42 protein-coding genes are annotated in these 45,163 nt (G+C 69.5%); 27 read left to right on the top strand and 15 right to left on the bottom strand.

The window, feature by feature from the left end; genetic code table 11:
- A partial coding sequence (gene hemW, locus B2515_RS05830) for a radical SAM family heme chaperone HemW (protein WP_293874743.1) occupies positions 1-811 on the bottom strand: 811 nt, incomplete at its 3' end.
- Between the two features lie 24 nt (positions 812-835).
- Here hemW and B2515_RS05825 point away from each other — a divergent pair.
- Positions 836-1,399 carry a CAP domain-containing protein gene (locus B2515_RS05825; RefSeq protein WP_293874741.1) on the top strand — a complete coding sequence of 188 codons (564 nt, stop codon included), beginning with the start codon at positions 836-838 and terminating at the stop codon, positions 1,397-1,399.
- A gap of 3 nt (positions 1,400-1,402) precedes the next feature.
- On the opposite strand, the gene B2515_RS05820 is transcribed toward B2515_RS05825, so the two are convergent.
- From B2515_RS05820 to rph, 3 genes are read right to left on the bottom strand one after another with little or no spacing between them, the layout of a single operon-like run.
- Positions 1,403-2,035 carry a GNAT family N-acetyltransferase gene (locus B2515_RS05820; RefSeq protein ID WP_293874739.1) on the bottom strand — a complete coding sequence of 211 codons (633 nt, stop codon included), beginning with the start codon at positions 2,033-2,035 and terminating at the stop codon, positions 1,403-1,405.
- Position 2,036: 1 nt separating this feature from the next.
- Positions 2,037-2,663 (bottom strand): RdgB/HAM1 family non-canonical purine NTP pyrophosphatase, encoded by a 627-nt coding sequence (rdgB, locus tag B2515_RS05815; RefSeq protein ID WP_293874737.1) that lies wholly within the window; start codon positions 2,661-2,663, stop codon positions 2,037-2,039.
- Positions 2,660-3,373: a ribonuclease PH gene (gene rph, locus B2515_RS05810; RefSeq protein ID WP_293874735.1), complete on the bottom strand. Its 714-nt coding sequence runs from the start codon at positions 3,371-3,373 to the stop codon at positions 2,660-2,662. Before rph ends, rdgB begins: the two co-directional genes overlap by 4 nt.
- A gap of 81 nt (positions 3,374-3,454) precedes the next feature.
- Between rph and B2515_RS05805 the strand changes: the two genes are divergently transcribed.
- The 3 genes from B2515_RS05805 to grpE are packed head-to-tail and all read left to right on the top strand — an operon-like array spanning position 3,455 to position 5,587.
- The gene (locus B2515_RS05805; protein WP_293874734.1) at positions 3,455-3,982 is read left to right on the top strand and encodes a DUF6438 domain-containing protein; all 528 of its coding nucleotides are present in this window, start codon (positions 3,455-3,457) and stop codon (positions 3,980-3,982) included.
- A gap of 6 nt (positions 3,983-3,988) precedes the next feature.
- Positions 3,989-5,029, top strand: a complete 1,041-nt coding sequence (gene hrcA / locus B2515_RS05800) for a heat-inducible transcriptional repressor HrcA (protein ID WP_293874702.1) — start codon at positions 3,989-3,991, stop codon at positions 5,027-5,029.
- Positions 5,030-5,044: 15 nt separating this feature from the next.
- Complete coding sequence (gene grpE, locus B2515_RS05795; RefSeq protein ID WP_293874700.1) at positions 5,045-5,587, top strand: nucleotide exchange factor GrpE; 543 nt, start codon at positions 5,045-5,047, stop codon at positions 5,585-5,587.
- 132 nt (positions 5,588-5,719) lie between these two features.
- Here the strand turns inward: grpE and B2515_RS05790 are convergent, their stop codons facing one another.
- Entirely contained in the window at positions 5,720-5,974 is a 255-nt protein-coding gene (locus tag B2515_RS05790) for a BrnA antitoxin family protein (RefSeq protein ID WP_293874698.1), read from the bottom strand.
- A 228-nt stretch (positions 5,975-6,202) separates the two neighbouring features.
- On the opposite strand from B2515_RS05790, the gene B2515_RS05785 reads away from it, so the two are divergent.
- Complete coding sequence (locus tag B2515_RS05785; RefSeq protein ID WP_293874696.1) at positions 6,203-7,429, top strand: threonine synthase; 1,227 nt, start codon at positions 6,203-6,205, stop codon at positions 7,427-7,429.
- A 7-nt stretch (positions 7,430-7,436) separates the two neighbouring features.
- On the opposite strand, the gene B2515_RS05780 is transcribed toward B2515_RS05785, so the two are convergent.
- From B2515_RS05780 to B2515_RS05770, 3 genes are all read right to left on the bottom strand, one after another.
- Complete coding sequence (locus B2515_RS05780; RefSeq protein ID WP_293874694.1) at positions 7,437-8,141, bottom strand: methyl-accepting chemotaxis protein; 705 nt, start codon at positions 8,139-8,141, stop codon at positions 7,437-7,439.
- 148 nt (positions 8,142-8,289) lie between these two features.
- Complete coding sequence (locus B2515_RS05775) at positions 8,290-8,748, bottom strand: vgr related protein (protein ID WP_293874693.1); 459 nt, start codon at positions 8,746-8,748, stop codon at positions 8,290-8,292.
- Between the two features lie 19 nt (positions 8,749-8,767).
- Complete coding sequence (locus B2515_RS05770; RefSeq protein ID WP_349676232.1) at positions 8,768-9,220, bottom strand: copper chaperone PCu(A)C; 453 nt, start codon at positions 9,218-9,220, stop codon at positions 8,768-8,770.
- A 188-nt stretch (positions 9,221-9,408) separates the two neighbouring features.
- Between B2515_RS05770 and dnaK the strand changes: the two genes are divergently transcribed.
- From dnaK to B2515_RS05750, 4 genes are all read left to right on the top strand, one after another.
- The gene (gene dnaK, locus B2515_RS05765; protein WP_293874691.1) at positions 9,409-11,313 is read left to right on the top strand and encodes a molecular chaperone DnaK; all 1,905 of its coding nucleotides are present in this window, start codon (positions 9,409-9,411) and stop codon (positions 11,311-11,313) included.
- Between the two features lie 144 nt (positions 11,314-11,457).
- Positions 11,458-12,582, top strand: a complete 1,125-nt coding sequence (gene dnaJ, locus B2515_RS05760) for a molecular chaperone DnaJ (RefSeq protein WP_293874689.1) — start codon at positions 11,458-11,460, stop codon at positions 12,580-12,582.
- 139 nt (positions 12,583-12,721) lie between these two features.
- Positions 12,722-13,159 (top strand): TM2 domain-containing protein, encoded by a 438-nt coding sequence (locus B2515_RS05755; protein ID WP_293874687.1) that lies wholly within the window; start codon positions 12,722-12,724, stop codon positions 13,157-13,159.
- A gap of 440 nt (positions 13,160-13,599) precedes the next feature.
- The gene (locus B2515_RS05750; protein ID WP_293874685.1) at positions 13,600-14,118 is read left to right on the top strand and encodes a thioredoxin family protein; all 519 of its coding nucleotides are present in this window, start codon (positions 13,600-13,602) and stop codon (positions 14,116-14,118) included.
- 77 nt (positions 14,119-14,195) lie between these two features.
- Here B2515_RS05750 and purB read toward each other — a convergent pair whose 3' ends face one another.
- Positions 14,196-15,509 carry an adenylosuccinate lyase gene (gene purB / locus B2515_RS05745; protein ID WP_293874684.1) on the bottom strand — a complete coding sequence of 438 codons (1,314 nt, stop codon included), beginning with the start codon at positions 15,507-15,509 and terminating at the stop codon, positions 14,196-14,198.
- Positions 15,510-15,723: 214 nt separating this feature from the next.
- On the opposite strand from purB, the gene B2515_RS05740 reads away from it, so the two are divergent.
- Complete coding sequence (locus B2515_RS05740; protein WP_293874683.1) at positions 15,724-16,203, top strand: EF-hand domain-containing protein; 480 nt, start codon at positions 15,724-15,726, stop codon at positions 16,201-16,203.
- 75 nt (positions 16,204-16,278) lie between these two features.
- Here the strand turns inward: B2515_RS05740 and radC are convergent, their stop codons facing one another.
- Positions 16,279-16,995: a RadC family protein gene (radC, locus tag B2515_RS05735; protein WP_293874682.1), complete on the bottom strand. Its 717-nt coding sequence runs from the start codon at positions 16,993-16,995 to the stop codon at positions 16,279-16,281.
- A gap of 74 nt (positions 16,996-17,069) precedes the next feature.
- On the opposite strand from radC, the gene B2515_RS05730 reads away from it, so the two are divergent.
- From B2515_RS05730 to B2515_RS05650, 17 genes are all read left to right on the top strand, one after another.
- Positions 17,070-20,213 (top strand): YdbH domain-containing protein, encoded by a 3,144-nt coding sequence (locus B2515_RS05730; protein ID WP_293874681.1) that lies wholly within the window; start codon positions 17,070-17,072, stop codon positions 20,211-20,213.
- A gap of 17 nt (positions 20,214-20,230) precedes the next feature.
- The gene (locus B2515_RS05725; RefSeq protein WP_293874679.1) at positions 20,231-20,434 is read left to right on the top strand and encodes a YnbE family lipoprotein; all 204 of its coding nucleotides are present in this window, start codon (positions 20,231-20,233) and stop codon (positions 20,432-20,434) included.
- A 1-nt stretch (position 20,435) separates the two neighbouring features.
- On the top strand, positions 20,436-20,807 hold the full coding sequence (locus B2515_RS05720) for a YdbL family protein (protein ID WP_293874678.1): 372 nt from the start codon (positions 20,436-20,438) through the stop codon (positions 20,805-20,807).
- Positions 20,808-20,947: 140 nt separating this feature from the next.
- Positions 20,948-21,268 carry an AtpZ/AtpI family protein gene (locus tag B2515_RS05715; protein ID WP_293874676.1) on the top strand — a complete coding sequence of 107 codons (321 nt, stop codon included), beginning with the start codon at positions 20,948-20,950 and terminating at the stop codon, positions 21,266-21,268.
- 35 nt (positions 21,269-21,303) lie between these two features.
- Positions 21,304-22,095 (top strand): F0F1 ATP synthase subunit A, encoded by a 792-nt coding sequence (locus B2515_RS05710; protein ID WP_293874674.1) that lies wholly within the window; start codon positions 21,304-21,306, stop codon positions 22,093-22,095.
- A 43-nt stretch (positions 22,096-22,138) separates the two neighbouring features.
- A complete protein-coding gene (locus B2515_RS05705) occupies positions 22,139-22,366 on the top strand; it encodes a F0F1 ATP synthase subunit C (protein ID WP_038662560.1) in 228 nt (75 codons plus the stop codon).
- 65 nt (positions 22,367-22,431) lie between these two features.
- Positions 22,432-22,926 carry an ATPase gene (locus B2515_RS05700; RefSeq protein ID WP_293874673.1) on the top strand — a complete coding sequence of 165 codons (495 nt, stop codon included), beginning with the start codon at positions 22,432-22,434 and terminating at the stop codon, positions 22,924-22,926.
- Positions 22,919-23,551, top strand: coding sequence for a hypothetical protein (locus tag B2515_RS05695; RefSeq protein ID WP_293874672.1), 633 nt, complete (start codon positions 22,919-22,921; stop codon positions 23,549-23,551). Before B2515_RS05700 ends, B2515_RS05695 begins: the two co-directional genes overlap by 8 nt.
- A 212-nt stretch (positions 23,552-23,763) precedes the next feature.
- Complete coding sequence (locus tag B2515_RS05690) at positions 23,764-24,084, top strand: DMT family transporter (protein ID WP_293874670.1); 321 nt, start codon at positions 23,764-23,766, stop codon at positions 24,082-24,084.
- A gap of 74 nt (positions 24,085-24,158) precedes the next feature.
- A complete protein-coding gene (locus B2515_RS05685) occupies positions 24,159-24,611 on the top strand; it encodes a hypothetical protein (RefSeq protein WP_293874668.1) in 453 nt (150 codons plus the stop codon).
- Positions 24,612-24,678: 67 nt separating this feature from the next.
- The gene (gene uvrC, locus B2515_RS05680; protein ID WP_293874666.1) at positions 24,679-26,601 is read left to right on the top strand and encodes an excinuclease ABC subunit UvrC; all 1,923 of its coding nucleotides are present in this window, start codon (positions 24,679-24,681) and stop codon (positions 26,599-26,601) included.
- Between the two features lie 83 nt (positions 26,602-26,684).
- Positions 26,685-29,483: a DUF3857 domain-containing protein gene (locus tag B2515_RS05675; protein ID WP_293874664.1), complete on the top strand. Its 2,799-nt coding sequence runs from the start codon at positions 26,685-26,687 to the stop codon at positions 29,481-29,483.
- A 63-nt stretch (positions 29,484-29,546) separates the two neighbouring features.
- Positions 29,547-30,497, top strand: coding sequence for a polysaccharide deacetylase (locus B2515_RS05670; protein ID WP_293874662.1), 951 nt, complete (start codon positions 29,547-29,549; stop codon positions 30,495-30,497).
- Positions 30,494-31,375, top strand: a complete 882-nt coding sequence (locus B2515_RS05665) for a GNAT family N-acetyltransferase (RefSeq protein ID WP_293874660.1) — start codon at positions 30,494-30,496, stop codon at positions 31,373-31,375. The genes B2515_RS05670 and B2515_RS05665 overlap by 4 nt, the downstream gene beginning before the upstream one ends.
- Positions 31,376-31,428: 53 nt before the next feature.
- A complete protein-coding gene (gene recO / locus B2515_RS05660; RefSeq protein WP_293874658.1) occupies positions 31,429-32,157 on the top strand; it encodes a DNA repair protein RecO in 729 nt (242 codons plus the stop codon).
- A gap of 45 nt (positions 32,158-32,202) precedes the next feature.
- Positions 32,203-33,246: a 3-isopropylmalate dehydrogenase gene (gene leuB, locus B2515_RS05655; RefSeq protein ID WP_293874657.1), complete on the top strand. Its 1,044-nt coding sequence runs from the start codon at positions 32,203-32,205 to the stop codon at positions 33,244-33,246.
- Positions 33,243-34,340 (top strand): glycosyltransferase family 2 protein, encoded by a 1,098-nt coding sequence (locus B2515_RS05650; protein WP_293874655.1) that lies wholly within the window; start codon positions 33,243-33,245, stop codon positions 34,338-34,340. Before leuB ends, B2515_RS05650 begins: the two co-directional genes overlap by 4 nt.
- Before the next feature lies 1 nt (position 34,341).
- On the opposite strand, the gene B2515_RS05645 is transcribed toward B2515_RS05650, so the two are convergent.
- From B2515_RS05645 to B2515_RS05625, 5 genes are all read right to left on the bottom strand, one after another.
- The gene (locus B2515_RS05645) at positions 34,342-34,824 is read right to left on the bottom strand and encodes a MarR family winged helix-turn-helix transcriptional regulator (RefSeq protein ID WP_293874653.1); all 483 of its coding nucleotides are present in this window, start codon (positions 34,822-34,824) and stop codon (positions 34,342-34,344) included.
- The gene (locus tag B2515_RS05640; RefSeq protein ID WP_293874652.1) at positions 34,821-36,008 is read right to left on the bottom strand and encodes an HlyD family type I secretion periplasmic adaptor subunit; all 1,188 of its coding nucleotides are present in this window, start codon (positions 36,006-36,008) and stop codon (positions 34,821-34,823) included. Before B2515_RS05640 ends, B2515_RS05645 begins: the two co-directional genes overlap by 4 nt.
- Entirely contained in the window at positions 36,005-38,149 is a 2,145-nt protein-coding gene (locus tag B2515_RS05635; protein WP_293874651.1) for a type I secretion system permease/ATPase, read from the bottom strand. Before B2515_RS05635 ends, B2515_RS05640 begins: the two co-directional genes overlap by 4 nt.
- Positions 38,146-39,381 carry a TolC family protein gene (locus B2515_RS05630; protein ID WP_293874650.1) on the bottom strand — a complete coding sequence of 412 codons (1,236 nt, stop codon included), beginning with the start codon at positions 39,379-39,381 and terminating at the stop codon, positions 38,146-38,148. Before B2515_RS05630 ends, B2515_RS05635 begins: the two co-directional genes overlap by 4 nt.
- Before the next feature lie 190 nt (positions 39,382-39,571).
- Positions 39,572-45,163: BapA/Bap/LapF family large adhesin (locus B2515_RS05625; RefSeq protein WP_293874649.1), on the bottom strand; the 5,592-nt coding region annotated here is incomplete at its 5' end.

Here is a 45,163-nt window from a genome sequence, read left to right as displayed (position 1 = left end):
GCGCGCCGGGGCCGACGCCGGCATAATCGCCGTAGCGCCAATAGGTCAGGTTGTGGCGGCTCTCCGCACCCGGCCGCGCATGGTTCGAGGTTTCGTAGGCGGGCAGGCCGGCGGCGGCGGTCATCGCCCGCGTCGCCTCGAACAGGTCGGCGGCGCTGTCGCCGTCGGGGATGGTCAGGCGCCCCCGGGCGGCTTCGGTGGCGAAGCGGGTGCCGGGCTCGATCGTCAATTGATAGAGCGAGAGATGCTCGGTGCCGAACGCCAGCGCGCGGGCGAGCTCCGCCTGCCAGGCGGCGAGGCTCTGGTCGGGCAGCGCATAGATCAGGTCGAAGCTGACGCGGCCGAAGTGGCGCTGCGCGGTGTCGAGCGCGCCGAGCCCTTCGGTGACGTCGTGCGCGCGATCGAGAAACTTGAGCGCCATATTGTCGAGCGATTGCAGCCCGAGCGAGACGCGGTTGACGCCGGCGGCGGCGAGGTCGGCGAAGCGCGCCGCCTCGACCGAGGAGGGGTTCGCCTCCAGCGTGATCTCGATATCGGGCGCCGGGGTCCAGATCGTCTGCGCCGCCGCGATGATCGCCGCGACGGTGGCGGGCGGCATCAGCGACGGCGTACCACCGCCGAAGAAGATCGATCCCAGCGTGCGGTCGGGCAGCGCCTCTGCCTCGTAGGCGAGGTCGGCGAGCAGCGAATCGCGCCACGCCTGCTGGTCGACGACGTCGCGGACATGGCTGTTGAAGTCGCAATAGGGGCATTTGGAGACGCAGAACGGCCAGTGGACGTAAAGCGCGAGCGGCGTCTTGTCGGGGGTCATGGTGGCGCCGATATGGCGGCGATAATGTTGAAACGCCACTCGTGGATCGCCGCCCTCCTCTTCCTCGCCGGCTGCGCGCAGGCGCCCGAACGTCCCGATCGCGTCGTCGAGCCGCGTCCCGCCGGGCCGAATGCGCCGCGGGGATCGGTGCTGCTGCAACGGGTGATGCTGGAACGGCACAATCGCGCGCGCGGCGACGTCGGCGTGGCGCCGCTGACGTGGAGCGAACCGCTGGCGGCGTCGGCGCGCGCCTATGCCGACACGCTGGCGCGGACCGGGCGGTTCGAACATGCGCCGCAGTCGATGGGTATGGATCGCCAGGGCGAGAATCTGTGGACCGGCACGCGCGGCGCCTATCGGTTCGACGAGATGATCGGCCATTGGGTCGCGGAACGGCGCGATTTCGTCAACGTGGCGGTGCCGCAGTCGAGCCGCACCGGGCGCTGGCAGGACGTCGGCCATTATACGCAGATCGTCTGGCGCGGCACGACGCAGGTCGGCTGTGCAATCGCGGGCAATGCGACGGATGACTATCTGGTGTGCCGCTACAGCCCGCCGGGCAATGTGTTCGGGCAGGTCGCCTATTGAGGTTCAGGATCGTCCAGCGGTGGTATAGGCGCAATAGCGGCGCCAGCCGAGCGCGGTGTAGAGCGCGGCTCCCATGTCGGTGGCGGTGAGGACCTGTTGCGATGAGGGTTCGCGGCGGGCGGCGCCGAGCGCAGCCATCAGCGCGCGGCCGAGGCCGCGGCGGCGGTGTGCCTCATGGGTGACGATCCGGTCGTAGACGAAGGCGCCGCCGTGCTCGGCGGCATGGCCGGACGCGGCCTCTTCCCCGTCCGGCGTGACGATCGTGGCATGGGTCACGCCGTCATCGGTCGCGCTGCGCAGCGCGTAGCCGGGCGGCACCGGGCAGGGGGCGGGCGTCGTGTCCGTCACCATCATGCGATTGGCGTCGGTGATCGACCAGCCCGGCGGCAGCAGCGCGCGGAGCGTGTCGGCGTCGGCGCAGAGCTTCACGAAGATGCGCGGCTGCGCGATCGTATCGAGCAGGGCGATCAGGCCGGGACCGACCGCGGGAAAGACGTAGCGGCGCCATTCCGCTTCGCCGCCGGTGTCGACGCGCCAGCCGCCGCTGTCGGCGACCGGCGCGGGCAGGCCGCGGGCCAGCGAGCGGCCGGCGAGCCAGGCGTGGACGAGGCGCGGGTCGATACCACCCGCCGCCATGTCAGAGGACCGCTGCCACCAGCTGCCGGAAGGCATCCGCGCGATGGCTGACCGCGTGCTTCGCCGCCGGGTCCATCTCGCCGAAGGTTTCGGTCGCATCGACGGGCAGGAACATCGCGTCATAGCCGAACCCGGCCTTGCCGCGTGGCGGCCAGACGAGGGTGCCGTCGACGCGGCCCTCGAACCATTCGACGTGGCCGTCCGGCCAGGCGAGCGCCAGCGCGCAGACGAAATGCGCGTCGCGGGGCAGGTCGGGTTCCTCGTTCAGCCGATCCTCGACGAGGCGCATGGCGTGGCCGAAGTCCTTCGATTCACCCGCCCAGCGCGCCGAGAAGATGCCGGGATCGCCACCCAGCGCATCGACGCACAGGCCGCTGTCGTCGGCGAGTGCGGGCAGGCCGGAGAGGTCGGCCGCCTGCAACGCCTTCAGTTCGGCATTGGCAACGAAGGTGGTGCCGGTTTCTTCCGGCTCGGGCAGGTCGAGTTCGCCCGCCGACACCGGCTCGATTCCATAGGGACCGAGCAGCTCGGCGATCTCGCGCACCTTGCCGGGATTGTGGCTGGCGATGACGAGCCGGCCCGGGGCGAGCTTGCGGATCGCCTGCGGGGTGTTGCCCTCGCCGCTCATCGGACCGCGCGCTCCTGTGCCGCGAAGATGTCGGCGCAGCCGATCCGCGCGAGGCGGAGCAGGCGGAGCAGCGCCTCTTCGTCATAGGTGGCGTGCTCGGCGGTCGCCTGCGCCTCGGCGATGTTGCCGTTCTCGAGCAGGACGAAATTGCCGTCGGCATCCGCACCCGAATCCTCGATATAGTCGAGGTCGAGCACCGGCGTGCCCTGATAGATGCCGCAGCTGACCGCGGCGACCTTCTGCTGGATCGGATCGACCGCCAGCTTGCCGTCCGCCATCAATTTGTTGACCGCGAGGCGCAGCGCGACCCAGGCGCCGGAGATCGAGGCGGTGCGGGTGCCGCCGTCGGCCTGGATGACGTCGCAGTCGAGGACGATCTGGCGCTCGCCGAGCAGCTTCATGTCCACCACCGACCGCAGCGAACGGCCGATCAGGCGCTGGATTTCCTGCGTGCGGCCCGATTGTTTGCCCTTGGCCGCCTCGCGGTTGCCGCGCGTGTGGGTGGCGCGGGGCAGCATGCCATATTCCGCCGTCACCCAGCCTTCGCCCTTGCCACGCAGGAACGGCGGCACGCGCTCTTCGATGCTGGCGGTGACGAGCACCTTGGTGTCGCCGAAGCCGACCAGCACCGATCCCTCGGCGTGGCGGGTGAAGTTCGGCTCGATCGCGATGGCACGCATCTGATCGGGGGCGCGGCCGCTGGGGCGCATTCAACTCTCCTCAAGGTCCAATCGCGCAACGCCCTAGACGGCGTCGGATGGCTGCGCCAGTGGTGAGCAAAGGGGAGTGCTATGCGCAAGGGTGTGATCGCGGGACTGGGTGTCGTTCTGGCAGGGGCCGCCGTGTCGGGGTGCGTGGTGGTGGATGCGTCCAATGCCGGCAATAACGGCCGGCCGGTCGCACTCGAAAGCGAGACGATCCGCTACGAGACCGCGCCCTGTTTCGGCACCTGCCCGGTCTATGCGGTGACGATCGCGCCGAATGGCAAGGGAACGTTCGAGGGCAAGCGCTTCACCGCGGTAACGGGGATCAAGCCGTTTCAGGCGACGCCCGCGGCCTATCACAGCTTCGCCGCGAAGCTGGCACCGTACCGCCCGAGCCAGCCCGAAGCGCTGCTGCAGCCTGGCCAGCCCGGATGCGAGAATGCGCCGACCGACATGCCGAGCGTCGACATCGTCTGGAGCGAGGCGAGCGGCAGCCGCCAGCATCTGAACGTCTATTACGGCTGCGGATCGCAGGAGATGCGCGCCGGCCTCCGCTCCGCGCCCGAGGCGCTACCGATCGCGGCCTTTATCGGCGATCCGCGGCGCCCTAGGTAGGCGCGCATGGGACCGCCCGTCACCGAATTGAGCGACCGGGCGCGGGATATCTTCCGCGCGGTGGTGGACGGCTATGTCGCGACGGGCGTGCCGGTGGGGTCGAAGACGATCGCGGTCGCGTCGGGGCTGAACCTGTCGCCGGCGTCGATCCGCGGCGTCATGCAGGAGCTGGAGGAGCTGGGGCTGCTCGCCAGCCCGCATACCAGCGCGGGCCGTATCCCCACCGAACGCGGCCTGCGACTGTTCGTCGACGGGATGATGCAGGCGCTCGAACCGTCGGCGGAGGAGCGTGCGGCGATCGAATCGCGCGTCGGCTATCACGGCCCGGTCGAGGAGGCGCTGGCGGCGACCACTGCCGCGCTGTCTGGCCTGTCCGCCTGCGCGGGGCTGGTGATGGTGCCCAAGCGCGAGCTGGCGTTGCGCTCGATCGGCTTCGTCGGGCTGTCGGCGACGCAGGCGATGGCGGTGCTGGTCAGCGAGGACGGCAGCGTCGAGAATCGCGTGATCCAGCTGCCGGCGGGCATGACGCCCTCGGCGCTGGTCGAGGCGGGCAATTACATGACCGCGACGCTCGGCGGGCTGACGCTCGCCGAGGCGCGGGCGCGGATCGAGCGGCAATTGGTCGAGGAACGCGCGGAGCTGGACGTCGCGGCGCGGACCTTGGTCGAGCGGGGTCTCGCGGTGTGGAGCGAGGACGGCGCACGGCGTCCGGTGTTCATCGTCCGCGGGCAGAGCCGGCTGATCGACGCGGCGGCGGCCGCCGACCTCGACCGGGTTCGCGACCTGCTCGACGACCTCGAGGGCAAGCAGGAAATCGCCAACCTGCTCGACAGTGCGAGCGCCGGCGACGCGACCCGCATCTTCATTGGAGCAGAAAACAAATTGTTCGCCTTGTCAGGCTCTTCCGTCATCGCGCGGCCGTTTCGCGGGGCCGGCGGACGGGTGGTCGGGGTGGTGGGGGTGATCGGCCCAACGCGGTTGAACTATGCCCGCGTCGTGCCCATGGTGGATTTCACGGCGGCAACGCTCGCCCGTTTGATGGGCTGAACTACAGGGAATCGAATGACCGAAGAGACGAAATTGGACGCGGAGGCGCTGCGTCAGGAGACCGCCGAGGCCGCTCCCGAAGTCGCGGAGCACGACCGGATCGCGGCGCTGGAGGACCAACTGGCCGATGCGAAGCAGCAGACCCTGTATGCGCAGGCCGAAATCCAGAACGTCCGTCGTCGCGCCGAAAAGGAAGTGGCGGATGCGCGCGCCTATGCGACGACGTCCTTCGCGCGCGACATCCTGTCGGTGGCGGACAATCTGTCGCGCGGCCTGTCGGCGATCCCCGCCGACCTGCGCGCCGACGAGCGATTGAAGGGCCTGGTCACGGGGCTGGAGGCGACGGGCCGCGAGCTGGACAGCGTGTTCGCGCGCAACGGTATCACCAAGGTCGAGGCGATGGGCGCGACGCTCGATCCCAACAAGCATCAGGCGATGATGGAAGTGCCGAGCGACGCTGAGCCCGGTACGATCGTGCAGGAGATGCAGGCGGGCTATATGATTAAGGACCGGCTGCTTCGGCCGGCACTGGTCGGCGTGGCCCGCAAGCCGGACTGACCGGCAGAAGGGGAGCCCGCCGGCTCCCCTTTTTCGTAAGGCGCGTGGTCGAACCATGGGTCGATCGACATCAAGATGACGACGTGGCGAAACCCCCGTTTGCAGGCCGTCAGCGGTGCATGTCGACCGGCCCTAGACCTTGGCCGCTTTCAGCGCGTCGTTGATCCGCGCCTGCCAGCCCCGGCCCGTTGCGCGGAATTTGTCGATCACCTCGGGGTCGAGGCGTAGCGTCACCTGTTTCTTGGTCGGCGCGCGCTGGACACCGCGCAGGCGTTCGCGGCGTTGTGTACGTGCGGGTTCCAATGCCCCGACCGTGACGTCGCGATCGTCGGGATCGTTCGGATCGGCCTTGATTTCTATCATGGATCCGTTGCTCACCGGCGTCACTCCTTTCCACTGACATGAAACGCACCGTCGAATCGACTTTGCGCGAGGATCGCTGTCCACGATCGTCCGCCGGTGTGCCGATGGCCGTTAACCGGGCCTCTTCGTCTTCGGGGCGGCCAGGAGGCGTTGCCCGAAAGCCTGCGATACGCCGTCCATGGCTGATTGTAGCTACGATCTGCCATGATAGCGAGTGGACGCCATGTGGCTGAAAACGCTAGAGGTGGCGGCATGAACCGCAATCTTACCATCGATCGCCCGACCTTCGTCACGCACCTGGAGTGTTCGCTGACCGGCGAGCGTTACGAGGCGGACCGGCTGCACGGCCTGTCGCGCGCGGGGCGGCCGTTGCTGGTGCGCTACGATCTCGAGGCGGTGAAGGCGGCGCTATCGCGCGATACGCTCGGTGCGCGCGAAACGGACATGTGGCGGTGGCGTGAACTGCTGCCGGTGCGGCGGACCGGCAATATCGTCAGCCTCGGCGAGATCGAGACGCCGCTGATCCCGATCCCCCGGGCCGCGGGCAGCCCCAACGTGCTGGTCAAGGACGAGGGGCGGTTGCCGACCGGCAGCTTCAAGGCGCGCGGCCTCGTCATGGCGGTGGCGATGGCGAAGGAACTGGGGGTCACCCGGATCGCGATGCCGACCAACGGCAATGCCGGTGCGGCGCTCGCCGCCTATGCGACGCGGGTGGGAATCGAGACGATCGTCTTCTGCCCGGAGGATACGCCCGAGGTGAACGTCCGCGAGATCGCGATGCAGGGCGCGCGGGTGTGGCGGGTCAACGGCCTGATCGACGATTGCGGCGCGATCGTCGGCAAGGGCGCGGCGGAGGGGCGCTGGTTCGATTTCTCGACGCTCAAGGAGCCGTACCGGATCGAGGGCAAGAAGACGATGGGGCTGGAACTGGCCGCGCAGTTCGGCTGGGAATTGCCCGACGCGATCTTTTATCCGACCGGCGGCGGTACCGGGCTGATCGGCATGTGGAAGGCGTTCGACGAACTGGAGGCGCTCGGCTGGATCGGCGCGAAACGGCCGCGGATGTATGCGGTGCAAGCGTCCGGCTGCGCGCCGATCGTGCGCGCGTTCGAGGAGGGCGTCGAACATGCCGAGCGCTGGGAGGATGCGCATACCGTCGCCGCGGGCATCCGCGTGCCGCGGGCGGTGGGCGATTTCCTGATCCTGCGCGCGGTGCGGGCGAGCGGCGGCAAGGCGCTGGGCGTCGGCGATCCTGCGATCCTGCAGGCGGTGGATGACGCCGCGCGCAAGGACGGGCTGTTGCTGTGTCCGGAGGGCGGCGCGACGCTCGCCGCCTATCGCGAGGCGGTGAGGACGGGCGAGGTCGACGAGGACGAGCGCGTCGTGCTGTTCAATTGCGCCACGGGGCTGAAGTACCCGATGCCGGCCGCCCCCCGGACGCTCGACCGGCACGCACCCATCGATTTCGAACTGCTCTGACCCGGCGTCAGGCGGCGGCGAGCAATGCGGCGGCCTGTTCGGTCGCGGCGCGGGTCGCCTGGGCGAGGCGTTTGACCTCCTGCGCGACAACGGCGAAGCCGCGTCCGTGTTCGTTCGCGCGCGCCGCCTCGATCGTGGCGTTGAGGGCGACGAGGTTGGTCTGACTGCTGATCGCGTTGATCGAGGCGACGATCCGCGTCACCTCGCTCATCGCATCGGCGAGGCTCTGGCGCACCTGCGCTTCGCGCGCCTGGCGATGCACGGCGGCGCCGGTGGCGAAGGCGCGGATGTCGACCGCCGCAAGGCGGTAGAGCGCGTTGGTCAGTGCCGCATAGCGTGCCGGATCGGTCGTTAAAGCGTTGCGTAACAATGTGTTACGGTGGTGATAGTTTTCGGTGAGGCCGTTGAGATAGTCTTCTTCGTTGCCGGTGTTGGCGACGAAGCGCGTGCCGCGGCCGACCATCTGCGCGTCGAGCGTGGAATCGAACGGTCCGAGGAACTTGCGTCGGGTGTAATCGAGTTCGTGGGCGACGACCTCGGCCGCGGTCAGGCCGGTGCCGGCGTAGAGCATCCGCGCCAGCGGATGGCAGCAGAAGGTGCGCACGTCGGCGACGATGACCGGCTCCAGCAGCGACCAGATATCGCGGAGTGCGGCGACGAGGTCGGTATCGTCCAGCAAATGGGCCAGGCGGACGGGAGAATCATGGTACATCGGTGACCCTGGTCGAGAGGAGATGATGTCTCCCTAGGCCGGAAACCGTTAATAGGACCGAAACGTAACTGTTCCGTCGGTTAAACCATTCCGGCGGCGTTTCCGTAACGTCAGCCGCGCCAGACGGGCAGGAATGACGCGGTCATGGTTAATCGAACGGCAGGAGCCCGGCATATTGCGCGAGCGGCGGCGCGCCCGGGATGCGGGCGCCGTGGCGCAGCAGGAAGGCGTGGCGGACGATCTCGCCCTGCTGTTCGATACCGTAGCGATGGAGCGGCTGGCCCGGCTTCAGCGCATAATCGTAGCGGCACCAGGGATGGCGGGCGAGCGGCAGGAAGATGCCGCGCTGATGCTGCCAGATATGCACCATCTCGTGGATGAAGAGGCCCTGGTCGGTGAGCGCGGCGGCGGCGAAATCGTCGCGCCATGCCGTCCCTTTCGGGTGGAAATGGATGCAGCCGCGCGGTGCCATGACCGTGTCGCGCGGCTGGAAGAACGCCCATTTGCTCCGCGACAGCCGGACCGCGTCGTAATCGATCGCGTCGTGGAACATCGAGGCGGCGAGCGCACGTTCGCCGTCGGTCAGGGGGCGGGCGTGCCGGGGCATGGTCGTCAGGCCGCCACGCTCAGAAATCCGGCGCCGGGTCCGCGGCGCCGACCGCCATCGCCGGCGCGTAGATGCGGGCACCGTTGGCGAAGTTGAGCGTCAGATTGTAGATGCGGCCGGCCTTCGCCTTCGGATTGATGTCGAACAGCATGACGTGGCGGCCGCCGGGGGCGAAGGCGGTGTCGGTCTTCGCCGGCACCGCGACGCTGGCGAGCGGCTTCATGCCCGTCATGCCGCCGGCGCCGGTCATGCTTTCATGTATCTCGGCGCGGATCGCGATATCGGCGCTGACGTTGATGAGCGTCGCGTTCGACGGGCCGCCTTCGAGCGTGAAATAGGCGGCGCCAGGGCGGCCGGGGACCGCGGGCAGCCGGATCCAGGCGTCGTCCACCGCGACCCGCTCGGGGCCGCTACAGGCCGCCAGTCCCATCGGCAGCGCCGCCGCCGTCATCCGCACCCACCAGCGCATCATGCATCGCCCTTCCCGAACCGGGTCATTTTGAGTCATGCCACTATGGCGCGCACCGTCTTGCGGCAAGCGGAACCCCACCTATATCGCGGCCATACACCGGAGCCTTCGTTGCCGTAACGGGGCAAAGGTTCCGTGGGTTTCGGCGGTTTCGCCATTGATTTCGTATGTGAGGGGCTAAGCAAGCACACATGGCTAAAGTTATCGGTATCGACCTCGGCACCACCAACAGCTGCGTTGCTGTGATGGAGGGCGGCAAGCCCAAGGTTATCGAGAATGCGGAAGGCGCGCGCACCACGCCGTCGATCGTCGCCTTCGCCAAGGACGGCGAGCGACTGGTCGGCCAGCCGGCGAAGCGCCAGGCGGTGACCAACGGCGACAACACCATCTTCGCGGTGAAGCGCCTGATCGGCCGTCGGTTCGACGATCCGATCACCAAGAAGGACACCGAGCTGGTCCCGTACAAGATCGCGCGCGGCGCGAACGGCGATGCCTGGGTGTCGGCAGGCGGCAAGGACTATTCGCCGTCGCAGATCAGCGCCTTCACGCTGCAGAAGATGAAGGAAACCGCCGAATCGTACCTCGGCGAGACAGTGACGCAGGCGGTCATCACCGTGCCGGCGTACTTCAACGACGCACAGCGTCAGGCGACCAAGGACGCCGGCCAGATCGCCGGCCTGGAAGTGCTGCGCATCATCAACGAGCCGACCGCGGCTGCTCTTGCCTATGGCCTCGAAAAGCAGGACGGCAAGACGATCGCGGTCTATGACCTTGGCGGCGGCACGTTCGACGTCTCGATCCTCGAGATCGGCGACGGCGTGTTCGAGGTGAAGGCGACCAACGGCGACACCTTCCTGGGCGGTGAGGATTTCGACAACAAGCTGGTCGAATATCTCGCCGAGGGCTTCAAGAAGGACGAGGGCATCGACCTCGCCAAGGACAAGCTGGCGCTGCAGCGTCTGAAGGAAGCCGCCGAGAAGGCGAAGATCGAGCTGTCGTCGGCGGCATCGACCGAGGTCAACCTGCCGTTCATCACGGCCGACCAGAACGGTCCGAAGCACCTCGTCAAGACGATCACCCGTACCGATCTGGAAAAGCTTGTCGACGACCTCATCAAGCGCACGATCGAGCCGATGAAGAAGGCGCTGGCCGATGCCGGCGTCAAGACCGAAGAGATCAGCGAAGTCGTGCTGGTCGGCGGCATGACCCGCATGCCCAAGGTGCGCGAGGCGGTGAAGGCGTTCTTCGGCAAGGAGCCGCACACCGGCGTCAACCCGGACGAGGTCGTCGCGATGGGCGCCGCGATCCAGGCGGGCGTGCTGCAAGGCGACGTCAAGGACGTGCTGCTGCTCGACGTGACGCCGCTGAGCCTCGGCATCGAGACGCTGGGTGGCGTGTTCACCCGGATGATCGACCGCAACACGACGATCCCGACCAAGAAGTCGCAGACCTATTCGACCGCGGACGACAACCAGGGCGCGGTGACGATCCGCGTGTTCCAGGGCGAGCGCGAGATGGCGGCGGACAACAAGATGCTCGGCCAGTTCGATCTGGTTGGCATCCCGCCGGCGCCGCGCGGCGTGCCGCAGATCGAGGTCACGTTCGACATCGACGCCAACGGCATCGTCAACGTGTCGGCCAAGGACAAGGGCACCGGCAAGGAGCAGCAGATCCGCATCCAGGCATCGGGTGGCCTGTCGGACAACGACATCGAGCAGATGGTACGCGACGCGGAGAAGTTCGCCGAGGACGACAAGAAGCGTCGTGCCGGCGCCGAGGCGAAGAACAACGCCGAATCGCTGATCCACACCACCGAGCGCCAACTGGCGGACAATGGCGACAAGGTCGACGAATCGCTGAAGGGCGAGATCCAGTCGGCGATCGACGCGGCGAAGGCGGCGGTCGAGACCGGTGATGCCGACCAGATGACCGAGAAGTCGCAGGCGCTCGCGCAGGTGGCAATGAAGCTCGGCCAGGCGATCTACGAGAAGCAGGCGCAGTCCGAGGCGTCGCCGTCGGGCGATGCCGGTGGCGAAGCGCCCAAGGACGACGTGGTCGACGCCGAATTCTCGGAAGTCGACGACCACAAGGCGTAAATGACGTCCCTCCCTCTCCCCGCCGGGGAGAGGGTCGGGGTGAGGGGGCGGGGTCTCGCAGAGAGACCGGTCTCGGCGAGACACCGCCCCTCTCCCAAACCCTCTCCCCGCGGGGAAGAGGGCTCAGGGCTATAAGGGCCGGGCATGAGCACCACAGTCGATTACTACGAACTGCTCGAATGCGAGCGCACCGCGGACGGCGCGACGCTCAAGTCGTCGTATCGCAAGCTCGCGATGAAGTATCATCCGGACAAGAACGCCGGGTGCAAGGACAGCGAGTCGCGCTTCAAGGCGATCAGCGAAGCCTATGACGTCCTGAAGGACCCGCAGAAGCGGGCGGCTTATGATCGCTACGGCCACGCCGCGTTCCAGAACGGCGGCGGCGGTGGCGGCGGCGCGCAGGATTTCAGCGGCTTTTCCGACATTTTCGAATCCGTGTTCGGCGAATTCATGGGCGGCGGTCGCGGTGGCGGCCGGGGCCAGCAGCGCCGCGGCGCCGACCTGCGCTACGACATGGAGGTCACGCTCGAAGAGGCGTTCCACGGCAAGCAGACCGAGATTACCGTCGACGTCTCGACGCAATGCGACACCTGCCACGGATCGGGCGCCAAGCCCGGCACGCATGCCTCCACCTGCCGCCAGTGCAACGGCCATGGCAAGGTGCGCGCGCAGCAGGGCTTCTTCGTGGTCGAGCGCGCCTGCCCGGTGTGTCAGGGCGCGGGCGAGATCATCGCCGATCCATGCACCGACTGCCGCGGCGAAGGGCGGATCGACAAGACCAAGACGCTGAGCGTGACGGTGCCGCCGGGGGTCGATGAGGGCACGCGCATCCGCCTGTCCGGAGAAGGCGAGGCGGGACCGCGCGGCGCGCCCGCGGGCGACCTGTATATCTTCCTGCACGTCTCGCGGCATGCGCTGTTCGAACGCGAGGGCACGACTCTGTTCGCGCGCGCGCCGATCAGCTTCACCACCGCATCGCTGGGCGGCGCGCTGTCGATCCCCGGGCTCGACGGGCGGACGCACGAGATCAAGATCCCGGCGGGCATCCAGTCGGGCAAGCAGTTGCGCCAGCGCGGCGCAGGCATGCCGGTGCTGCAGGGGCGCGGGCAGGGCGATCTGGTCATCCAGATCGACGTCGAGACGCCGACCAAGCTGTCGGTGCGCCAGCGCGAACTGCTCGAACTGTTCCGCGAAACCGAGACGGGCGACGAATGCCCGGCGAGTCAGGGCTTCTTCGCCAAGCTGAAGGGCGTGTTCGCGGCGGAGTGATGCCGGCCCTCGCGCCCGGCGGCCGATCGCACCGATTCGGCGTGTCGGTTGGCTAGGACACCTTGCGTTGGCGGTGGGGATCGCCACAATGTGCCGCTCGAACGACCGGGGGACTTGCATGCGCGGACAGGTGTTGGGTGTGGATACGCGAACCGGCGAGGGGCTGGTCGCGGGCGATGACGGCCAGCGTTATCGCTTCACGCCCGAGGATTGGGCGCAGCGCGGCGAGCCGGCGATCGGGATCAAGGTGGATTTCGAGGCGGAGGGCGACCGGGCGCTGAGCGTCTTTCCGATGCCGGAGGTCGCGGGGACGCGGCAGGTCGCGGCGCCGGCACCCGTCCATGAGCCGGTCAACGATCGCAACAAGTTCGTCGCGGCGGCGCTCGCCTTCGTGCTTGGTACGCTCGGCGTCCACCGTTTCTATCTGGGGCGGACGGGGTCGGGTATCGCCATGCTGGTGATGAGCATCACCGTCGTCGGGCTGCTCGTGACCGGGCCATGGGCGTTCGTCGACATGATCCGCTATCTCATGATGTCCGAACGCGAATTCGCTGCACGCTATCCGCGCAAGGCGTGATCGTCGGCCGATGACCCGGCCAAGCCGCGCCCCCTTGCCCGGATGGGCGCAAAGGGCGGGCGGGCCGATGGGTCAGAAGGTGGAGATAATCACCCCGACCACCAGCGCCTGAGCCGCGATCGCCAGCATGCTGCTGGCTGCGGTTTCGAACATGCGCATGGAAGGTCTCCAATACCGGAGGAATATCCGGTAAGCGCGATTTGATGATTGTTGCTCGATGGCGCAATATTATTGCTTGCATGCAGGGATGCGTTTCACGCAACTGTAACATTCGGGGCCTGCCGCCTGGGCCCATGTCGGCACAACGCTTTGCCCGCCGACCCAGCCCCGTGAGCCTGCCAGCAGCCGGACAAGCTGTGCTTCTGGGTCGCGCAACATGGCAAGGCTTGTCAGGTGCGCTGCACGGCTCTCTACTCCCACAATTCCAATCGGAGATCGTCATGCCCCGTCTGATGCCGTTCGTCGCCGCGCTTGCCGTCGCGCTGCCGTCGCTCCCGCTCGCCGCCGCGCCGGTCGCGGCGCCGCGGGTGTCGGTCGCGACCTTCGACCAGCTGCCGCAGCCGTTGCCGCTGCCCTATGATGCGACCGCCAATGCCGGGGCCGCCGTCGCGGCGGCGAAGGCGCGGGCGCTGAAGGGGCACAAGAAGCTGCTGATTGATCTCGGCGGCAATTGGTGCCTCGACTGCCGGCTGCTGGCCGGCGTGATGCACCTGCCCGCGATGCACGGCTTCATCGCGCGCCATTATGAGGTGGTGACGGTGGATATCGGCCGGTTCGACAAGAATCTGGCGATTCCCGCGCGGTACGGGATCAAGGGGCGGCTGGCGGGCGTGCCGGCGCTGCTGATCGTCGATCCGAAGACCGACCGCGTGGTCAATGCCGGGCGCGAGACGGCGCTGGCGGACGCCCGCTCGCTGTCGCCGCAGGGCTTGGCGGACTGGCTGGCGCAATGGGTGTGACGAAAGACGTCTGATGTGCGCGCAGGCGCGGAGACGGTCGTGACCGTTTCCGCGCCTGCACGTGAATCTTCCCTCGATCAGGCGCCGAACACGCGGGCGAAGATCGTGTCGACGTGCTTGAGGTGGTAGCCGAGGTCGAATTTCTCCTCGAGCTGTTCCGGGGAGAGCGCGGCGGTGACCTCCGCGTCGGCCTTGAGCAGGTCGAGCAGCGACAGCTGGCCGTCCGATTCCCACACCTTCATCGCGTTGCGCTGGACGAGGCGATAGGAATCCTCGCGGCTGACGCCCGCCTGGGTAAGCGCGAGCAGCACGCGCTGCGAATGAACCAGGCCGCCCATCTTGTTGAGATTCTTGTCCATCCGCTCCGGGTAGACGAGCAGTTTGTCGATCACGCCGGTGAGGCGGGCGAGCGCGAAGTCGAGCGTGATCGTCGCGTCGGGACCGATGTAGCGCTCGACCGAGGAGTGCGAGATGTCGCGCTCGTGCCACAGCGCGACATTCTCGAGCGCCGGCGTCACATAGCCGCGGACCATGCGGGCGAGGCCGGTGAGGTTTTCCGTCAGGACGGGATTGCGCTTGTGCGGCATCGCCGACGAGCCCTTCTGCCCGGGCGAGAAATATTCCTCGGCTTCGAGCACTTCGGTGCGCTGGAGGTGGCGGACCTCGGTCGCGAGCCGTTCGATCGAGCTGGCGATGACGCCGAGTGTCGCGAAGAACATCGCATGGCGGTCGCGCGGGATGACCTGCGTCGAGACGGGCTCGACCGACAGGCCGAGCTTGGCGGCGACATGTTCCTCGACCGAGGGATCGATGTTGGCGAAGGTGCCGACCGCGCCCGAGATCGCGCAGGTGGCGATATCCGCGCGCGCGGCGATCAGGCGGGTCTTGCAGCGGTCGAACTCGGCATAGGCCTGCGCCAGCTTGAGGCCGAAGGTGACGGGTTCGGCGTGGATGCCATGGCTGCGGCCGATCGTCGGCGTCATCTTGTGTTCGATCGCGCGGCGCTTGAGCACTGCGAGCAGGCGGTCGAGGTCGGCGAGCAGGATGTCCGACGCCTGCGCGAGCTGTACCGCGAGCGCGGTGTCGAGCACGTCGGACGAGGTCATGCCCTGGTGCATGAAGCGCGCCTGGTCGCCGACATTGTCCGCGACCCAGGTCAGGAAGGCGATGACGTCATGCTTGGTGATCGCCTCGATCGCGTCGATCGCGGCGACGTCGATTGCGGGACCAGTGTTCCACCAAGTCCACAACGCCTGCGCAGCTTCCCTCGGCACGACACCCAGGTCGGCGAGCGCGTCGGTGGCATGCGCCTCGATCTCGAACCAGATGCGGAAACGGTTCTCCGGCGTCCAGATCGCAGACATCTCGGGGCGGGAATAGCGGGGGACCATGATGTTCCTTCGTCCTGATGGGCGCACGGCTCGTCGTGGCCGTTTCGGCACGACTCGCGGATTTCTGCGGGCGACGTAGCAGCGTGGCGGGCCGGTCACAAACCCGGTGGTGCGGAACCATTGCAACCAACAGATCATTTCCCATCTCAAGTAAGCGCGGCGGACGGTGTAATCGTTGGTCGCAAGGTTCACGAAGAACGATGGGAGACAAGCAATGCTGAAATATGCTCTTCTCGCCGGAGTGATGACGATCGCTGCACCGGCTCTGGCGCAGACCCAAACCAATACTGTACCACAGACGACGACTGCTCCGGCGCAGGTGCCGGATGGTTCGCCGGTCACCGACCCGCAGGCCTCGCCGGCGACGCCGATGGATTCGGCGCCGGTGACGACGACCGACGGCACCGCGATGCAGAGCGCCGCGACGGATCCCGCCGAGGGCGGCGATCAGGTCGCGACGGTCGTCCAGACCGAATTCCCGACCTATGACGCCAACAAGGACGGCAAGCTCGAAAAGACCGAGTTCGCCAGCTGGATGGTCAAGCTGAAGCAGGCGAGCGACCCCAAGGCGAGCGCGACGAGCGCCGAGACCAGGTCCTGGGTCAACGCGGCCTTCGCACAGGCGGACAAGGACAAGGACAAGTCGGTGACCCAGCCCGAGCTGGTCGGCTTCCTGAGCCAGGGTCAGTCCTGATCCCGGCCGAGAGTTGAGAAGGGGGCCGTCGGAGCGATCCGGCGGCCCCCGTCGCGTGTCCGCCCGGCGGGCGGATCAGATCAGCCCCTGCGCCTTCAGGCTGACATGGCCGTTGAGGCCCATGATGATATGGTCGTGCACCACGATCCCCATCGCCGCGCCGGCGGTGGCGATGGTGCGGGTGATGGCGATGTCGGCGCGGCTGGGGGACGGATCGCCCGAGGGATGGTTGTGGACGAGGATGATCGCCGCCGAGCCGAGGTCGATCGCGCGGCGGATCACCTCGCGGACGTGGACGGCGGCCTGGTCGATCGACCCTTCGCTCATCACCTCGTCGCGGATCAGCATGTTGCGGGTGTTGAGGTGGAGCACGCGGAACCGCTCGATCGCGTGATGCGCCATGTCGGCGCGCAGATAGTCGAGCAGCGCCTGCCAGTTGGCCAGCACCGGCCGCTCCGCCACCTCCGCCTTCAGTAGCCGGATCGCGATGGCATGGGCGATCTTGATCGCGGCGGCGGATCTGTCGCTGATCCCCTTCACGCGGGTGAGCGCGGCGGCATCCGCGGTCAGCAGGCCGCCGATCCCGCCGAACTCGCGCAGCAGCGCCTTGGCGATCGGCTTGGTGTCGATCCGCGGGATCGCCAGCATCAACAGATATTCGATTAGTTCATGGTCGAGCAGTGCATCGCCGCCGCCGTCGAGCAGCCGGCCGCGCAGCCGCTCGCGATGACCGGCGGTATCCTCCGGCAGCATCGGGACGATCGCGTCCGGCAGGAGCGGCAAGGTCGACATCGGACCCAAGTCTAGGGCCGGTCCAGGGCGGGCGCAATTGCGCCGGGGCGCCGCGTCCGGCTATGGTGGCGCGAATGGCCGAGGGCGTTGACCAGTCGAGCGATACGCCCCCCGCACGCCCGCGTCGCAGGCCGCAGCTGGGTCGCGTCCGCGTACCGCTCGTCATCGCGCTGGTGGCGCTGATCGCGCTGATCGGCGTGTGGGGCGCGCGCAAGCCGATCGCGACGCGGGTCATCGACGGCGAATTGCGCAAGCGCGGCGTCGTCGCCCGCTATGACGTCGCCGATCTGGGAATCGGCCGGCAGCGGCTCACCAATGTGGTGATCGGCAATCCTGCGGCGCCCGATCTGGTAGCGGACTGGCTGGAGGCGGAGACGCGGGTCGGGCTGGACGGCGCCAGCATCGTCGGGGTACGCGCCGGGCATGTCCGGCTGCGCGGGCGGCTGGTCGGCGGGCAGCTGTCGCTCGGCGAGCTCGACAAATTGATGCCGCCGCCATCGGGCAAGCCGTTCGCGCTGCCGGCGCTGCATGTCGACGTCGCGGATGCGCGAATGCGGCTGGAGACGCCGGCGGGGGTGATCGGGCTCAAGCTGGCCGGGACGGGGCGGCTCGACGATGGCTTCGCCGGCACGGTCGCCGCGGTCAGCGACCGGCTGGCGAGCGGCACTTGCGTCGCCACCGGGGTGCAGGCGGCGGTGCGGGTGACGATCGCCGACGCCGCGCCGCATTTGGTCGGGCCGGTGCGCGCCGCGCAGGCGACCTGTGGCGGCATGCGGGTCGCACGGCCCGGGATCGATCTCGACGCGCGGCTGACCCCGGCGCTGACCGGCTGGCGCGGGTCGGCCCGCGTCGCGACCGGCGCGCTGCGCGTTGACAGGGCGGGAATTGCTACCGCGCGCGGGACGATCGGATTCGACGGCAATGCGACGAGGACCGAGGGCGCGATCGACCTGAATGCGACCGGCGGCGTTGCATCCGGCAATGGGGCCGATCGGCTGCGCGTGCAGGGCCGCTACCGGATCGGTAGCGAGCAGCTGTTCGCCGGTACCCTGAGCGTCGGTGGCGGCAGCGTCGCGCCGGCGCTGCTGACGGCACTGGCGCAGCGCGGTGTCGGCGACGGTACGCCGGTGGGGCCACTGGTCGCGGCGGCGACGCGGGCGGCACGGCTGGCGGCGCAGCGGTTCGACGGCAGCGCGGCGCTGACCGCGCGACTGGCGGGCGACGCGGGGCAGGTGCGGGTGACGCGGGCCGATCTGTCCGCGGCAAGCGGCGCGCGGCTGCGCATCGCCGGGGGCAGCGGGCTGGCGCTGGCCTGGCCCGATGCGCGCGTCCGGATCGACACGCGGCTGGCGCTGTCGGGCGGCGGGTTGCCGGCGGTGACGCTGGCGCTGGCGCAGACGCGGGTCGGCGCGCCGGTGCGGGGGCAGGGGGTGATGGCGCCATATGCCGCCGGGTCGGCGCGGCTGGCGCTGGCGGACCTGTCGTTCTCGGCGACGCCGGGTGGCGCGACGCGGATCGTCACGCAGGCGCAGCTGTCGGGTCCGCTGGGCGACGGGCGCGTCGACGATCTGGTCGTGCCGCTCGACGTGCGCTGGAACGGCCGCGGCACGCTGATCGCCAATCCCGCCTGCACGCCGCTCGCGATCGGACGGCTGGCGGTGGCGGGGCTGACGCTCGATCCGCTGCGCACGACGCTGTGTCCGTCGTCGGGGGCGATGCTGACGATCGCGAACGGGCGGCTGGGCGGCGGCGTGCGCCTGCCGGCGACCCGTCTGACCGGGCGGCTTGGGCAGACGCCGCTGACGCTCGCGGCGAGCGGCGCGCAGCTGCGGCTGGGTGATCAGGGCTTCGTGCTGGCGGGCGTCGCGGCGCGGCTCGGCAGTCCGGAGCGGGTGACGCGGATCGACCTCGGCACGCTGACCGGACGGATCGCGGGCGGCGCGGTGGCGGGGACGTTCGCAGGCGGATCGGGGCAGATCGCCAACGTGCCGCTGCTGCTCGGCGTGGCGGCGGGCGACTGGTCACTGCGCGGCGGCGTGGTCGCGCTGACCGCGGCGATGACGGTCGACGATGCCGCACCCGACCCGCGCTTCCGCACGCTGGCGGTGCGCGACGTCGGCTTCCGCCTCGCCGATGGCGCGATCGCCGCGGCGGGGACGCTGTACGAACCGACACGCAACGTGAAGGTCGCCGACGTCCGCATCGGCCATACGCTCGCCTCGGGCAGCGGCACGGCCGATATCGCGGTGCCGGGGATCGCCTTCACCGAACAGTTCCAGCCCGAGCTGCTGACCCGCCTGACCGTCGGCGTCATCGCCGAGGTGCGCGGGAGCGTCACCGGCGCGGGGCATATCGGCTGGACCGCGCAGGGCGTCACCTCGACCGGGCAGTTCGCGACCAAAGATACCGCGCTCGCCGCCGCGGTCGGGCCGGTGAGCGGGATCACCACCAGCGTGCGCTTCACCGACCTGCTGGCGCTGGAAAGCGCGCCGGCGCAGGTCGCGACGATCGGCACGATCAACCCGGGGATCGCGGTGACCGACGGGACGATCACCTATCAGTTGCTCGCCGACCAGCGCGTGCAGATCGACAACGGGCGCTGGCCGTTTGCGGGCGGGACCATGACGCTGCTGCCGACGACGCTCGATTTCGCCGAATCCGGCGCCCGGCGGATGACGTTCCGGCTCGACGGGGTGCAGGCGCGGCAGTTCCTCGGCCAGTTTGACTTCAAGAACCTCGACGCGACGGGGGTGTTCGACGGCGAGCTGCCGATGATCTTCGATGTCGAGGGCGGACGGATCGAGAACGGGCGGCTGGCGGTGCGGCAGGGCGGCGGGGCGATCGCCTATGTCGGCGACCTGACGCAGAAGGACTTGGGGATGTGGGGCAATATCGCATTCCAGGCGCTGAAGTCGCTGCGCTACCGCAATCTGACGATCGGGATGAACGGACCGCTGGCGGGCGAGATGGTCACCGAAGTGCGCTTCGCCGGCGTGTCGCAGGGCGAGGGCGCGACGAGCAATTTCATCGTCCGCCGGCTGCAGAAGCTGCCGTTCGTGTTCAATATCCGCATCAAGGCGCCGTTCCGCGGCCTGCTCGATTCGGCACAATCCTTCTACGACCCCAGCCGGCTCATCAAACGCAACCTGCCGACGCTGCTGGAGCGGCAGAAGGCGACTCCCCTCATTCAGCCCCCCGCAAGCGGACAGGTGCCATGAACGAAACAGGATTGAACATGTCGGGACGAATCACGACCTTGGGATGGATGATGGGCATGGCCGGAATCGGGCTGGCGACGACGTTGGGCGGATGCATCAACGTGTCGGCGCCGGACAAGCCGATCGAGATCAACCTCAACATCAGCGTCACGCAGGAAGTGGTCTATCGTCTCGACGGGGAAGCGAAGTCGCTGATCCAGCAGAATCCGGGGATTTTCTAAGATGAAGACGGTCATGATGATGTTCGCCGGCGCGGTGGCCCTCACCGGCCTGTCCGCCGCGGCGATGGCGCAGCGCGATCCGGCCTATGCCGCCGCGCGCGAGGCGAAGCAGGTCGGCGAGCAGCCCGACGGCTATCTGGGCGTGGTCAGCGGCGGTCCGGCGGTGCAGGCGCTGGTCCGCGACATCAACATCAAGCGCAAGGCGGCCTATACGGCCAGCGCGCAGGCGAGCGGATCGACGGTGGAGCAATTCGCCTTCACGAGCGGCTGCAACCTGGTGGCCAAGGTCGGGCAGGGCGAGATGTACAAGACGCCGTCGGGCCAGTGGAAGGAGAACAGCGGCACGCCGGAGCTCGACGGGCGCTGCAAGTAACGCCCTGATCCGCCCCGCGCGGCGCGGGAACGGGGTGGTTGACACCCCGGCACCCCCCACCTAAACGGACCTCGCCTTGGCGGGATCGCTCGCCCTACGCGTTTTCTCCCCCGGCTGAACGATACAGGCGAGGATGGCGCGTGGCGGACGAGGATACCGGACGAGACTTCACCAGCGCGGACGATCCGCGGCTTTCCGCGCTCGACGAGCGGCTGAAGGAAGCCCGGCATCAGGAAGCGTTGCGGACGGGGCAGGGGGCGCCGACGGCCGATGCGGGATACTCGCTCGGCAATCGCGTGCTCGCCGCCCTGATCGGAAGCCTCGTCGGCAGTGCTCTGATCGGCTGGTGCATAGACCGCTGGTTCGGCACGACGCCCTGGGCACTGATCGTGATGCTGTTCCTCGGAATCGCTGTCGCGTTCAGGCAGATCATTCGGATTGCAGGCGAGCGCCCGGAATAACCGGGCGTTTGTCGTATCAGGGAGCGAAGGCCCAAGTGGCGGCAGAATCGGGCAGCAAGATCGATCCGATGCACCAGTTCCTGATCGAACCTTTGTTCGGTCGGCATTGGGTCGTCGCGGGTTACGACATCTCGTTCACCAACTCCGCGTTGTGGATGGTCATTACGCTTGTCAGCTTGTGGCTTTTCATGTTGGGTGGGATGAAGCGCGAGCTGGTTCCCGGCCGCTGGCAGGCCGCGGTGGAGGGGTTCACCGGCTTCGTCTCCAACATGCTGACGTCGAACATCGGGCCGCAGGGCAAGCGCTTCGTCCCCTATGTCTTCTCGTTGTTCATGTTCATCCTGTTCGCCAACATCTGGGGCCTGACCCCGGTCGGCGTCGTCCCGGGCTGGCATCCGTTCACGATCACCAGCCACCTGACCGTCACCGGCGTGCTGGCGATCATCAGCTTCGGAATCGTCCTGATCGTCGGCTTCGGCAAGCATGGCTTCCACTTCTTCAGCCTGTTCGTGCCGCACGGCACCCCCGCGCTGATGATCCCGCTGATCTTCGTCGTCGAGCTGATGAGCTTCCTGGTGCGCCCCTTCAGCCTCGGCCTGCGACTGTTCGTCGCGATGACCGCGGGGCATATTCTGCTCAAGGTGCTGGCGGCGTTCGTCATCAGCGGCTTGAACCTCGGCATCGGTTACGGCCTGCTCGTTTCGCTGCCCAGCTTCCTGCTGATGATCGGCATCACGCTGCTCGAGCTGCTGGTCGCTGCGATCCAGGCCTATGTCTTTGCGCTGCTGACGAGCGTCTATCTGAACGACGCCGTCAACCTGCACTGAGTTTTACGTTCCAACCAACTGAATTTGATACGGGAGTTTTGAAATGGACGCAGAAGCCGCCAAGATGATCGGTGCCGGTCTGGCCGCGATCGGCATGGGCCTCGCCTCGCTCGGCGTGGGCAACGTGTTCGCCAAGTTCCTCGAGGGCGCGCTGCGCAATCCGGGCGCCGCGGACAGCCAGCAGGGCCGCCTGTTCATCGGTTTCGCGGGCGCCGAGCTGCTCGGCCTGCTCGCCTTCGTGACGATGATTATCCTGCTGTTCGTCGCCTAACTATCGGGTTCCACGCCGGGCGTCTCGCGCCCGGCGGGTGAATCGGGTCGCGTAAAAGGTCTTCAATGCCTCAGATTTCGCAGATCGCCGCCACCTACGCCTCGCAGATCTTCTGGCTGCTCATCACGTTCGGCATCCTGTATTTCGGGATCGGCAAGATGATGGTGCCACGGGTCATCGCGACCGTGGACGCGCGTGAAGGCCAGATCGCGGCCGACCTTGCCGCGGCCGAACAGGCCCGCCTTTCCGCCGATACGGTGGAAGCGGCGTGGCGCCTGAAGATGGACGAGGCGCGCGCCGCCGCGCTCGCCGAAACCAGCGCCGCCAAGGTGCAGGCCGCCAAGGCGTCCGAGAGCCAGGTGAAGTCCGCGGATGCGGAGCTCGCCGAACGGCTGGCGCACCACGACCTCGCGGTCGGCAATGCCAAGGCCCATGCGATGCTCAACCTCCAGACCGTCGCCGCGGAAGTGGCGCAGGAACTGGTGACCAAGGTGTCGGGCCTGACCGTCGGCATCGATGCCGCCGCGGATGCGGTGCGGAGGACCAACGCTCATGGCTAATCCAGCGAGCAACACCGTTGCGGCGAACCTGGCGGATGCCGCGTCGTCGGAAAACCTGCAGCCGCGCGACGTGCGCGACGGCAGCCAATTGACCGCCAACGTGTCCGAACCGGGTGCCGAGCATGTCGCCGAGGCGACCGCGCTGGGCTTCAACACCACCGGCTGGGTGGGCATCGCGGCGCTGGTCGTGCTGGTCGGCATGCTGATCGTCAAGGTGCCGGCGAAGATCGCCGCGACGCTCGACAAGCAGATCGCCGGCGTGCGGGCGCAGCTCGACGAGGCCAAGGCGCTGCGCGCGCAGGCCGAGGCGCTGCGTGCCGAATATGAGGCGAAGGCGAAGGCCGCCGAGGCCGATGCCGCAACGATGCGCCAGCATGCGCAGCAGGAAGCCAACCAGATCATCGCCAAGGCGAAGCACGACGCGGAAGAGCTGATGGCCCGCCGCGCCAAGCGCGCCGAGGACAAGATCGCGGCGGCCGAGCGCAATGCGATCGCCGAGGTCCGCGCGATTGCCGCCGACACTGCGGCGAAGGCGGCGGCGGTGCTGATCGCCGAGCATCACGATGCCGGCGCCGACAAGGCGATGATCGACCGTTCGATTTCGGGCCTGAACCGGCTGAACTGAGTCCCGATCCTCCCCGCCACGGAGAGGACGGTCGCCGGCCCGGCCGGCGTGGAGGGAACTCTCCACACGCGGCATCGTTTGCCGCAATTCCCCTTCGTCGGCGCCGGTGCGCCGCGCCCTCCCCGGGCCGGGGAGGATCGCCTTTCTGACAGCGTCTCTTCCCGGGTTTCCGGCGCTGTAGTGTCATCCGAGCCCGCTCTGGAGTCAGCTCCATGCCGTGGGTCATCCTCGCCGTCGCCGTGTTCACCGAAATCTGCTGGGCGTTGAGCCTGAAATGGGCGGCGACGCTGGCGACGTGGCAGGCGTCGAGCGTGCCGATCATCCTGTCGTTCGTGAACATGGGCCTGCTCGCGCTGGCGATGCGCGGCCTGCCTACCGGGACGGCCTATGCGGTGTGGACCGGCTGTGGCGCGGTCGGCGTCATCATCGGCGGCATGCTGCTGTTCGGCGACCGGGTGAGCGTGGTGCAGGCGGGCTTCATGGCGCTGACCGTGATTGGCATCGTCGGCACCAAGATGTTCGCGCAAGCCTGAGCTTTCCCGCGGCGACCGGCGTGCTACACAGGCGGCCGTCCGCCGCCCCGCGGACGCTGGGCGAGGTGGTTGCGATGTCGATCCTGCTTTCCGTGTTGCTGATCGGCGGTCAGGCGCAATCCCCCTCCGCTGCGGCAGCCGCCGCCGACCGGTTCGCGCTCGACCTGCCGGTGGACGACAGCGTCGCCGAGCCGGCCGAGCCGGCGCCCGTGCCCGCATCGACCGAGCCGGTGGTCGTCCCGCCCGCCGCGGCCGGCGGTTTCTCGCTCGACACGCCGATCGCGGCGCTGATCGCCGATCCGCGCGCGAAGGCGATTCTCGACCGCGACGTGCCGGGATTGAGCGAAGACGAGAATCTGCCGAAGTTCAAGGCGCTGTCGCTGCGCAAGCTGGCGCCGCTGAGCGGCGGGCAGATGTCTGCGGCGCTGCTGGAGAAGGTCGCGACCGATCTGGCGGCGATCGGCGGGAGCGCACCGCCACCCCCGAAGAAGGTCGAAGTGCGGCGGGCGCTGCCGAGTGGGCGCTGAACCGGCGAGAAAGCGTTAGCGACGCTGGCCCCTAGCCTGCACCTGCCGCGACTCCTACATGGCGGGGATGTCGTCCTACGGTCCGCCCGATCGATTCAACGAAGAACGCGCCACCTATACCGTCCGCGGGTCCGATACGCCGGATCTGGAGGCGGGGATCGCCGCGATCCGTAACGTGCTGCAAACGCTGCCGACGCGCTCCGGCGTCTACCGGATGCACGATGCCAAGGGCGACGTGCTGTACGTCGGTAAGGCGCGGTCGCTGAAGCAGCGGGTCGCCAATTACACGCAGGTGAAGGGGCTGACCAAACGGCTGCAGCGGATGATCGCGCAGACCCGGTCGATGACGATCGTCACCACCAACAACGAGGCGGAGGCGCTGCTGCTCGAGGCGCAGCTCATCAAGCGCTACCGGCCCGCGTACAATGTGCTGCTGCGCGACGACAAGTCGTTCCCCTTCATCCTGTTGCGCGGCGACCATGATTTCCCGCGGGTGCAGAAACACCGCGGTGCGCGGCGCGCGGCCGGGAATTACTACGGCCCGTTCGCCAGCGCGGGCAGCGTCAACAACACGCTGAATGCCTTGCAGAAGCTGTTCCTGCTGCGGTCGTGCACCGACGGCTTCTTCAAGACGCGCGACCGGCCGTGCCTGCTCTACCAGATCAAGCGCTGTTCGGCGCCCTGTGTCGGCCGGGTGAGCAAGGACGAGTATAAGGAACTGGTCGACGATTGCCGCGACTTCCTGGGCGGCAAGTCGACCAAGGTACAGGCGAAGCTCGGCGCGCAGATGCAGGCCGCGGCGGAGAATATGGATTTCGAACTGGCCGCGCTGCTGCGCGACCGGCTGAAGGCGCTTACGTTCGTTCAGGGGTCGCAGGCGATCAACGCGGAGGGGGTCGGGGATGCCGACGTCTTCGCGCTGGCGTGCAAGGACGGGACGATGGGCATCCAGGCGTTCTTCATCCGCGGTGGCCAGAACTGGGGGCATCGCAGCTTCTTTCCGCAGCATACCAACGAGGTGCCGGAGGACGAGGTGCTGGCGAGCTTCCTCACCCAATTCTACGAGGAGGTGCCGCCGCCCAAGACGATCCTGCTCGACCGCGACCTCAGCGAAGGCGCGCTGCTCGGCGAGGCGCTGGGCGAGCGCGCCGGCTACAAGGTCGCGCTGTCGGTGCCGCAGCGCGGCGACCGCCGCCGGCTGATGGAGCAGGCGAAGCGCAACGCGATCGAGGCGCTGGAACGGCGGCTGGCGGAGAGCACGACGCAAGCGCGGCTGCTGCGCGAGGTCGCCGACCTGTTCGATCTTGCGGAGCCGCCCGACCGGATCGAGGTCTATGACAACAGCCATATCCAGGGGACCAACGCGCTCGGCGCGATGGTCGTCGCCGGGCCGGAGGGGTTCCGCAAGGGCCAGTATCGCAAGTTCAACATCAAGGGGAACGAGGCGGCGACCGACAGCGACGTCGGCATGATGCGCGAAGTGTTCCGCCGCCGTTTCGCCCGCCAACTGGATGAGGCGCCCGATCGCGATGACGGGACGTGGCCGGACCTCGTGCTGATCGACGGCGGCCGGCCGCAGCTCAATGCGGCGAAGGCGGTGCTGGAGGACCTGGGCATCGAGGACGTGTGCATGGTCGGCGTCGCCAAGGGGCCGCATCACGGCCGCGACGGGCGCGAGGTGTTCCACATGCTCGACGGGCGCGAATTCCAGCTGCCGGTCAACGCGCCGGTGCTCTTCTACCTCCAGCGGCTGCGCGACGAGGTGCACCGCTTCGCGATCGGCGCGCACCGCGACAAACGGTCGAAAGCCATTGGTGCCAGTCCCTTAGACGAAGTTCCCGGCATCGGTCCGGCCCGCAAGAAAGCGCTGCTGATGCATTTCGGCACCGGCCGCGCGGTCCGCAACGCCAGTCTGGAAGACCTGAAGAAGGCGCCGGGCGTGTCGGCGGGGGTCGCACAGCAGGTCTACGACTTCTATCACGCGCGCTGAATCCCGCAGATCTCCGCCGTTTCTCCATTGTCGCTGCACCGCCGGTCGCTAGACTGGTCGCAGTACAGGGGGACAGTGTAGAGATGACGACGCGGCGGCTGGCGCTTTTGGCGCTGTTCGGTTCCACCAGCTGGGCGGCGCATGCCGCGGACAAGGTCATCTACCAGCCCGCACCCGCCTGGGTGAAGCCGGCGCCGGCGATCGATACCGCGGCGATCACGCCCGATTCGCCGGTCCTGCTGCTGCTCGACAACCAGCAGCGGCTGGAGGGTGGCGAGGTCTGGCAATATTCCGACATCGCCTCGCGGATCGCGACGACGGAGATGCTGGGGCAGGCGGGCACGGTGACGCTGCAATGGCAGCCGGCGGCGGGCGACCTGATCGTCCATCGCGCCGAGATCGTGCGCGGCACCGAGCACATCGACCTGTTGACATCGGGCAAGGCGTTCGACGTCCTGCGCCGCGAACGGCAGCTGGAGCAGCGTCAGCTCGACGGCATGCTGACCGCGACGATGGCGGTGGAGGGACTGCGCGTCGGCGACGTGCTGCACATCACCTCGTCGATCACGCGCAAGGATGCGGTGCTGAAGGGGCAGGTGCAGGGCTTTCAGGGCCTGCCCGCCGCGCCGCTGAAGATCGGCTATGCCCGCACCCGGCTGTTGTGGCCGGCGGCCGATCCGGTGCGCTGGCGCTTCTATGCCGATGCGGCCAGGCCGGTGGAGACGACCGCCGGCGGCTATCGCGAGATCACGATCCTGCTGCCGCTCGCCAAACAGCCCGACCTGCCGAACGATGTTCCGGCGCGGTTCCGCAAGCTCACCGTGCTGGAGGCGACCAGCTTCGCCGACTGGGCCGGGGTGTCGAAGGTGATGGCGCCGCTCTATGCCACCGACGGCGTGATCGCGCCGGACAGCCCGCTGGCCGCGGAGCTGGCGAAGATCAGGGCGGCGGATGCCGACCCGATGGTGCGGACCGCGGCGGCGCTGCGGCTGGTGCAGGAACAGGTGCGCTATCTGTTCAACGGCATGGACCAGGGCAATTACCAGCCGCAGAGCCCGGCGCAGACCTGGGCGTTGCGCTATGGCGATTGCAAGGCGAAGACGCTGATGCTGCTCGCGTTGCTGCGCGGGCTGGATATCGCGGCCGAGCCGGTGCAGGCGAACAGCACTCTGGGCGATCTGGTGCCGGAGCGGTTGCCGACGCCGGGCGCGTTCGACCATATCCTGGTGAAGGCGACCGTCGGGGGCGAGACGCTGTGGCTCGACGGCACCGATTCGGGCGCGCGGCTGGCCGATCTGCGCGACGTGCCGAACTTCGGCTGGGTGCTGCCGGTGCGGGCGGATGGCGCGGCGCTGGTCGCGATGCCGAAGCGCCCGCATGCGCGGCCCGACGTCGAGGCGGCGATCGATCTGGACGAAACCGCGGGAGTCGGCCTTCCCGCGCCGGTGACCGCGACGGTGACGATGCGCGGGCGGCTGGCGCAGATGATCCAGGCGGCGCAGGCGCAGGCGAGCACGGACGAGCTCAAGGCGATGGCGGTCAAGATGAGCGAGGGGCTGGTCGGCACCGCCACGATCGTCGACCGCACGCTCGGCTTCGACCCGGTCACCGGCACGGCGACGGTCAGGATCACCGGCGTCGCCTATCCGGACTGGACGCGGACGGACCAGCGGTTCCGCAGCGTGATCGACAAGGTGGTCGGCCAGATGACCTTCGAGCCCGACCGGACCCGCACCGCCTGGGCCGCGCTGCCGGTATCGACCGGCGACAGCGCGCATTATCGCGCGGTGACGCGCATTCGCCTGCCCGATGGCGGCAAGGGCTATACGCTGGAGGGCGACCGAAGCTTCGCCACACCGATGGCGGGCGTCACGCTGATCCGCAGCGTCCGCCAGGAGGGCGGCGTGGTGACGCTGGACGACAGCAGCATCGCGACCGGTATCGAGTTGCCCGCGGCGGAGATCGCGGCCAACCGCGCGGCGATCGCGGCGGCGAAGAATCGGCTGCTGACCATCGTCGCCCCGACCGACCTGCCGGGCCAATATGCGCGGATCGACGCGGCGAAGCGCGCAGGCGGCTTCGCGGCGATGACGGCGCTGTACGATCGCGGTGTCGCCGACGCGCCGGGGGAGGCGACCGCCTATACCAACCGCGCATGGTTCTGGGAGCAGATCTACGACCGGCCCAAGGCGATCGCCGACATCGGCCGCGCGATCGCGATCACGCCGGACGTCGACAGTTACACCTGGCGCGCGCGGCTGTATCAGGAGGGCGGCGACCGGGACAAGGCGCTGGCCGACCTGATCGCGGCGCAGGCCCTCGATCCGTCGTCCGACGCCATCGTGCGGCAGCTGGCGATGCTGCGCGCCGAGCGCGGCGAGAAGGATGCGGCGCTCGACCTCATCCAGCCGCGGATCGACGCCGGCGGCAAGAGCAAGGCGGCGATGATCGCGCTGAAGGCGGACGTGCTGGCGCAAACCGGCGACCGGGATGCCGCGATTCTCGCGATCGACCAGGCGGTGGCGGCGAGCCCCGGCAATCCTCAACTGCTCAACGGTCGGTGCTGGATCAAGGGGACGCTGAACGTCGCGCTCGACACCGCATTGAAGGATTGCACGCGGTCGATCGAGCTGAGCGATTCGACGGTGGCCGCGCTCGATAGCCGGGCGATGGTGTTCTACCGGCTCAACCGGATGGACGATGCGCTCGCCGATCTGAACGCCGCGCTGGACATCGAACCCGATCAGGCAGCGAGCCTGTACATGCGCGGCATCATCCTGGGCAAGCAGGGCAAGCCGGAGGGCAAGCGCGACCTGATCGCCGCGCGCACGATGCGCCCGCGGATCGACGACGACTATAAACGCTACGGCATCGTGCCGTGACCGCCGCGGTGACCGGCGGCGGCCTCTAGCTATTTGTTCATCGACCCGCTGTAGAGCGGGGCGATGGCGACCCCCGTCTTCCTGACCGTCGATACCGAATTCGCCTGGCGGCATCACGCCGCCGGGCTGGATGTCGAGACGATCTATGCGCGCTCGCTGGAGCCGGCGGGGGTGGGGCTGAGCCATCAGCTCGATGTGCTCGCGGCGCACGGGCTGAAGGCGTGTTTCTTCGTCGATCCGATGCCGGCGCTGGTGTTCGGGCTGGCACCGGTGAAGCGCATGGTCGATACGATCCTGGCGGCGGGGCAGGAGGTGCAATTGCACCTGCACCCCAATTGGGCCGGCGCGACGGCGGGCGATCGGGGCGCGAGCTTCGGCCGGTTCCAGATGCACGAATATGCGCTGGACGAGCAGGTCGGGCTGCTGGTCGGCGCAACCGAATTGCTGGTCGCGGCGGGCGCGCCGCAGCCGATCGCGTTCCGCGCGGGGGGCTATGCCGCCAATGCGGACACGCTGCGCGCGCTGGCGGCGCTCGGTTTCGTCTATGACAGCAGCCACAATGGCGGCGAGCGGGCGGAGAGCCGGACCGGCCTGCCGCCGGAGCAGATCGCGCCGGTCCTGCATCACCTGATCGAGGTGCCGGTGTCGGTGATCGAGGATGCGCCGGGGATCTGGCGGACGTTTCAATTGTGCGCGCTGTCGAGTGCGGAGGCGGCCGCGGCGCTCGACCATGCCGCCGCGGAGGAGCATGCGGCGGTGACGATCGTCAGCCATGGCTTCGAACTCGCCAACCGTTTGGGGACGCGGGCGAACGGCGTGCATGTCCGCCGCTTCGACACGCTGTGCCGGTTGCTCGGCGCGCGGCGCGACGAACTGCCGACGATGCATTTCGCCGACCGGCCGGCGTTGCCGCTGGATCGCGACGACCGGCCGCTCGCGGCGAATGCGTTGCGGCGGCGGTTGCGGCAGGCGGAGCAGCTCTGGTCGAACTGGGTCGCGGAGCGCGCGGCATGACCGCGGTGGCACTGCGGTTCCAGATCGGCGCGCGGACGCTGGCGTCGGTCCGGCGGCGGCTGGTCCGGGTCGCGCTGTCGCTCGACGACGTGCTCGCCGGGGCGGTGCCGACGCTGCCGCCGGGCGAGGGGGACGGCTATCTCGTCACCTCGCTGCCGGCGGCGCTGGCGGACCGGGTCGACGGACGGGGGCATGCGGCGGTGGTGCGGCAGCGCTACACGCGATTCTACACCGACCTCGGGATCGGGCATGAGGCCTGGCTTGCCGGCCTGTCGGGCTCGGCGCGCTCGACGCTGAAGCGCAAGACGAAGAAGGCGGCGGCGGCGGGGATGGCGATACGGGCCTATCGCACGCCCGACGAACTCGCGGATTTCTATCCGCTGGCACGGGCGGTGTCGGCGAAAACCTATCAGGAGCGGCTGCTCGATGCGGGCCTGCCGGAGGATGCGGCGTCGGTCGCGCATCTGCACGCGCTGGCGGCGGCGGACGGGGTGCGGGCGTGGCTGTTGTCGATCGGCGGTGCGCCGGCGGCCTATCTGTGCTGCACCGCGCAGGGGACGGCGTTGCGCTACGACCATGTCGGGCATGACCCGGCGTTGAACGACCTGTCGCCGGGGACGGTGCTGCAGGCGGCGGCGATGCGCGACCTGTTCGGCGACCGCTTCGCGCGGTTCGATTTCACGGAGGGCGAGGGGCAGCACAAGCGGTTGTTCTCGACCGGCGGGGTCGATTGCATCGACCTGCTGCTGCTGCGGCCGACGCTGGCGAACCGCGCGACGCTGGCGGCGCTGACCGTGTTCGACGGGGCGATGGCGCGGGCGAAGCGCGCGACGCGGCATCCCGCGCTGACGGCGCTGGCGAAGCGAGTCCGGCGCTGATCCGGCCCTGATCCGGAGATGGCGGGGGGCGGTTCGGGCGCTATATCGGGCATATGCACCTGAGCGCAGAAGCCATCGTCCTCGCCGTTCGCGCGCACGGGGAGCATGGTGCGGTGGTGCGGGCGCTGACCCGCGGAGACGGCGTGCAGCCCGGTTACGTGCGCGGCGGGCGATCGCGGCAGATGCGGCCGGTGTTGCAGCCCGCCAATGCGATCGCGGGCGAATGGCGGGCGCGGACCGGCGAGCAGCTGGCGGCGCTGACGATCGAGCCGCTGCACAGCCGCGCCGCGCTGCATGGCGAACCCTTGCCCGCCGCCGCGCTGGCCTGGGTGACCGCACTGACCGCCGCGGCGCTACCCGAGGCGCAGCCCTATCCCCGCATCTACGATGCGCTGGGCGGGGTGCTCGACGCGATCGAGGCGGCGCCGACGGCGCGGGGCTGGGCGAGCGCGCTCGCCCGCTACGAACTGCTGCTGCTTGCCGAACTGGGCTTCGGCCTCGACCTTGGCACCTGCGTCGTCACCGGTGGCGGGGAGGACCTCGCCTTCGTCAGCCCGCGCAGCGGCGGGGCGGTGTGCCGGGGGGCGGCGCATGGCTATGAGGAGCGGCTGTTCGCGCTGCCCGCGTTTCTGGCCGGGGGCGGGGCGGCGGGCTGGCCCGATATCCTCGCCGGTCTGGCGATCACCGGGCATTTCCTCGCCCGCGACCTGCTGACCGATCGCCGGGCGGAGCCGCTGGTCGCGCGCGAGCGGCTGGTGGCGATGCTCAAGCGGGCGGGGTGAAAAGGGCGGTTGCGTGACGCGCGGGGGCGCGGCAAGGCAGGCGCCATGGCATTGATCGCACTTCTGCCGGGCGACGGCATCGGCCCCGAGGTTATCCAGCAGGCACGACGCGTGCTCGACGCGCTCGATCTCGACCTGCGCTACGAGGAGGCGCCGGTCGGCGGCGTCGCCTATCACACGCTCGGCCATCCGCTGCCCGAGACGACGCTGGACGTCGCGCGGCGCGCGGATGCGCTGCTGTTCGGTGCGGTCGGCGATCCGACCTGCGACAATCTGGAACGCGCGCTGCGGCCGGAGCAGGCGATCCTCGGGCTGCGCAAGCACCTCGGCCTGTTCTCCAACCTGCGGCCGGCGACGCTGTTCGCGGGGCTGGAGGATGCCTCGGCGCTGAAGCCGGAGATCGCGCGGCAGATCGACCTCGTCATCGTCCGCGAGCTGAACGGCGACGTCTATTTCGGCGAGAAGGGTCGCCGCACCACCGCCGACGGCCTGCGCGAAGGCTATGACATCATGAGCTATGACGAATCCGAGGTGCGCCGCATCGCGCGCGTCGGATTCGAGACGGCGCGCCGCCGCAAGGGCAACCTCTGCTCGGTCGACAAGGCGAACGTGCTCGACACCTCGCAATTGTGGCGCGACGTGGTGATCGAGGTGGCGGCGGACTATCCCGACGTGACGCTGACCCACATGTATGTCGACAATGCCGCGATGCAGCTGGTGCGCAATCCGGGCCAGTTCGACGTGATCGTCACCGGCAATCTGTTCGGCGACATATTGTCGGATCAGGCGTCGATGTGCGCGGGGTCGATCGGCATGCTGCCGTCGGCGAGCCTCGATGACGCGGGCAAGGGGCTGTACGAACCGATCCACGGTTCCGCCCCCGATATCGCCGGGCAGGGCAAGGCCAATCCGTGCGCCGCGATCCTGTCCGCGGCGATGATGCTGCGCCATTCGCTGGGGCAAGGCGCGGCGGCGGACCGGATCGAGGCTGCGGTGGCGCGTGCGATCCGCGACGGCGCGCGCACCGCCGATCTGGGCGGCACGATGACGACCGCCCGGATGGGAGACGCGGTGCTCGCCGGTCTGTGAGCGCGTTGCTCGAGATCGCGGTCGTCATCCCGACCTTCAACGAGAAGGCGAACGTGCCGACGCTGATCGCGAGGCTCGATCAGGCGCTGGCGGGGCGGCGCTGGGAAGCGATCTTCGTCGACGACGACAGCCCCGACGGCACCGCCGACGCCGCGCGCGAACTGGGGCGGCTCGATCCGCGGGTGCGGGTGATCCATCGCATCGGCCGCCGCGGCCTGTCCTCGGCGTGTATCGAGGGGATGTGCGCGACCGCCGCGCCCGTCGTCGCGGTGATCGACGGCGACCTGCAGCATGACGAGACGCTGCTGCCCGCGATGCTCGACCTGCTCCAGCGCGACGCCGAGCTCGATCTGGTCGTCGGATCGCGTTTCGTCGCGGGCGGCGGCACCGGCGACTGGGACCGCGACCGCGTCGCCAAATCGGCCTTTGCCACCCGGCTGTCGCGCAAGGTGCTCAAGGGCGACCTGAGCGATCCGATGAGCGGCTTCTTCGCGATCCGGACCGACCATGCACGGCGGCTGGCGCCCGAACTGTCGGCGATCGGGTTCAAGATCCTGCTCGACCTGATGACCGCGAGCCCCATCGCGCTGCGCTTCGCCGAGCTGCCCTATACGTTCCGCGTGCGGACGGAGGGGGAGTCGAAGCTCGATCACGTCGTCGCGATGGAATATCTGATCGCGCTGTACGACCGGATGTTCGGGCGGTTCGTGCCGGTGCGGTTCGCGATGTTCTCCGGCATCGGCGTACTCGGCGTCGGTGTGCACATGGGGGTGCTCGGGCTCGCCATGCTGCTGGGGGCGGCGTTCCTGCCGGCGCAGATCATGGGCGCGGTGGCGGCGATGACGTTCAACTTCCTGCTCAACAATGCGCTGACCTATCGCGACCGCCGCCTGAAGGGGGTGCGCCAGCTGCTCGACGGCTGGGTGTCGTTCTGCGTCGTCTGTTCGGTCGGGCTGGTCGCCAATGTCGGCATCGCGGCGTTCGTCCACGATTTTCGCGACGGCGGCGCCGCCGCCTCGGCCTTGATCGGCATCCTCGTCGGCGCGGTGTGGAATTACGCGCTGTCCTCCAAATTCGTCTGGGGACGCTACTGAGTCACCCCTGGCCGCGGACCGGTCCGGGGTGGAACGACCGGGGCGTAGCGGCGGCATCCTGTCCGGTGCCGTCGGGGGTTTCGAACAGATGCTCCAGCATCGCCGCCATCGCCATCTGGCCCCGTTCGGTGAGGGCGACGTGGACGCGGCGATGGTCGTTGGGATCGGGATGGCGGGCGATCAGGCCGCTTTCCTGCAGGCGGTCGATCCGCCGCATCGCCCCCGCCGCGCTTTCGCCCGACATCAGCCGCAGGTCCTTGACGCAGAGCCGCTCCCCCGTACCGGCGGCGACGAACAGGTCGAGCATCATGTCCCAGGCGGGATCGACCAGCAGGTCGCGTGGCAGGACGGTGCTCATCGTCGCGCGCAGCTGGCGGGCATGGCGGGCGCGGGCAAGCAGCGCGGCGGACATCGGCCGGCGCGAGGGGGCATCGCCATAGCGGGCGGCGGCACCGCAGCTTTCGTCACCACGGGGCGGGGTCATCGTTCGCGCAACGCTTCCTGCGCGCGATTCAGCGGCTTCAGCAGATATTGCAGGACGGTCTTGCTGCCGGTGTGGATATCCACCGTCGCGACCATGCCGGGGGTGATCGGGAAGCGCTTGCCCGCCTTGTTGGCCAGCGAGTCCGCGTTGGTGCGGACGAACACGCGGTAATAGAGCGTCTCCGGCTTCACCTCGTCGCGGATCGTGTCGGGCGAGATGCTGGCGACAATGCCGTCGAGCCCGCCATAGACCGAATAGTCATAGGCGGTGACCTTCACCTTCGCCGCCTGCCCCGGGCGGATGAAGGCGATGTCGCGCGGCTGGATGTGCGCCTCGATCAGCAGCCGTTCGTCGAGCGGCACGATCTCCATGATCCGGCCGTTGGGCGGCACGACGCCGCCGATCGTCGATACCTCGATATTCTTGACGACGCCGCGCACCGGCGAACGCAGGGTGAGCCGCGACAGCGTGTCGGAGCGGCCGCGGACGACGGGGGCGAGGCTGTCGACCTCTTCGGTGACCTTGGCGAGGTCCTGCCGCGCCTCGACCATATATTGCGAGCGGAGGTCCGCCTTTTTCAGCGCCATGTCGGCGCGCTGGCGTTGCAGGCGCAGCACCTCGACGTTGCTCGCCGCGCCGACCGCGATCAGCGACTGGCCGATCGTCACCTCGCGCCCGATCAGCGCCAGACCCTGGTCGATCAGGCCGAGCGAAGATTGCAGGCTGCGGCGGCGCGTCTCGTACAGCCGCGTCTCGGCGGCCTTGAGATCGGGATAGCGATCGAGCTCGGCGGGGAAGGACAGCGGCGTGCCGTTCGCCTCGGCACGGAGGCGGGCGGCGCTGGCGAGCGCGGCGCGGTATTTGGCGGCGCTTTCGTCGACGGTCGACCCCGCCTGCGTCGGGTCGAGCTGCGCGAGCAACTGGCCCGGCGTGACGATATCGTCCTGCCGCACCAGCAACTTGGCCAGGATGCCGCCCTCCAGCGATTGCAGCACCTGTTCGCGGCTGGTCGGCACCACCCGCGCCTCGCCGGTCGCGACCTCGTCGAGGCTGGCGAACCAGGCCCAGCCGAGCGCCGCGGCGAACAAAGCGGCGAGCAGCCAGACCAGCCGCCGCGCGGTGACGAGGCGGGTTTCGCCGTCGCCGCCGAACAGATGGTCGTCCTCGATGGCCAGCGTGGTCATGCCGCGGCACTCCGGGTTCCGCGCATCGTCGCGAGGATATGGTCCTTGGGCCCGTCGAGGACGATGCCGCCATTGTCGATGACGACGATACGGTCGACGATGTCGAGCATGCGCGTGCGGTGGGTCGCGACGACGAGCGTGCGGGTACGGCTCCAGAGTCCGAGCTGCTGGATGAAGTGGCGCTCGGTCGCCTCGTCCATCGCCGCGGTCGGTTCGTCGAGTAGCGCGACCATCGGCTGGCGGAGCAGCAGGCGGGCGAGCAGCAGCGCCTGCACCTGCCCGCCGGACAGGCCGAGCCCGCCCTCCTGCACGACATGGCCGAGGCCGTCGCGCAGGCGGCGGACCATGCCCTCCGCGCCGACCGTGGCCAGCACCGTCATGATCTCGCCATCCGCGGCGGCGGGCGCGCCGAGCGTCAGATTGTCGCGCAACGTGCCGTGGAACAGCCGGCTGTGCTGGGTGAGCAAGCCGACGTCGCGGCGCACGTCGGCGGGATCGACCTGATGCAGCGCGAGGCCGTCGAGCAGCACCTCGCCCGACACTGGCTGAAGCATGCCGGACAATCCCTGCAGCAAAGTCGACTTGCCAGCGCCGTTGCGGCCCAAGAGCGCGATCCGTTCGCCCGCCGCGATGTCGAGCTGCGGGACGGAGAGGGCGGGCGGGGCGTTGGGATCGACATAGGTGAACACCGCCGAACGGAGCGCGAAATCGCCGGTGACCGCGGGCAGCGGGATGCGGTGATCGGCATCGGCGCTGTCGACGGGCAGCGCCATGATCTGGTTGAGACTGCCCATCGCCACCTTCGCATGCTGGAAGCGGCCGAGCAGTTGCGTCACCTGCGCCATCGGCGCCATCATCCGCGATCCGAGGATCGAGGTGGCGACGAGCACGCCGGTGGTGATGTCGCCGGCGATGACCAGCGGCGCGCCGACGAAGATGATCGCGGCATAGACGCCGTTCTGCACGCTCTGCGTCCAGACCGACAGGCTGTTGGTGAGGCCGCGCAGGCGCAGTTGCGCCTCGCCCGCCACGGCATTGTAATGGTTCCACTGATGGTGGAAGCGCTCCTCGGCCTGGAGGACCTTGATGTCCTCGATGCCCTGGATCGCCTCGACCAGCATCGCGTTGCGCAGCGAGGATTCGCGCATCGATTCGGTGGCGAGGATGCGCAGCCTGCGCTGGGCGAGCAGGCCGGGCAGTAGCAGGAGCACCAGCGCGCCGAGCGGCACCAGCGCGAGCGCGCCGCCGATATACCAGAGCAATGCGAGGAACAGCAGGAAGAAGGGCATGTCCGCGACCGTCGCGACGGTGGTCGAGGTGAGCATGTCGCGGACCTGGTCGAGGTCGCGCAATTGCGAGATGAAGGTGCCGGTCGAGGCGGGCCGCGCGCGGTTGCGGACGCGTAGCGCGTGGCCGAAGACGCGGTCGGAGATGCGCAGGTCGGCGCGCTTGCCGAGGACGTCGACGATGTTGGTGCGCAGACGGCGCAGCACGAAGTCGAAGCCGATCGCGATCAGCACGCCGACGAACAGGATGGTGAGCGTCGGGATCGATCCCGCCGGCACTACCCGGTCGTAGACCTGCATGGAGAATAGGACGCCGGCGAGGCCGAGCAGGTTTGTCACGACCGAGGCGGCCATGACATGGCCGTAGGAGGGGGCGTCGCGCATCAGGATCTGGCGCAGCCAGTGATCCTCGAACGGGCGGATATAGGTGTCGACGCGCAGGTCCGGGGCGGAGCGCGCGGGGCGCGGGGTGACGAAGCCGGTGGCCGCGGCGACGAGGTCGGCGAGGGGGAGGCGGGTCTGGCCGCCGCGGTCGCCGGGCAAGGTCAGGCAGGCATAGCCGTCGCCGTCGACCCCCTCGATCAGCGCGATCTCGCCGTCGGACAGGCGCGCGATCACCGGCAGCCGCCAGCCGGTCAGCCGGACGTCGCGCGGCGCGGCGAAGCGGACGGTGAGGCCGGTGGCGCGGGCGAGCGTGCGGATGCGGGCGTCGTCGTCGCCGCCGAGGTCCCATTGCGCCGCCAGCCGTGCGCGCTGTTCGGAGACGGGCAGGCGATACTGGCGGGCGACGCGCCCGAGCAGTTCGAGCCAGCCGTCGATGCCGGTGGCAGGCGGGACCGCCAGCAGGGCGCTCACAGCGTCACCCCGCGGACGGCGGTGCCGGCGAGGCCGAAGGCGTCGCGCATCCGGCCGGAGAGGAACAGGCAGTCCACCTGCAACCGGCGCAGGTCGTGCGCGGTGTTGACCGCTTCGTAGCGGACCTGCTGCAATTCCTGTTCGGCGTTGAGCAGGTCGACGAGCGTCCGCGTTCCCATTTCGAGATACTGGATGCGGTAGAGCCGGCCGGTCTCGCGCATATTGTCCTCGCGCGCGGTCAGCGTCGCGCCGAGCCGCGACAGGCTGTCGATCTGCTGCTGCGCCTCGGCGAGACGCTGTCCGGTTTCGTTGCGGACGCGCTTCGCGCGCGCCTCCGCCGCGTCCAGTTCGTAGGAGGCGCCGCGGACCCGTGCCCTGGTGAGCCCGCCGGCGAAGATGGTGCTCGTGACGCGCAGGCCGACGTTGTAGATGCTGCGCTGGCCGAACGGCGAGGCGAAGTCGGTCGAGGCGTCGCCGCCCAGTGCCAGCGTCGGATAGCGATCGGCGCGGCTGCGGCGCAGATAGGCCGATGCGCGCTCGGTCTGCGCGTCGGCGGCCATCACCGCCGGCACGGTGTCCCAGTCGGACGCGGGCTGCGCGCAGCTGCGCATCAGCCAGTCGGGGACGTTCGCCGACACGGTCGCGGGCGGTGCCGCACGGCCGAGCAGGAAGGCGAGGTTGCTCGCCCAGCGACGGCGCTCCGCCTCGATCGTGGCGAGGCTGGCGGTCGTCGCCTCGACCCGCGCCTGCGCCTGCAACGCGTCCGAGCGGGTCGCGGCGCCCATCGTGGTGCGCTTGCCGACCAGTTCGCCGATCTGGCCGATGCTGTCCGCCTGATCGACGGCGATCGCGTGCAGCGCTGTCGCCCGCTGCAGCTCGATCAGCGCATAGGCCGTGTCGCGGATCAGCGTGTCGACCGCCAGCAGCATCTCCGCGCGGCCGACGCGGGTGCCGGCGCGCGCTGCGGCGACATCGCTCGACACCTTGCCGAAATCGTACAGCATCTGCGACGCGCCGACCTGCGGGCGGGGGCGCCACGTACCGGTGACGCGGCTGTCGTAGCCGCTGCCGACCCCGGCGCTGACCGTCGGCAGATAGCCGGCGCGGGCGGCCGCGACCTCTTCGCCGCGGGCGTTGAGCGCGCCCGCCGCCTCGATGACCGACGGGTGCCAGGCGACCGCCTCGCGCGCGGCATTTTCCAGCGTTATGGGGGCGCCGGTATCGGCGGCCATGCCGCCGCCGCAGATCCCGATTGCCAGCGCGACAATTGTCGCCCGTATCGCAAAATGACTATGGCAATAGTCCATGATGGTCCGATCCTCTTCTGTTATCCAGAAGAGGGCCGGGACCTTTAATAAACAGTGTAGGGGTGCTGACCTTTACAGAAATCAGCAGCAATACTTTAGATGCGTTCTGGTTTGTTCAAACAACATGATTGGTTGTAATTCCATAACGGTCGTGATCTTCGGGGGAAACGACAAGGTAATCGAGTGGATCGGCGATGGCGGGCATCGCGCTGTTCATGACCGAAACCGGATGGTCCGTCGCCGGCATCGCGCCATGCGGATCGTCGGTCTGCGTCGCGAGATAATGGGTGAGCACGTTCTCGAGATCGCCCTGTCCCTCGAACAGATCGTAGGCGGCGAGGCTGATGGCCGTGGCTTCGGGCGCATGCGTCGTCGCCGTGCCGGGGGCGATGGCGCCATCGAGGGCGATGACGTCCGATTCCACGCTGCCGAAGGCCGTGATGCCGGCGAGCGCGGCGGTCGCGGGCCCGTCCCCCGGTACGTCGATCGTGACGGTCAGCGTCGCGACCGAAGTGGCGCCGTTCGGCTGCACCAGATGATAGGTGAAGCTGTCGACCAGATCGACCGCGGAATAGGCCAGCGTCGCGCTCGGCTGATAGCTGTAGCCGCCGGTTTCGTTGACGGTCAGCGTGCCGTACCGTCCGGTGAGGACGACCGGCGTGTCGCCGACCTCGGCAAAGCCGGTGCCGCGGTCGACGTGCAGCGCCGCGAACGGGGTGCTCGCCGTATCGTTGGCGAACAGGTCGCCCTGCACGGTTTCGCGCGTCGCCAGTTCGAAGCGGTCGAGCAACGTCGTCGTCGTGCCCAGCGAGACGGTGCTGCCGAAGCCGAGCACGGCGGTGCCGCTGCTGACCGAATAGCTGTAGTTGCCGGCGGGCAGGTCATCGAGCACGAAGGTGGCGGTGGGGACGGTATTGCCGAGGCTGACCACCGACAGGACCGACACGTTGCGGATCACGGCGTTGCCGGCATCCCGCACGATCAGATTGTAGGTCGGCAGCAGCGCGAGATTGTCGGTGCGGGCGACGATCGTCACGTCGGCGGTGGTGTTGGCCTGCACCGTGAAGCCGCTGTTGCCGCTGCCGCCCAGCACGCCGGTGTTGTAGGTGAACGCGGTGACCGGCGGAGCGACGACCTCCACGTTGCGATAGGTGACGTCGGCGATCGCCGCATCGTTCACCGCCAGCGGCGCGCCGGCGATGTCGCCGCTGCCGATCGTGATCGACAGGCTGGCGCTTTCGCGTTCGTTGTCGCTCGGATCGATCAGCGTATAGGTGAAGACGTCGGTCCGGCCGATCGCCGCGGCGTTGGCGTCGGGCGTGTAGGTGTAGCTGCCGTCGGTGTTGATGACCAACGTTCCCCAGTCGCCGTCGACGATCGTGCCATTGGCGGTGACCGCGGTGACGATGCCGTTGTGGGTGACGCTGTCGACCCGCGTCGCGGCGCTGACCACGTCGACCGCGCCGCCGGGACCGGGATCGGTGATGACGTTGCCGCTGCCCGGCTGCGGGACGACCGACTGGATGTCGGTGAAGTCCGAATCGCGGCCGTTGACGATGAGGTCGCCGAGCACGCCGATGCCGGCAAGCCCGCCGTCGAAGGTGACGAAGGCGCGGTAGCTGCCCGGCCCCAGCGTCTCCGTCGCGACCAGATTGTCGCTGAGCAGGCCGAGTTCGAGCAGGGTCCCGCCCGCCGTGCCGTTGACCGCGACCCAGTTGGTGCCGTCGAACCGCTGCACGACGACCGCATAGCCGCCGCCGAGGCCGAGCGTGAGCAGGCCGTCATAGGTGAAGGTCGCATCGAGGCTGTGGCCCGCGGCGACGGTGAACTGGACGTTGGGGATGGCCAGCACCTGCGCCTGCAGATTGACCAGCCCGAGCGCGACCAGCGCCACGTAATTGGCCGAGCCGGCGTTCACGTTCGTCGTCACCGGCACGATGTCGATCGAGGCGGTGTCGGTGTTGCCGAACGCCTGGATATCGAACGGGGCGACCGCGGTGGCGGCACCGGAGACGTTGCCGGCGCCATCGGCCTGCGTCGCCGATACGGTGGCGCCGGTGAGCTGGACGGGCGAGAGCGGCACGGAGAAGCTGCCGTCGCCGGCGACCGTCGCGGTGCCGAGCAGCACGCCGCCGGCGCGCACCTCGACCCGGGCGCCGGGTTCGCCGGTGCCGGTCAGTGCGGTGCCGTCGCCGCTGACCGTCAGGCCGGCGGGGGGCGGCGGCGCGGTGAGATCGGGCGCGGGCGCGTTCGTCGGGCCGGACAGGTTGCCCGCCGCATCCCGCTGGGTCGCGACCAGCGCCTCGCCGTTGCGCTGCGGCGTGGTGAGCGTCACCAGATAGCTGCCCGAGCCGCCGACCACGGCGGTGCCGAGGATCGCGTTGCCCGGACCGGTGATCGTCACCGTCGCCCCGGGTTCGCCGAGGCCGGTCACGACATCGCCCTGGCCGCCGACCGTGGCGGTCGGTGCGGCCGGCGCGGTGAGATCGGGTGCGAGAGCGGGGATCGAGGGCGAGGCGTTGCCGGCCGTATCGGCCTGTACGACGCCGAGCCGTTCGCCGTTGCGCTGCGCCACGTCGAGCGTCGCGACATAGCTGCCGTCCGCCGCCACGATCGCGGTGCCGATCGGGGTGCCGGCCGGGCCGGTGACGGTGATCCGCCCGCCGGGGACGCCGGTGCCGACGACGGCGGCGCCGTCGGGGGTGACGGTGGCGGTGGGGGCGAGCGGCGCGGTGGTGTCGGGCGCGAGGGCGGCGGCGGGTGGCGAGACGTTGCCCGCCGCATCCCGCTGGGTGACGGCGAGCGTCTGGCCGTCGGTCTGCGGCTGGTCGAGCCTGACGCTGTAGCTGCCGTCGGCGGCGACCGCGGCGGTGCCGAGGATCGCGCCGCCGGCTGCGGCGACGGTCACCGTCGCGCCGGGTTCGCCGGTGCCGGTGACGAAGCCGCCGTCCGCGGACACCGCGGCGACCGGCGTGGCGGGTGCGGTGCTGTCGGGGGCGAGCGCCGGGGCAACCGGCGACGGATTGCCGGCGGGGTCGCGCTGGCTGGCGCCGAGCAGTTCGCCGTTGGTCTGCGGGACGGTCAGCAGCGCGGTATAGCTGCCGTTGGCGGCGACGAGCGCGGTGCCGATCACCGCCCCGCCGGGGGCGGTGATGGTCACGGTCGCGCCGGCCTCCCCCGTGCCGGTGACGCTCGCGCCATCGGTCGAGACCGTGGCGGTCGGCGCGGCGGGTGCGGTGAGGTCGGGCGCGGCGAGGCCGGTGGCGGGCGAGACGTTGCCCGCCGGATCGGCCTGCGTCACCAGCAGCGCCTGTCCGTTCGCCTGCGGCGTGGTCAGCGTGATCGTATAGCTGCCATCGGCGGCGACGAGCGCGCTGCCGAGCGCGCCGCCCGGACCGGTGATGCGGACGGTGGCGCCTGCCTCTCCGGTGCCGGTGACGGTCGTGCCGGTGGCGTCGACGCCGGCAGTCGGCGCGGCGGGCGCCGTCAGGTCCGGTGCGACCGCATTGGCGGCGGGCGAGGCGTTGCCGGCGGCGTCCGCCTGGGTCGCGGTGAAGGCTTCGCCGTTCACCCGCGGCGGCGCGAGCGCGATCGTGTAGCTGCCGTCCGCGGCGACCGGGGCGGTGCCGACGATCGTCCCACCCGGGCCGGTCAGCGTGACCGTCGCGCCGGGTTCGCCGACGCCGCCGGCGCTCGTCCCGTCGCTGGCAATGACAAGGGTGGGGATCGCGGGGGCGGTAAGGTCCGGCGCGACCGCCACGACCGGGGGCGAGGCGTTGCCGCCGCCGTCGGTCTGCGTCGCGGTCAGCCGCTCGCCATCGACCTGTGGCGTCGACAGCGTCGCGCTGTAGCTGCCGTCCGCGGCGACGGTGGCGACGCCGATCGGCGTGCCGGCGGGATCGAGGATGACGATGCGGGCGCCGGCCTCGCCGCGGCCGGTCACTGTCGTGCCGTCGGTGGACACGGTCGCGGTGGGGGCGAGCGGGGCGACCAGATCGGGGGCGGTGGCGATGGCCGGGGGCGAGACGTTGCCGGCGGCATCCGCCTGGGTGACCGTCAGCGTTTCGCCATTGGTCTTCGCCGGGGTCAGCGTCGCGGCATAGGCGCCGTTGGCGGCGACGGTGGCGGTGCCGAGCGTCGCGCCGCCGGGGCCGCGGATCACGACCGTCGCGCCCGCTTCGCCGGTGCCGGTCACCACGCCGCCGGTCGCATCCAGCGTCGCGGTGGGGGCGAGCGGGGCGGTCAGGTCGGGGGCGATGGCGGTCGCGGGGGGCGAGACGTCGCCGTCCGCCTCCGTCTGGGTGACCCGGACGGTTTCGCCGTTGACCTGCGGCGGCGACAGCGCGACGCTATAGCTGCCGTCGGGATTGGCGGTGCCGGTGGCGATCACCGTACCGGTCGCGTTATAGACGGTGATCGTCGCACCGCCGAGGGCCGTGCCGGCGACGCTGGCACCATCCGTGCCGACCGTCGCCGTGGGGGCGGCGGGGTCGGTATCGACGACCAGATCGGGTGCGGTGGCGCTGACGGCCGGCGAGACGTTGCCCGCCGCGTCGGCCTGCCGCACCGACAGCGTCTCGCCGTCGGTCTGCGCCGCCGCGAGGGTGACGGTGTAGCTGCCGTCAGCGGCGACCGTAGCGGTGCCGATCGCGACGCCGAGCGGATTGCGCACGGTGACGGTCGCGCCGGCCTCGCCGGTGCCGGTGAGCGTCAGGCCGTCCGCCGCGACGCTGGCGGTGGGGGCCGCGGGGGCGGTCAGGTCCGGCGCGGTCAGCGGGGTGGCGGGCGAGACGTTGCCGGCGGCGTCCGCCTGCACGACGCGGAGCATCTGGCTGTCGACCTGCGGCGTGGCGAGGGCGACGCTGTACGTGCCCTGCGCGGTGACGATGGCGGTGCCGAGCGACGTGCCGTCCGCCGCGCGTACGGTGACGGTCGCGCCCGCCTCGCCCGTGCCGGACACGATCGTGCCGGTCGGATCGAGCGCGGCCGGGGGGGCTGGCGGCGCGGTGATGTCGGGCGCGGTCAGCGGGAGAAGGGGGGAGACATTGCCCGCGGCATCGGCCTGACCGACGGTGAGCGCCTCGCCATTCGCCTGTGCCGGGGTGAGCGTCGCGGTATAGCTGCCGTTCGCGGCGACGGTCGCGGTGCCGATCGCCGTACCGGCGGCGTTGCGCACGGTGATCGTGGCACCGGCCTCGCCGGTACCGGAGACGGTTGCGCCGTCCCCGCTGATGATCGCCGTCGGTGCGGCGGGTGCGGTGACGTCCGGCGCGGTGACGCCGACATTGGGGGAGGCGTTGCCGGCGGGGTCGCGCTGCGTCACCGACAGCGCTTCGCCGTTCGCCTGCGCGGGGGCGAGGGTGACGGCATAGCTGCCGTCGGCCGCCACCGCGGCGCTGCCGATCGCGGCGCCCGCCGGGCCGGTGATCGTGACGGTCGCGCCGGGTTCGCCGGTGCCCGACACGATCGTCCCGTCGCCGTTGATCGTCGCGGTCGGCGCAGCGGGGGCGACGAGGTCCGGCGCGCGCGCATCGGTGCTGCCCGAAACGTTGCCAGCGGCATCCGCCTGCGTCGCGCCGAGCCGCTCGCCATTGATCTGCGCCGGGCTGATCGTGGCGGTATAGCGGCCGTCCGCGGCGACGACGGCGGTGCCGATCGTCGCGCCGGCGGGACTGGTGATGGTGACGGTCGCGCCGGGTTCGCCGGT

The sequence above is a fragment of the Sphingomonas sp. UBA978 genome (assembly GCF_002292295.1).
GTDB lineage: Bacteria > Pseudomonadota > Alphaproteobacteria > Sphingomonadales > Sphingomonadaceae > Sphingomonas.
This window is presented reverse-complemented; position numbering and strand designations above follow the sequence as displayed.

Bases quoted from the DNA above. Each gene is read 5' to 3' on its own strand.
- B2515_RS05825 (WP_293874741.1), top strand. From the start codon at position 836: ATGTTGAAACGCCACTCGTGGATCGCCGCCCTCCTCTTCCTCGCCGGC.
- B2515_RS05820 (WP_293874739.1), bottom strand. From the start codon at position 2,035: ATGGCGGCGGGTGGTATCGACCCGCGCCTCGTCCACGCCTGGCTCGCC.
- rdgB (WP_293874737.1), bottom strand. From the start codon at position 2,663: ATGAGCGGCGAGGGCAACACCCCGCAGGCGATCCGCAAGCTCGCCCCG.
- rph (WP_293874735.1), bottom strand. From the start codon at position 3,373: ATGCGCCCCAGCGGCCGCGCCCCCGATCAGATGCGTGCCATCGCGATC.
- B2515_RS05805 (WP_293874734.1), top strand. From the start codon at position 3,455: ATGCGCAAGGGTGTGATCGCGGGACTGGGTGTCGTTCTGGCAGGGGCC.
- hrcA (WP_293874702.1), top strand. From the start codon at position 3,989: ATGGGACCGCCCGTCACCGAATTGAGCGACCGGGCGCGGGATATCTTC.
- grpE (WP_293874700.1), top strand. From the start codon at position 5,045: ATGACCGAAGAGACGAAATTGGACGCGGAGGCGCTGCGTCAGGAGACC.
- B2515_RS05785 (WP_293874696.1), top strand. From the start codon at position 6,203: ATGAACCGCAATCTTACCATCGATCGCCCGACCTTCGTCACGCACCTG.
- B2515_RS05780 (WP_293874694.1), bottom strand. From the start codon at position 8,141: ATGTACCATGATTCTCCCGTCCGCCTGGCCCATTTGCTGGACGATACC.
- B2515_RS05775 (WP_293874693.1), bottom strand. From the start codon at position 8,748: ATGCCCCGGCACGCCCGCCCCCTGACCGACGGCGAACGTGCGCTCGCC.
- B2515_RS05770 (WP_349676232.1), bottom strand. From the start codon at position 9,220: ATGATGCGCTGGTGGGTGCGGATGACGGCGGCGGCGCTGCCGATGGGA.
- dnaK (WP_293874691.1), top strand. From the start codon at position 9,409: ATGGCTAAAGTTATCGGTATCGACCTCGGCACCACCAACAGCTGCGTT.
- dnaJ (WP_293874689.1), top strand. From the start codon at position 11,458: ATGAGCACCACAGTCGATTACTACGAACTGCTCGAATGCGAGCGCACC.
- B2515_RS05750 (WP_293874685.1), top strand. From the start codon at position 13,600: ATGCCCCGTCTGATGCCGTTCGTCGCCGCGCTTGCCGTCGCGCTGCCG.
- purB (WP_293874684.1), bottom strand. From the start codon at position 15,509: ATGGTCCCCCGCTATTCCCGCCCCGAGATGTCTGCGATCTGGACGCCG.
- B2515_RS05740 (WP_293874683.1), top strand. From the start codon at position 15,724: ATGCTGAAATATGCTCTTCTCGCCGGAGTGATGACGATCGCTGCACCG.
- radC (WP_293874682.1), bottom strand. From the start codon at position 16,995: ATGTCGACCTTGCCGCTCCTGCCGGACGCGATCGTCCCGATGCTGCCG.
- B2515_RS05730 (WP_293874681.1), top strand. From the start codon at position 17,070: ATGGCCGAGGGCGTTGACCAGTCGAGCGATACGCCCCCCGCACGCCCG.
- B2515_RS05725 (WP_293874679.1), top strand. From the start codon at position 20,231: ATGTCGGGACGAATCACGACCTTGGGATGGATGATGGGCATGGCCGGA.
- B2515_RS05720 (WP_293874678.1), top strand. From the start codon at position 20,436: ATGAAGACGGTCATGATGATGTTCGCCGGCGCGGTGGCCCTCACCGGC.
- B2515_RS05705 (WP_038662560.1), top strand. From the start codon at position 22,139: ATGGACGCAGAAGCCGCCAAGATGATCGGTGCCGGTCTGGCCGCGATC.
- B2515_RS05700 (WP_293874673.1), top strand. From the start codon at position 22,432: ATGCCTCAGATTTCGCAGATCGCCGCCACCTACGCCTCGCAGATCTTC.
- B2515_RS05695 (WP_293874672.1), top strand. From the start codon at position 22,919: ATGGCTAATCCAGCGAGCAACACCGTTGCGGCGAACCTGGCGGATGCC.
- B2515_RS05690 (WP_293874670.1), top strand. From the start codon at position 23,764: ATGCCGTGGGTCATCCTCGCCGTCGCCGTGTTCACCGAAATCTGCTGG.
- B2515_RS05685 (WP_293874668.1), top strand. From the start codon at position 24,159: ATGTCGATCCTGCTTTCCGTGTTGCTGATCGGCGGTCAGGCGCAATCC.
- uvrC (WP_293874666.1), top strand. From the start codon at position 24,679: ATGTCGTCCTACGGTCCGCCCGATCGATTCAACGAAGAACGCGCCACC.
- B2515_RS05675 (WP_293874664.1), top strand. From the start codon at position 26,685: ATGACGACGCGGCGGCTGGCGCTTTTGGCGCTGTTCGGTTCCACCAGC.
- B2515_RS05670 (WP_293874662.1), top strand. From the start codon at position 29,547: ATGGCGACCCCCGTCTTCCTGACCGTCGATACCGAATTCGCCTGGCGG.
- B2515_RS05665 (WP_293874660.1), top strand. From the start codon at position 30,494: ATGACCGCGGTGGCACTGCGGTTCCAGATCGGCGCGCGGACGCTGGCG.
- recO (WP_293874658.1), top strand. From the start codon at position 31,429: ATGCACCTGAGCGCAGAAGCCATCGTCCTCGCCGTTCGCGCGCACGGG.
- leuB (WP_293874657.1), top strand. From the start codon at position 32,203: ATGGCATTGATCGCACTTCTGCCGGGCGACGGCATCGGCCCCGAGGTT.
- B2515_RS05645 (WP_293874653.1), bottom strand. From the start codon at position 34,824: ATGACCCCGCCCCGTGGTGACGAAAGCTGCGGTGCCGCCGCCCGCTAT.
- B2515_RS05640 (WP_293874652.1), bottom strand. From the start codon at position 36,008: ATGACCACGCTGGCCATCGAGGACGACCATCTGTTCGGCGGCGACGGC.
- B2515_RS05630 (WP_293874650.1), bottom strand. From the start codon at position 39,381: ATGGCCGCCGATACCGGCGCCCCCATAACGCTGGAAAATGCCGCGCGC.